At 72.6% G+C, this 55,259-nt stretch carries 52 protein-coding genes, 1 tRNA gene, 2 pseudogenes and 1 riboswitch (2 of these 56 cut by a window edge); of the genes and pseudogenes, 28 read left to right on the forward strand and 27 right to left on the reverse strand.

What is annotated here, in order from left to right:
* A protein-coding gene (locus tag ACZ7LY_RS08695) for a GNAT family N-acetyltransferase (RefSeq protein WP_471623790.1) crosses the window boundary here: on the forward strand, positions 1-355 show its 3' portion. 155 nt of this gene lie to the left of the window's left edge; the window shows 355 of its 510 coding nt (coding positions 156-510); the start codon falls outside the window, past its left edge; the stop codon is at positions 353-355.
* A gap of 42 nt (positions 356-397) precedes the next feature.
* On the opposite strand, the gene ACZ7LY_RS08700 is transcribed toward ACZ7LY_RS08695, so the two are convergent.
* Complete coding sequence (locus ACZ7LY_RS08700; RefSeq protein ID WP_471623791.1) at positions 398-673, reverse strand: DUF4031 domain-containing protein; 276 nt, start codon at positions 671-673, stop codon at positions 398-400.
* A 7-nt stretch (positions 674-680) separates the two neighbouring features.
* The gene (locus tag ACZ7LY_RS08705; RefSeq protein WP_471623792.1) at positions 681-1,058 is read right to left on the reverse strand and encodes a hypothetical protein; all 378 of its coding nucleotides are present in this window, start codon (positions 1,056-1,058) and stop codon (positions 681-683) included.
* Between the two features lie 123 nt (positions 1,059-1,181).
* Between ACZ7LY_RS08705 and ACZ7LY_RS08710 the strand changes: the two genes are divergently transcribed.
* The 3 genes from ACZ7LY_RS08710 to ACZ7LY_RS08720 all read left to right on the forward strand — a co-directional run bounded on the left by ACZ7LY_RS08710 (position 1,182) and on the right by ACZ7LY_RS08720 (position 4,719).
* Positions 1,182-2,108 (forward strand): MurR/RpiR family transcriptional regulator, encoded by a 927-nt coding sequence (locus ACZ7LY_RS08710; RefSeq protein ID WP_471623793.1) that lies wholly within the window; start codon positions 1,182-1,184, stop codon positions 2,106-2,108.
* A gap of 68 nt (positions 2,109-2,176) precedes the next feature.
* Positions 2,177-3,130: an N-acetylmuramic acid 6-phosphate etherase gene (gene murQ / locus ACZ7LY_RS08715; protein WP_471623794.1), complete on the forward strand. Its 954-nt coding sequence runs from the start codon at positions 2,177-2,179 to the stop codon at positions 3,128-3,130.
* Positions 3,131-3,168: 38 nt separating this feature from the next.
* Complete coding sequence (locus ACZ7LY_RS08720; RefSeq protein WP_471623795.1) at positions 3,169-4,719, forward strand: PTS transporter subunit EIIC; 1,551 nt, start codon at positions 3,169-3,171, stop codon at positions 4,717-4,719.
* A gap of 4 nt (positions 4,720-4,723) precedes the next feature.
* On the opposite strand, the gene ACZ7LY_RS08725 is transcribed toward ACZ7LY_RS08720, so the two are convergent.
* Positions 4,724-4,933, reverse strand: coding sequence for a hypothetical protein (locus ACZ7LY_RS08725; protein ID WP_471623796.1), 210 nt, complete (start codon positions 4,931-4,933; stop codon positions 4,724-4,726).
* A gap of 88 nt (positions 4,934-5,021) precedes the next feature.
* Here ACZ7LY_RS08725 and ACZ7LY_RS08730 point away from each other — a divergent pair, with 88 nt between their 5' ends.
* A complete protein-coding gene (locus ACZ7LY_RS08730) occupies positions 5,022-5,309 on the forward strand; it encodes a hypothetical protein (RefSeq protein WP_471623797.1) in 288 nt (95 codons plus the stop codon).
* 400 nt (positions 5,310-5,709) lie between these two features.
* Here the strand turns inward: ACZ7LY_RS08730 and groL are convergent, their stop codons facing one another.
* From groL to thrC, 4 genes are all read right to left on the reverse strand, one after another.
* Complete coding sequence (gene groL / locus ACZ7LY_RS08735; RefSeq protein WP_471623798.1) at positions 5,710-7,335, reverse strand: chaperonin GroEL; 1,626 nt, start codon at positions 7,333-7,335, stop codon at positions 5,710-5,712.
* 388 nt (positions 7,336-7,723) lie between these two features.
* Positions 7,724-7,930 (reverse strand): cold-shock protein, encoded by a 207-nt coding sequence (locus ACZ7LY_RS08740; protein ID WP_030576453.1) that lies wholly within the window; start codon positions 7,928-7,930, stop codon positions 7,724-7,726.
* A gap of 443 nt (positions 7,931-8,373) precedes the next feature.
* Entirely contained in the window at positions 8,374-8,649 is a 276-nt protein-coding gene (locus ACZ7LY_RS08745) for a MoaD/ThiS family protein (RefSeq protein ID WP_471623799.1), read from the reverse strand.
* 47 nt (positions 8,650-8,696) lie between these two features.
* On the reverse strand, positions 8,697-9,992 hold the full coding sequence (thrC, locus tag ACZ7LY_RS08750; protein WP_471623800.1) for a threonine synthase: 1,296 nt from the start codon (positions 9,990-9,992) through the stop codon (positions 8,697-8,699).
* A 17-nt stretch (positions 9,993-10,009) separates the two neighbouring features.
* A riboswitch (SAM riboswitch) is annotated at positions 10,010-10,164 on the reverse strand.
* A 145-nt stretch (positions 10,165-10,309) separates the two neighbouring features.
* Here thrC and ACZ7LY_RS08755 point away from each other — a divergent pair.
* Together ACZ7LY_RS08755 and ACZ7LY_RS08760 are read left to right on the forward strand one after the other, a co-directional pair.
* Positions 10,310-11,257, forward strand: a complete 948-nt coding sequence (locus ACZ7LY_RS08755; protein ID WP_471623858.1) for a glucosyl-3-phosphoglycerate synthase — start codon at positions 10,310-10,312, stop codon at positions 11,255-11,257.
* A gap of 72 nt (positions 11,258-11,329) precedes the next feature.
* Positions 11,330-12,712: an alpha,alpha-trehalose-phosphate synthase (UDP-forming) gene (locus ACZ7LY_RS08760; RefSeq protein WP_471623801.1), complete on the forward strand. Its 1,383-nt coding sequence runs from the start codon at positions 11,330-11,332 to the stop codon at positions 12,710-12,712.
* A gap of 466 nt (positions 12,713-13,178) precedes the next feature.
* Here the strand turns inward: ACZ7LY_RS08760 and otsB are convergent, their stop codons facing one another.
* The 3 genes from otsB to ACZ7LY_RS08775 are packed head-to-tail and all read right to left on the reverse strand — an operon-like array spanning position 13,179 to position 15,577.
* Positions 13,179-14,021 (reverse strand): trehalose-phosphatase, encoded by an 843-nt coding sequence (gene otsB, locus ACZ7LY_RS08765; RefSeq protein ID WP_471623802.1) that lies wholly within the window; start codon positions 14,019-14,021, stop codon positions 13,179-13,181.
* 34 nt (positions 14,022-14,055) lie between these two features.
* The gene (locus ACZ7LY_RS08770) at positions 14,056-14,304 is read right to left on the reverse strand and encodes a DUF3263 domain-containing protein (protein WP_471623803.1); all 249 of its coding nucleotides are present in this window, start codon (positions 14,302-14,304) and stop codon (positions 14,056-14,058) included.
* A 10-nt stretch (positions 14,305-14,314) separates the two neighbouring features.
* Positions 14,315-15,577 (reverse strand): ABC transporter substrate-binding protein, encoded by a 1,263-nt coding sequence (locus tag ACZ7LY_RS08775; RefSeq protein WP_471623804.1) that lies wholly within the window; start codon positions 15,575-15,577, stop codon positions 14,315-14,317.
* Between the two features lie 179 nt (positions 15,578-15,756).
* Between ACZ7LY_RS08775 and ACZ7LY_RS08780 the strand changes: the two genes are divergently transcribed.
* The 3 genes from ACZ7LY_RS08780 (at position 15,757) to ACZ7LY_RS08790 (ending at position 18,924) form a co-directional block, all read left to right on the forward strand.
* Positions 15,757-16,716 (forward strand): ROK family protein, encoded by a 960-nt coding sequence (locus tag ACZ7LY_RS08780; RefSeq protein ID WP_471623805.1) that lies wholly within the window; start codon positions 15,757-15,759, stop codon positions 16,714-16,716.
* The gene (nagA, locus tag ACZ7LY_RS08785; protein WP_471623806.1) at positions 16,716-17,870 is read left to right on the forward strand and encodes an N-acetylglucosamine-6-phosphate deacetylase; all 1,155 of its coding nucleotides are present in this window, start codon (positions 16,716-16,718) and stop codon (positions 17,868-17,870) included. The genes ACZ7LY_RS08780 and nagA overlap by 1 nt, the downstream gene beginning before the upstream one ends.
* Before the next feature lie 124 nt (positions 17,871-17,994).
* A complete protein-coding gene (locus ACZ7LY_RS08790; RefSeq protein WP_471623807.1) occupies positions 17,995-18,924 on the forward strand; it encodes a 1-phosphofructokinase family hexose kinase in 930 nt (309 codons plus the stop codon).
* Between the two features lie 43 nt (positions 18,925-18,967).
* Here the strand turns inward: ACZ7LY_RS08790 and ACZ7LY_RS08795 are convergent, their stop codons facing one another.
* Together ACZ7LY_RS08795 and cdgB are read right to left on the reverse strand one after the other, a co-directional pair.
* Entirely contained in the window at positions 18,968-19,936 is a 969-nt protein-coding gene (locus tag ACZ7LY_RS08795; protein WP_471623808.1) for a carbohydrate-binding protein, read from the reverse strand.
* 112 nt (positions 19,937-20,048) lie between these two features.
* Positions 20,049-21,764: a diguanylate cyclase CdgB gene (gene cdgB, locus ACZ7LY_RS08800; protein ID WP_471623809.1), complete on the reverse strand. Its 1,716-nt coding sequence runs from the start codon at positions 21,762-21,764 to the stop codon at positions 20,049-20,051.
* Positions 21,765-22,063: 299 nt separating this feature from the next.
* Between cdgB and ACZ7LY_RS08805 the strand changes: the two genes are divergently transcribed.
* Positions 22,064-22,606 carry a flavin reductase family protein gene (locus ACZ7LY_RS08805; protein WP_471623810.1) on the forward strand — a complete coding sequence of 181 codons (543 nt, stop codon included), beginning with the start codon at positions 22,064-22,066 and terminating at the stop codon, positions 22,604-22,606.
* Between the two features lie 119 nt (positions 22,607-22,725).
* On the forward strand, positions 22,726-23,142 hold the full coding sequence (locus tag ACZ7LY_RS08810) for a hypothetical protein (protein ID WP_471623811.1): 417 nt from the start codon (positions 22,726-22,728) through the stop codon (positions 23,140-23,142).
* Between the two features lie 79 nt (positions 23,143-23,221).
* On the opposite strand, the gene arfB is transcribed toward ACZ7LY_RS08810, so the two are convergent.
* Complete coding sequence (gene arfB, locus ACZ7LY_RS08815; RefSeq protein ID WP_471623812.1) at positions 23,222-23,650, reverse strand: alternative ribosome rescue aminoacyl-tRNA hydrolase ArfB; 429 nt, start codon at positions 23,648-23,650, stop codon at positions 23,222-23,224.
* 191 nt (positions 23,651-23,841) lie between these two features.
* Between arfB and ACZ7LY_RS08820 the strand changes: the two genes are divergently transcribed.
* Positions 23,842-24,417: a TerD family protein gene (locus ACZ7LY_RS08820; protein WP_471623813.1), complete on the forward strand. Its 576-nt coding sequence runs from the start codon at positions 23,842-23,844 to the stop codon at positions 24,415-24,417.
* Between the two features lie 590 nt (positions 24,418-25,007).
* Here the strand turns inward: ACZ7LY_RS08820 and ACZ7LY_RS08825 are convergent.
* A complete protein-coding gene (locus tag ACZ7LY_RS08825) occupies positions 25,008-26,012 on the reverse strand; it encodes a LacI family DNA-binding transcriptional regulator (protein ID WP_471623859.1) in 1,005 nt (334 codons plus the stop codon).
* A gap of 314 nt (positions 26,013-26,326) precedes the next feature.
* Between ACZ7LY_RS08825 and ACZ7LY_RS08830 the strand changes: the two genes are divergently transcribed.
* From ACZ7LY_RS08830 to ACZ7LY_RS08845, 4 genes are all read left to right on the forward strand, one after another.
* Positions 26,327-27,799 carry a purine-cytosine permease family protein gene (locus tag ACZ7LY_RS08830; RefSeq protein WP_471623814.1) on the forward strand — a complete coding sequence of 491 codons (1,473 nt, stop codon included), beginning with the start codon at positions 26,327-26,329 and terminating at the stop codon, positions 27,797-27,799.
* A 95-nt stretch (positions 27,800-27,894) separates the two neighbouring features.
* Positions 27,895-29,697, forward strand: a complete 1,803-nt coding sequence (locus tag ACZ7LY_RS08835) for an adenine deaminase C-terminal domain-containing protein (RefSeq protein ID WP_471623815.1) — start codon at positions 27,895-27,897, stop codon at positions 29,695-29,697.
* 24 nt (positions 29,698-29,721) lie between these two features.
* Complete coding sequence (gene add, locus ACZ7LY_RS08840) at positions 29,722-30,738, forward strand: adenosine deaminase (protein ID WP_471623816.1); 1,017 nt, start codon at positions 29,722-29,724, stop codon at positions 30,736-30,738.
* Positions 30,739-31,044: 306 nt separating this feature from the next.
* Positions 31,045-32,628 carry a M4 family metallopeptidase gene (locus tag ACZ7LY_RS08845; RefSeq protein ID WP_471623860.1) on the forward strand — a complete coding sequence of 528 codons (1,584 nt, stop codon included), beginning with the start codon at positions 31,045-31,047 and terminating at the stop codon, positions 32,626-32,628.
* Between the two features lie 24 nt (positions 32,629-32,652).
* Here the strand turns inward: ACZ7LY_RS08845 and ACZ7LY_RS08850 are convergent, their stop codons facing one another.
* The 4 genes from ACZ7LY_RS08850 to ACZ7LY_RS08865 form a co-directional block, all read right to left on the reverse strand.
* Complete coding sequence (locus tag ACZ7LY_RS08850; protein ID WP_471623817.1) at positions 32,653-34,068, reverse strand: M1 family metallopeptidase; 1,416 nt, start codon at positions 34,066-34,068, stop codon at positions 32,653-32,655.
* 79 nt (positions 34,069-34,147) lie between these two features.
* Positions 34,148-35,308, reverse strand: coding sequence for a YncE family protein (locus ACZ7LY_RS08855; RefSeq protein WP_471623818.1), 1,161 nt, complete (start codon positions 35,306-35,308; stop codon positions 34,148-34,150).
* The gene (locus ACZ7LY_RS08860) at positions 35,305-35,910 is read right to left on the reverse strand and encodes an ankyrin repeat domain-containing protein (RefSeq protein WP_471623819.1); all 606 of its coding nucleotides are present in this window, start codon (positions 35,908-35,910) and stop codon (positions 35,305-35,307) included. Before ACZ7LY_RS08860 ends, ACZ7LY_RS08855 begins: the two co-directional genes overlap by 4 nt.
* Before the next feature lie 313 nt (positions 35,911-36,223).
* Complete coding sequence (locus tag ACZ7LY_RS08865; protein WP_471623820.1) at positions 36,224-36,787, reverse strand: GlcG/HbpS family heme-binding protein; 564 nt, start codon at positions 36,785-36,787, stop codon at positions 36,224-36,226.
* 424 nt (positions 36,788-37,211) lie between these two features.
* Between ACZ7LY_RS08865 and ACZ7LY_RS08870 the strand changes: the two genes are divergently transcribed.
* The 6 genes and pseudogenes from ACZ7LY_RS08870 (at position 37,212) to ACZ7LY_RS08895 (ending at position 42,105) form a co-directional block, all read left to right on the forward strand.
* Entirely contained in the window at positions 37,212-38,390 is a 1,179-nt protein-coding gene (locus ACZ7LY_RS08870; protein ID WP_471623861.1) for a sensor histidine kinase, read from the forward strand.
* Positions 38,387-39,028: a response regulator gene (locus tag ACZ7LY_RS08875; RefSeq protein ID WP_471623821.1), complete on the forward strand. Its 642-nt coding sequence runs from the start codon at positions 38,387-38,389 to the stop codon at positions 39,026-39,028. Before ACZ7LY_RS08870 ends, ACZ7LY_RS08875 begins: the two co-directional genes overlap by 4 nt.
* A 13-nt stretch (positions 39,029-39,041) precedes the next feature.
* Complete coding sequence (locus ACZ7LY_RS08880; protein ID WP_471623822.1) at positions 39,042-39,542, forward strand: hypothetical protein; 501 nt, start codon at positions 39,042-39,044, stop codon at positions 39,540-39,542.
* A pseudogene (locus ACZ7LY_RS08885) lies at positions 39,478-40,434 on the forward strand (hypothetical protein); the annotation flags it as partial. The gene ACZ7LY_RS08880 and the pseudogene ACZ7LY_RS08885, both read left to right, overlap by 65 nt.
* Positions 40,435-40,631: 197 nt before the next feature.
* Positions 40,632-41,024: pseudogene (locus ACZ7LY_RS08890) on the forward strand (FAD-dependent oxidoreductase); the annotation flags it as partial.
* Positions 41,025-41,088: 64 nt separating this feature from the next.
* Positions 41,089-42,105, forward strand: coding sequence for an alcohol dehydrogenase catalytic domain-containing protein (locus tag ACZ7LY_RS08895; RefSeq protein ID WP_471623823.1), 1,017 nt, complete (start codon positions 41,089-41,091; stop codon positions 42,103-42,105).
* Between the two features lie 51 nt (positions 42,106-42,156).
* Here ACZ7LY_RS08895 and ACZ7LY_RS08900 read toward each other — a convergent pair whose 3' ends face one another.
* Both ACZ7LY_RS08900 and ACZ7LY_RS08905 read right to left on the reverse strand, forming a co-directional pair.
* Positions 42,157-42,633, reverse strand: a complete 477-nt coding sequence (locus tag ACZ7LY_RS08900) for a GNAT family N-acetyltransferase (protein ID WP_471623824.1) — start codon at positions 42,631-42,633, stop codon at positions 42,157-42,159.
* 23 nt (positions 42,634-42,656) lie between these two features.
* The gene (locus ACZ7LY_RS08905; RefSeq protein WP_471623825.1) at positions 42,657-43,538 is read right to left on the reverse strand and encodes an aminoglycoside phosphotransferase family protein; all 882 of its coding nucleotides are present in this window, start codon (positions 43,536-43,538) and stop codon (positions 42,657-42,659) included.
* Between ACZ7LY_RS08905 and ACZ7LY_RS08910 the strand changes: the two genes are divergently transcribed.
* Complete coding sequence (locus tag ACZ7LY_RS08910; protein ID WP_471623826.1) at positions 43,537-44,220, forward strand: rhomboid-like protein; 684 nt, start codon at positions 43,537-43,539, stop codon at positions 44,218-44,220. The two genes, ACZ7LY_RS08905 and ACZ7LY_RS08910, sit on opposite strands and share 2 nt — an antisense overlap.
* On the opposite strand, the gene ACZ7LY_RS08915 is transcribed toward ACZ7LY_RS08910, so the two are convergent.
* A complete protein-coding gene (locus tag ACZ7LY_RS08915; protein WP_471623827.1) occupies positions 44,198-44,938 on the reverse strand; it encodes a DsbA family protein in 741 nt (246 codons plus the stop codon). The genes ACZ7LY_RS08910 and ACZ7LY_RS08915 overlap by 23 nt on opposite strands.
* 143 nt (positions 44,939-45,081) lie before the next feature.
* On the opposite strand from ACZ7LY_RS08915, the gene ACZ7LY_RS08920 reads away from it, so the two are divergent.
* A complete protein-coding gene (locus tag ACZ7LY_RS08920) occupies positions 45,082-46,497 on the forward strand; it encodes an NAD(P)/FAD-dependent oxidoreductase (protein ID WP_471623828.1) in 1,416 nt (471 codons plus the stop codon).
* Positions 46,498-46,585: 88 nt separating this feature from the next.
* Here the strand turns inward: ACZ7LY_RS08920 and ACZ7LY_RS08925 are convergent.
* Positions 46,586-46,659 (reverse strand) — tRNA-Thr (locus ACZ7LY_RS08925).
* 216 nt (positions 46,660-46,875) lie between these two features.
* Between ACZ7LY_RS08925 and msiK the strand changes: the two genes are divergently transcribed.
* The 3 genes from msiK to ACZ7LY_RS08940 all read left to right on the forward strand — a co-directional run bounded on the left by msiK (position 46,876) and on the right by ACZ7LY_RS08940 (position 49,604).
* Complete coding sequence (msiK, locus tag ACZ7LY_RS08930; protein ID WP_471623829.1) at positions 46,876-48,012, forward strand: diacetylchitobiose ABC transporter ATP-binding protein MsiK; 1,137 nt, start codon at positions 46,876-46,878, stop codon at positions 48,010-48,012.
* A 319-nt stretch (positions 48,013-48,331) separates the two neighbouring features.
* Entirely contained in the window at positions 48,332-48,790 is a 459-nt protein-coding gene (locus ACZ7LY_RS08935) for a hypothetical protein (protein WP_471623830.1), read from the forward strand.
* 46 nt (positions 48,791-48,836) lie between these two features.
* Positions 48,837-49,604, forward strand: coding sequence for a nucleotidyltransferase family protein (locus tag ACZ7LY_RS08940; RefSeq protein ID WP_471623831.1), 768 nt, complete (start codon positions 48,837-48,839; stop codon positions 49,602-49,604).
* Between the two features lie 152 nt (positions 49,605-49,756).
* Here the strand turns inward: ACZ7LY_RS08940 and ACZ7LY_RS08945 are convergent, their stop codons facing one another.
* From ACZ7LY_RS08945 to ispF, 5 genes are all read right to left on the reverse strand, one after another.
* Positions 49,757-51,436: a DoxX family protein gene (locus tag ACZ7LY_RS08945; RefSeq protein WP_471623862.1), complete on the reverse strand. Its 1,680-nt coding sequence runs from the start codon at positions 51,434-51,436 to the stop codon at positions 49,757-49,759.
* Between the two features lie 110 nt (positions 51,437-51,546).
* Positions 51,547-52,500: a 23S rRNA (guanosine(2251)-2'-O)-methyltransferase RlmB gene (rlmB, locus tag ACZ7LY_RS08950; RefSeq protein WP_471623832.1), complete on the reverse strand. Its 954-nt coding sequence runs from the start codon at positions 52,498-52,500 to the stop codon at positions 51,547-51,549.
* 120 nt (positions 52,501-52,620) lie between these two features.
* Positions 52,621-54,021, reverse strand: a complete 1,401-nt coding sequence (cysS, locus tag ACZ7LY_RS08955; protein WP_471623833.1) for a cysteine--tRNA ligase — start codon at positions 54,019-54,021, stop codon at positions 52,621-52,623.
* A gap of 475 nt (positions 54,022-54,496) precedes the next feature.
* On the reverse strand, positions 54,497-54,901 hold the full coding sequence (locus tag ACZ7LY_RS08960; RefSeq protein ID WP_471623834.1) for a PPOX class F420-dependent oxidoreductase: 405 nt from the start codon (positions 54,899-54,901) through the stop codon (positions 54,497-54,499).
* 132 nt (positions 54,902-55,033) lie between these two features.
* Positions 55,034-55,259 carry the 3' end of a 2-C-methyl-D-erythritol 2,4-cyclodiphosphate synthase gene (gene ispF, locus ACZ7LY_RS08965; RefSeq protein ID WP_471623835.1) on the reverse strand. Its footprint extends 296 nt past the window's final position, so only the last 226 of its 522 coding nucleotides appear in the window; its start codon lies off the right edge, out of view — the gene reads right to left on this strand; its stop codon occupies positions 55,034-55,036.

Here is a 55,259-nt window from a genome sequence, read left to right on the forward strand (position 1 = left end):
ACGCCTCTACGAGCAGCAGCCGTACCCGACAGGATGGGGTACGTACGTGCTGGTCAGGGCCGCTGACGGGCTCGCCGTCGGCGGCATCGGGTTCCATGGCGCGCCCGACGCCGAGGGCGTCGTGGAGATCGGCTACGACCTGGCGCCGACCGCGCGGGGCGCCGGTTACGCGACGGAGGCGGCCGACGCGCTGGCCGCGTGGGCGCTCGCCCAGCCCGGCGTCCGGCAGGTCATCGCGCTCACCGACCCGGCCAACACGCCCTCCCAACGGGTCCTCGTACGGGCCGGGTTCACCCCCGCGGGCCGCAGCGCGGACGGCGAACTCCGCTTCCTGCGCCTGCCCGAAGCCCCGTAGCACCCCGAAAGCCCGTAGCACCCCGGAGCATGCGGCTCCGCCTCAACTCCCGCCGCCGCGCGGGTGCTTGGGGCGGCGCAGGCCCGCTTCCGTGATCCGGCGCACCAGTTCCTTGGAGCCGATCTCCCGCGCCCCGGCGCGCACGGCGTCGGCGTACCGGTGGGCCGGTATGTCGTAGTGGTCGCGCTCGAAGGCGCGCGCGGGGACACCGAGGGCGCGGGCGAAGGCGTGCAGCTCGTCGAAGGAGACGTCGCTGACGAGGTGCGACCACATGCGGCCGTGACCGGGCCAGTTCGGCGGGTCGATGTAGACGCTCACCGGGCCCTCACCCGGTCACCGCGGCGAGCGAGCCGACCGGCGCCACGACGACGCCCGCCTCCGCGCACACCCAGTGCGGATCGGCACCCAGCTCCGGCTCCACGTCGAGGGCGTGCGGGCCCTCGTCCGCCGCGCCGGGGCCGCACACCGGGCACAGCGGCCAGCGCCCGTACCGCTCCAGCAGGGCGTCCTTGACGTCCTGCGCCACGAGCCCGGTGACGAACGCGACGCCCTCGGGCCACTGCTCCACCCACCAGCGGCGCTCCTTGACCGACTCCTCGACGAGCGAGACGACGTCCGCGTCGGCTACGTCCCCCGCCTTCAGATCGGCGAGGACGAGGGCGCGGGCGGCGTGCAAAGCCTGTTCGAGCGGACTGACGTTCATACCCCCATTGTGTGACCTCGGACCTGTCCTTCGGGTCGGGCCGGGCTCGACCCGAAGGAAAGGCCCTACGTCCCGGCCGATCGACCCTTGACCCCCACGGGCACCGAAAATATCTTTCATAGTGTGAGCAATGACGTGAAGGAAAGTTTCGCCAGCGACGCGCCGCCCGCCCCGGCGGCCCTCGCGGCCAAGGTGCGCACCCTGGCGCCCTCGATGACCCGGTCCATGCAGCGGGTCGCCGAGGCCGTCGCCGGGGACCCCGCGGGCTGCGCGGCGCTCACCGTCACCGGCCTCGCCGAGCTCACCGGCACCAGCGAGGCGACGGTCGTGCGCACCGCCCGTCTGCTCGGCTACCCCGGCTACCGCGATCTGCGCCTCGCCCTCGCCGGGCTCGCCGCCCAGCAGCAGTCGGGCCGCGCCCCCTCGGTCACCGCCGACATCGCGGTCGACGACCCGATCGCCGACGTGGTCGCCAAGCTCGCCTACGACGAGCAGCAGACCCTCGCCGACACCGCCGCCGGACTCGACACCGCGCAGCTCGGCGCCGCCGTCACCGCCCTCGCCGGGGCCCAGCGCTGCGAGATCTACGGCATGGCCGCCTCCGGCCTCGTCGCCCAGGACCTCGCGCAGAAGCTGCTGCGCATCGGCAAGGTCGCCTACGCCCACTCCGACCCGCACCTCGCCGTCACCAACGCGGTGAACCTGCGCTCCGGCGACGTCGCCATCGCCATCACCCACTCCGGCACCACCGGCGACGTCATCGAGCCGCTGCGGGTCGCCTTCGAGCACGGCGCGACCACCATCGCCGTCACCGGCCGCCCCGACGCGCCGGTGTCCCAGTACGCCGACCACATACTGACCACCTCCATCGCCCGCGAGAGCGAGCTGCGGCCGGCCGCCATGTCCTCCCGTACGAGCCAGCTCCTCGTCGTCGACTGCCTCTTCGTCGGCGTCGCGCAACGCACGTACGAGACGGCGGCCCCCGCGCTCTCCGCCTCCTACGAGGCCCTCGCGCACCGCCACGCCCCCCGATCCCGGGGCGGCCGCTGAGCCCGGCCGCCGCACCCCGCCGTACCCCCGACACCCCTCACACCGTCACCCGGAAAGAGCCGTCCGCCATGACCACCACCGACGACGCCGACTACACCGAACTGCGCGCCCAGCTCGCCACCCTCACCACCGAGGCGTTCCGGCCGGAGCTGGCCGAGATCGACCAGCTCCCCACCCTGGAGATCGCCCGGATCATGAACGGCGAGGACGCCTCCGTCCCCACCGCCGTCGCCGCGCAGCTCCCGCACATCGCCGCCGCCATCGACGGCACCGCCGAGCGCATGGCCCGCGGCGGCCGCCTGATCTACGCGGGCGCCGGCACCGCCGGCCGGCTCGGCGTGCTGGACGCCTCCGAGTGCCCGCCCACCTTCAACACCCGCGAGGGCCAGGTCGTCGGCCTGATCGCGGGCGGCCCCTCCGCGATGGTGACGGCCGTCGAGGGCGCCGAGGACTCCAAGGAGCTGGCCGCGGCCGACCTGGACGCCCTCAAGCTGACCGCGGACGACGTGGTCGTCGGCATCTCCGCCTCCGGCCGCACCCCGTACGCCATCGGCGCCGTCGAGCACGCCCGCGCCCGCTACGGCGCGCTCACCGTGGGCCTGTCGTGCAACGCGGACAGCGCCCTCGCCGCCGCCGCCGACCACGGCATCGAGGTCGTCGTCGGCCCCGAGCTGCTCACCGGCTCCACGCGCCTGAAGGCGGGCACGGCCCAGAAGCTCGTCCTCAACATGCTGTCGACGATCACCATGATCCGGCTCGGCAAGACGTACGGGAACCTCATGGTCGACGTACGCGCATCCAACGAGAAGCTGCGGGCCCGCTCCCGCCGCATCGTGTCCCTGGCCACGGGCGCCGACGACGACGCCATCGAGGCCGCACTCGCCGCGACCGACGGGGAGGTGAAGAACGCGATCCTCGTCATCCTCGGCGAGGTCGACGGCCCCACCGCCGCCCGGCTCCTGACCGCCTCGCAGGGCAACCTGCGCGGCGCCCTCGCCGCCGCGGCGACCAGCTCCCCCTGACCCCCCAGATCCACCCGCACAGCAAGGCAGCACGCACCATGGCTGAGAACAAGAACCGCGACGTGGCGGCCTCTATCCTGCCGCTCGTCGGCGGTGCCGCGAACGTCACCTCCGTAGCCCACTGCATGACCCGGCTCCGCCTGGGTCTCGCGGACCGCTCGCTGGTCCAGGACGAAGCGCTCAAGGCGCTGCCCGACGTCATGGGCGTGGTCGAGGACGACACGTACCAGATCGTCCTCGGCCCGGGGAAGGTCGCCCGGGTGACGCCCGAGTTCGAGACGCTGGTCGACGAGGGCAGGGCCGCCGCACCGGCGGCGGCCCCGGCCGCCGAGGGCAGCGCCGAGGCCCCGGCGGGCGGCACGCCCACCGCCGACGAGCTGGCCGCGCAGGGCGCCGCCATCAAGGCCCGGCAGAAGGCGAAGAACGCCACCCCGTTCAAGCTGTTCCTGCGCAAGGTCGCCAACATCTTCGTGCCGCTGATCCCGGCCCTCATCGGCTGCGGCATCATCGCCGGCATCAACGGCCTGCTGATCAACCTCGGCTGGCTGCCCGGCGTCACCCCCGCGCTCGCCGCCATCGCGTCCGGCTTCATGGCGCTGATCGCCGTGTTCGTCGGCTACAACACCGCGAAGGAGTTCGGCGGCACGCCCATCCTGGGTGGCGCGGTCGCCGCGATCATCGTGTACGCGGGCGTCGCCAACGTCTCGGCGTTCGGCCAGAAGCTCAGCCCCGGCCAGGGCGGTGTCCTCGGCGCGCTGGGCGCGGCGGTCCTCGCGGTGTACGTCGAGAAGTGGTGCCGCAAGTGGGTGCCGGAGGCGATCGACGTCCTCCTCACGCCGACGCTGACGGTCCTCATCTCCGGCCTGGTCACGATCTTCGGCCTGATGTTCGTCGCCGGCGAGATCTCCACCGGTATCGGTACGGCGGCGAACTGGCTGCTTGACAACACGGGCGCGTTCGCCGGTCTCGTCCTCGGCGGGCTGTTCCTGCCGCTGGTCATGCTCGGGCTGCACCAGGCGCTCATCCCGATCCACACCACGCTCATCGAGCAGCAGGGCTACACGGTCCTGCTCCCCATCCTCGCCATGGCGGGCGCGGGGCAGGTCGGCGCGGCCATCGCGGTGTTCAAGCGCCTCAAGAACAACACGTCGATCCGCAAGACCATCCGCTCGGCGCTCCCCGCGGGCTTCCTCGGTGTCGGCGAGCCGCTCATCTACGGTGTCTCGCTCCCCCTGGGCCGCCCCTTCATCACCGCCTGCGCGGGCGGGGCGGCGGGCGGCGCGTTCGTCGGCCTCTTCTCGATGCTCGGCACCAAGGTCGGCTCCACGGCCATCGGCCCGTCCGGGTGGGCGCTGTTCCCGCTGCTCGACGGCAACCACGGCTGGGGTTCGACGGCGGCGATCTACGGCGGCGGGCTGCTGGTCGGTTACGCCGTCGGCTTCCTCGCCACGTACTTCTTCGGCTTCAGCGCGCAGATGCTCGTGGATCTGAACGCGGACGTGGACGCGGGCGAGTCCCCGCAGGCGCACGCCGAGGCGGCCCCGCAGTCGGAGCCGGCCCCGGCGCAGGAGCCCGCCAAGACGGTCTAGCGGTCTAGTAGTACACGCCGGGCAGATAGAAGTCCGGCTTGGCGAACCCCGGTCCCGGGCTCACCGGACCGGGGTTCTGCTCTGCCCGGGGCGCCGGGGCCGCGCCGGGCGTCGCGCTCGCGCCGGGCGCGGCCAGTCCCGCGAGCGCCACGAGGACCGCCGCCCCGGCCACGCCCAGTCCTACGGTCCGCTGATCACGCTTCTTGTTCCTCATACGGGGCCCAACGAGCGGGGGCGGGCCGCGTAACTCCCTCGCGGGCGCTCGGGGTGCGGGGTGGCCGGGGCTGACCCATCCTGGGGCCATGGCAAACAGCGCCCTTTCCAAGATCTCCTGGACCGAGTTCCGTCCCGATCGGCGGCGGCTGGCGGCGGGGGCCGCGGTCGCGGGGTTCGGGATGCTCACCGCCGCGGTGGGTGTCGGGTTCCTCGCGTACGAGATCGCCCGTGCGGGACGTCAGTGGACCGGCACGTGGGACGTGCCCCCGTCGGAACTGGCGTCCCGGGCCCTTCATCAGGCCCAGGCGGCGGCCCAGAGCGCGACCAAGGCCGGCCGCCAGACGTGGACCACCTACGCCGAAAACCCGGCGTAACCGCTCCGCGGACAGAGGGGCTGGAAATTGGCGTTGAGGCCGACTCCCTCAGGGGCGCGGGGAACTGCGCGAGAAGCCCCACCGGGGCTGAACTGAACGCACAACGTGCACTTACCCGGCGCTGGGGTGCCGCCTTGCCCACCCTGCCGCCCCAGGCGGCAGATTGCCCAAGGCGGGGGCGGCTCCCCCAGGGCACCGGTGCTGGCAGCCCCGTAAGGGGCGCGGGGAACTGCGCGATCAGCCACAGCGCACGCTGTAGACGAAGAACCACCAGCCGGGGCTGTCACCTCAGGGGCGCGGGGAACTGCGCGGCCAGCCACGACGGCGGCGCACGCGGCTGAGGGCGGTACCCCCCGTTGGGGGTACCGCCCTCAGTTGGGAACGGCCGAGCCTAAGAGGCTCAGAAGTCCATGTCACCGCCCGGCATACCGCCACCCGCAGGCGCAGCGCCAGCCTTCTCAGGCTTGTCGGCGATAACAGCCTCGGTGGTGAGGAACAGCGCAGCGATGGACGCCGCGTTCTGCAGAGCGGAACGCGTGACCTTCGCCGGGTCGATGATGCCCTCGGCGACGAGGTCGACGTACTCACCGTTCGCGGCGTTCAGACCGTGCCCGGGGGTCAGGTTGCGCACCTTCTCCACGACGACACCGCCCTCAAGGCCGGCGTTGGTGGCGATCTGCTTCAGCGGAGCCTCAAGGGCCAGCTTCACAGCGGAGGCACCGGTCGCCTCGTCACCCTCCAGCTCCAGCTTCTCGAACACCGCGGAGGCCTGGAGAAGCGCCACGCCACCACCGGCGACGATGCCCTCCTCGACGGCCGCCTTCGCGTTGCGAACGGCGTCCTCGATGCGGTGCTTGCGCTCCTTCAGCTCGACCTCGGTCGCGGCACCGGCCTTGATGACGGCGACGCCACCGGCGAGCTTCGCCAGGCGCTCCTGGAGCTTCTCGCGGTCGTAGTCCGAGTCGGAGTTCTCGATCTCGGCGCGGATCTGGTTGACGCGGCCCTGGACCTGGTCGCTCTCACCGGCGCCGTCGACGATCGTCGTCTCGTCCTTGGTGATGACGACCTTGCGGGCGCGGCCGAGCAGGTCGAGCCCGGCGTTCTCCAGCTTGAGGCCGACCTCCTCGGAGATGACGGTGCCGCCCGTGAGGATGGCGATGTCACCGAGCATGGCCTTGCGGCGGTCGCCGAAGCCCGGGGCCTTGACGGCGACGGACTTGAAGGTGCCGCGGATCTTGTTCACGACGAGCGTGGACAGGGCCTCGCCCTCGACGTCCTCCGCGATGATCAGCAGCGGCTTGCCCGACTGCATGACCTTCTCCAGCAGCGGAAGGAGGTCCTTCACGTTGGAGATCTTGGAGTTGACGATCAGGATGTACGGGTCGTCGAGCGACGCCTCCATACGCTCCATGTCGGTGGCGAAGTACGCCGAGATGTAGCCCTTGTCGAAGCGCATACCCTCGGTGAGCTCCAGCTCCAGACCGAAGGTCTGGGACTCCTCGACGGTGATGACGCCTTCCTTGCCGACCTTGTCCATGGCCTCGGCGATGAGCTCGCCGATCTGGGTGTCGGCGGCGGAGATGGAGGCCGTGGAAGCGATCTGCTCCTTGGTCTCGACATCCTTGGCCTGCTCGAGCAGGGCGGCGGAGACGGCCTCGACGGCCTTCTCGATGCCGCGCTTGAGGGCCATCGGGTTGGCGCCGGCGGCCACGTTGCGCAGGCCCTCGCGGACCAGGGCCTGGGCCAGGACGGTCGCGGTCGTCGTGCCGTCACCGGCGACGTCGTCCGTCTTCTTCGCGACCTCCTTGACCAGCTCGGCGCCGATCTTCTCGTACGGGTCCTCGAGCTCGATCTCCTTGGCGATGGACACACCATCGTTGGTGATCGTGGGGGCGCCCCACTTCTTCTCGAGGACGACGTTGCGACCCTTGGGGCCCAGGGTCACCTTGACGGCGTCGGCGAGCTGGTTCATGCCGCGCTCGAGGCCGCGCCGTGCCTCCTCGTCGAACGCGATGATCTTGGCCATGTGAAGTGGTCCTCCCGGACGGGGTGGAAACGCAAACGGACCGTGCTGGTGCCCGCGACGGACGGCCTGCGAGCCTTGTGGTTCCTTGCCCCACCCGGCTCCCGGACCTCACCGACCCGATCCAAGTTCTGTCACTCTCACTCGTAGAGTGCTAAGCCCAATGATTAGCACTCGACCCCTCCGAGTGCAAGGTGCTCCCGACAAGCGGACCCTTCCGGACGGCGCCCCTCGGCCACCCACACCCCCACGCGCCCCCGCGTACGCGACCGCGCGCGCCCCGCGCCCGCGCCGCACCCCGCGCAGCACGAAGGGCCCGCCCCCGGTGTCCGGGAGACGGGCCCTTCGTGGACCTGCTGAGTTGCGAAGCTTGCAGTCAGACGCGCGCGCTTCAGCCGGCGGCCACGCGGACCATGTCGGCCTGCGGCCCCTTCTGGCCCTGCGAGATCTCGAATTCGACTCGCTGACCCTCTTCCAGGGTGCGGTAGCCGTCCATCTGAATCGCGCTGTAGTGGACGAAAACATCCGCACCACCGTCGACCGCGATGAAGCCGTACCCCTTCTCCGCGTTGAACCACTTGACGGTGCCCTGAGCCATGCCTAACTCCCCTATTACTGGCCCTTGCACAGGACCGCACTTCGCGGACCCGGGTCAGACCTCACTCCCCATGGGATGGGGGGTGTGCGCCGGAACGCGTCGACCGCGGCTGAATGTATCTGCCCAACTGCCGTCTGCAACAGGTCAATCGGACGAGAAATCTGGGCAGCACCGATCGGGGAAACCGGGGCGACTCGCCGTCTTACCGGGCAAGTCGGGCCGCGTAAATGCCATAAAAGACCCTAAAGGGCCGGGCAGTTTGGCTGCTTCTTGTCGGGGAGCGGGCGAGAAACTCATATGCGCCCGTCATGCACCACGTACGAGAACGAATCAGCTTCCCCAACTGTACCGCGCTCAACCATGCAGAATTGCCCCCTCCGCTTGTGTGCGGAGAGGGCAATCCGGGGTGATGCGAGGAGTGTGCGCGCCTTTCGGCGGAATACTCAGCCGCCGGCGACGGCCGGGATGATCGAGACGCCCGCGCCGTCCGGCGTGGCGGTCTGCAGGCCCTGCTCGAAGCGGACGTCGTCGTCGTTGACGTAGACGTTGACGAAGCGGCGCAGCTTGCCCTGGTCGTCCAGGACGCGGGCGGCGATGCCCGTGTGGTTCTTCTCCAGGTCGGCGATGACCTCGGCGAGGGTGGCGCCCTCGGCGGGCACCTCGGCCCGCCCGCCGGTGTAGGTGCGCAGGATGGTGGGGATGCGGACGTTGACGCTCATGATCACCTCAGTGGTACGGCCGTGCGGAAGCGAAAGGGGCGGGGTTCTCAGCCGGCGAGCCCGGCGGAGCGGAACGCGTCGAGCGAGGGCCGGATGGTGGCGGTGGCCTGCGAGGTCTCCGCGACGGCGTCGAGGGTCTTGAGGCCGTCGCCGGTGTTCAGGACGACCGTGGTGAGGGACGGGTCGATGAGGCCGGCCTCGATGAGCTTCTTGGTGACGCCGAGGGTGACCCCGCCGGCGGTCTCCGCGAAGATGCCCTCCGTGCGCGCCAGCAGCTTGATCGCGTCGACGACCTGCTCGTCGGTGACGTCCTCCACGGCACCGCCCGTGCGGCGCGCGATGTCGAGGACGTACGGGCCGTCGGCGGGGTTGCCGATGGCGAGGGACTTGGCGATCGTGTTCGGCTTCTGCGGGCGCACCACGTCCTGCCCGGCCTTGTACGCGACCGACACCGGCGAGCAGCCCTCGGCCTGGGCGCCGAACAGCTTGTAGGGCTTGTCCTCGACGAGGCCGAGGGCGATCAGCTCCTTGAGCCCCTTGTCGATCTTCGTGAACTGGGAGCCGGACGCGATCGGGATGACGAGCTGGTCCGGCAGCTCCCAGCCGAGCTGCTCGCAGATCTCGTACGCCAGGGTCTTGGAGCCCTCGCCGTAGTACGGCCGCAGGTTGACGTTGACGAAGCCCCAGCCCTCGCCGAGCGGGTCGCCGATCAGCTCGGAGCAGAAGCGGTTCACGTCGTCGTAGTTGCCCTCGATGGCGACGAGGTCACCGCCGTACACCCCGGCCATGACGACCTTGCCCTGCTCCAGGTCGTGCGGGATGAACACGCAGGAGCGGAAGCCGGCGCGGGCGGCGGCGGCGCCGACGGCCCCGGCCAGGTTGCCCGTGGAGGAGCAGGACAGGGTGGTGAAGCCGAAGGCGCGGGCGGCCTCGATGGCCTGGGCGACGACGCGGTCCTTGAAGGAGTGCGTGGGGTTGCCGGAGTCGTCCTTGACGTAGAGGCGGCCCTGTTCGACGCCCAGCTCGCGGGCGAGGTTGTCGGCCTTGACGAGGGGCGTCCAGCCGGGGTTCAGGTTCGGCTTGTCGGCGACGTCGGCGGGGACGGGCAGCAGCGGTGCGTAGCGCCAGATGTTCGCGGGGCCGGCCTCGATGCGCTTGCGCAGGGACTCGGGGTCGCCCGTGGGCAGCTCGTAGGCGACTTCGAGGGGGCCGAAGCACTCGGCGCAGGCGAAGACCGGGCCGAGGGGCACGGTGGCGCCGCACTCGCGGCAGGAGAGTCCACAGGCGGGGCCGAGATCGACGGAGGTCGTCGTGGATTCGGTCGCAACGGTCTGAACAGCCATGGAGGCGAGGCCCTTTCTCCTCATCTTCCTCGTGACGCATCTCGTCACGAGACGGATTTGGCACCTTCCCTAGCCGGGAGCCTCGCTGCGGACAGTGCGGTGTCCTACGAGACCGGCTGGAGGGTTGCCGGGGCTTCAACGGGCCGTGTCCCTCTGCCCCTCTGGATGAGCGGTATGCGGTTGTGTGCTGCGGTTGTGGACGCCTGGACCCCGACATGCGACGGGCACCGGCGTTGTTCAAGACTGTAACCGAAGCTCCGGACGCTTGAGATAGTCGTCCGAACCGCGAGATGGATCACATACGGGAGGCTCCGACCGTGCTGGAAGAGGTCGAGCGCTGGCTGAGCAGGCGCTCCTGGTCCGTGGCCGACCGGCCGCTTGCGCAGCTCGTGGCCGCGAAACGGGCCTCGGACCGGCGGGTCAGCGTGGTCCTGCCCGCGCTCGACGAGGAGGAGACGGTCGGCGAGATCGTCGCGGTGATCCGCCGGGAGCTGATGACCCCGGCGGTGCCGCTGGTGGATGAGCTGGTGGTGATCGACTCCGGCTCCACGGACCGCACCGCGCAGGTCGCCGCCGCCGCCGGGGCGCGGGTCGTGCACCGGGACGCGATCCTGCCCCGGATACCGGCGCGGCCCGGCAAGGGCGAGGTGCTGTGGCGCTCGCTGCTGGTGACCTCCGGCGACATCGTCTGCTTCGTCGACGCGGACCTGCGGGAGTTCTCGGCGGACTTCGTGTCGGGGATCGTGGGGCCGCTGCTGACCGACCCGGACGTGCAGCTCGTCAAGGCGATGTACGACCGGCCGCTGGGCGAGGCCGCCGGGCAGGGCGGGCGGGTGACGGAGCTGATGGCGCGCCCGCTGCTCAATCTGCACTGGCCGCGCCTGGCCGGTTTCGTACAGCCGCTGGGCGGTGAGTACGCCGCGCGCCGCTCGCTGCTCGAGAGGCTGCCGTTCCCGGTGGGGTACGGGGTGGAGCTGGGGCTGCTGGTGGACGCGCTGCACACGGTGGGCCTGGACGCGCTCGCGCAGGTGGACGTCGGTGTGCGGCTGCACCGGCACCAGGACGGGCAGGCGCTCGGCCGGATGGCGGCGGCGATCTACCGCACGGCCCAGTTGCGGCTCGCCCGCGGGCATCTGGTGCGGCCGGTGCTGACGCAGTTCGAGCGCGGCGAGAAGGGGTTCGAGCCGCGCACGCACGAGGTGGACACGGAGGAGCGGCCGCCGATGGCTCAGATCGCGGAGTACGCGGCGCGCCGGGTGGCCTGATACGGGGGCGGGCGCGGCACGCGGGACCTTTCGCACGTTTGAACCGTTACGGGCCGGGCTAGCGTGAGCGGTATGGGGATCACGCAAGGTGCAGCTCAGGTTCTCGTCGCGTCCAACCGCGGCCCGGTCTCCTATGCCGTCGGCGACGACGGCGGGATCGAGACGAAGCGCGGGGGCGGTGGTCTCGTCTCCGCGCTGAGTGTCGTCGAGGACAAGCTCTGGGTGTGCGCGGCGCTCTCCGACGCCGACCGGGAGGCCGTGCGGCGCGGGGTGAACGAGCCGGGTGTCCGGATGCTGGACATTCCGGCGGACGTGCACGCGGACGCCTACAACGGCATCGCCAACTCCGTGCTGTGGTTCGTGCACCACATGCTGTACCAGACGCCGCTCGAGCCGTCGTTCGGGCCGGAGTTCCGGCGGCAGTGGGCCTCGTACGAGGCGTTCAACCGGGCGTTCGCGGAGGCGCTGGCGCAGGAGGCGGCGCCTGAGGCGACCGTCGTCGTGCAGGACTACCACCTGGCGCTGGTGCCGGGGATGCTGCGGGAGCTGCGCGAGGACCTGCGCATCGGGCACTTCTCGCACACGCCGTGGGCGCCCGTCGACTACTTCCGGATGCTGCCGGACGACATCGCGGAGCAACTGCTGCGGGGCATGCTCGGCGCGGACCGGCTCGGGTTCCTCACGGGGCGCTGGGCTGACGCGTTCACCGAGTGCTGTACGCGGCTGCTCGGCGGCACGTCCGGCACCCGGATCGGGGTGCACGGGCTCGGCGCCGACGCGGACTTCCTGCGGGAGCGGGCGCACCGGGACGACGTGGAGGAGCGGCTGGCCGCGCTGCGCGAGCAGGTCGGTGCGGGGCGCAAGGTGATCGTGCGGGTGGACCGCACGGAGCTGTCCAAGAACATCGTGCGCGGGCTGCGGGCCTACGAACTGTTCCTGGAGACCCGGCCCGAGTGGCGCGAGCGGGTCGTGCATGTCGCCTTCGCCTACCCCTCGCGGCAGGACCTCGCCGTGTACCGCGACTACACCGCGGAGGTGTCCCGGGTCGCGGAGGAGATCAACTCCCGTTTCGGTACGGAGGGTTGGACGCCGGTCGTGCTCCATGTGAAGGACGACTTCGCGCGCTCCCTCGCGGCGTACCGGCTGGCGGACGTGGCGCTCGTCAACCCCGTGCGGGACGGGATGAACCTCGTCGCCAAGGAGGTGCCGGTGGTCTCCGACGCGGGGTGTGCGCTGGTGCTCTCGCGGGAGGCGGGGGCGGTGGAGGAACTCGGGGACGACGCGCTCGTGGTGAACCCGTTCGATGTCGCCGGGACGGCTGAGGCGTTGGGGGTCGGGCTGGAGATGGGGGGCGCCGAGCGGGGGGAGCGGACGAAGAGGTTGGCTGCGGCGGCGACGCAACTCCCTCCGGGGGACTGGTTCTTGGCGCAACTCCATGCACTCCGCGACGAGTGACTCCGTCAGGGGCGGGCGGGTAACTCCGGCCGGCGGGTCTCCTCGACTTTCGTCGTGGCTGATCGCGCAGTTCCCCGCGCCCCTAGGGAGTTCCCCAGTCGAGGCCCGCTGACCTGAACGTCGCGCAGTTCCCCGCGCCCCTGGGTGAGTGGGTGGCTCCGGCCGGTGGGTTTCCTCGGCTTTCGTCGTGGCTGGTCGCGCAGTTCCCCGCGCCCCTGTCGGGGCGACTGCGTCGCACCCTCCCCCCGGAGGGAGCCGGAGGGGCGACTGCGTCGCCACCTCCTCCCCTGGGGAGCAGGGGCGCAGCCCCGCTCCCTCAGGGGCGCGGGGAACTGCGCGAGAAGCCCCACCGGGCCGCAGACGACAATGCACGGTCGTGCCCCGAAGGGGCGCGGGGAACTGCGCGACCAGCCCACCACCGGGCGGAAGGTGAACGACAACCTCAAGGGCGCTGGGAAAAACACCGTCAGGGCGCGGGCAGCGCTGTCGTCAGGGTCGTCAAGAGCGCCGTCACTCCCTCCGGGCCGGAAACCGTGAGGTCCGCCCGGGACGACAGCTCCGTGACCTCCGCACTGCCACTGCACACGAGCAGCCCCGCCACCCCCTCCGCCCGCAGCTTCTCCACCGCCGCGAACGCGGGAAGGTCGCCCAGGTCGTCGCCGGCGTAGAGGACCGACTCGGCGCCCATTTCATGGACGTACTCCAGGAGCGCGACCCCCTTGTCGACCCCGGGGGGCCGCAGTTCGAGCACGTACCGCCCGGGTTCGACGACGAGCCCGTGCCGCGCGGCGAGGGAGGCGAGCGGCTCGCGCAGTGCCTCGAACGCCCCGCGAGGGTCCCGCGCCCGCCTGGTGTGGACGGCGAGGGCCCGCCCCTTCTCCTCGACGTACGTGTCGTGCCACAGCCCCTCCTGTTCGAGGAGGCCGGGCAGTTCGGCGCGGACGGCGGCGACCCCGGGATGCGGCGCGGGCGCGCTGACCTCACCGGTGCGGGCGTCCCACCGTTCGGCTCCGTAGTGACCGAGGACGACGAGGTGGTCGAGGCCGGGGACGCCCGCGAAGCCGCCGTGCCGGACGGCGACCCCGGCGGGCCGGCCGGTGATGACGGCGACGGAGGCGACGCGCGGGGCGAGCGCGGCGAGGGCGGGCACGGCGTCCGGGTGGGCCCGCGCCTGGTCGGGGTCGTCGACGATGGGCGCGAGGGTGCCGTCGAAGTCCAGGGCGATGACGCTGCGCTCGGGGCGGGCGGTGATCGCGGCGAGCCCCTCGCGGCCCGCGGCGGTGCTGATTGCGTCCTGGTAGCTGGCCATGCGACGACGATAGCCCGCGCCGGCCCGGCCCGCGTCAGTCGCTGCCGGACGCGGCCCGCCGCCGCTCCTCGCGCACCCGCAGCAGCCGGTGGACGGTGACGGGCGCGTGGGCGAGGGCGCGTTCGTCGTCGAGCAGGGCGTTGAGGAGCTGGTAGTAGCGCACGGGCGCGAGGTCGAGTTCCTCGCGGATGGCGCGCTCCTTGGCGCCGGGCGTCTCGAAGCCGCGGCCCTCGAAGTCGAGCACCGCGCGCTCGCGCTCGCCGAGCGGGGGCCTGGTGTCCATGCCGGTCAGGCTACTCGGCCGCTTCCGCCGCCGCGGCCTGGTTCTGGATGCGGCCGAGGACGGCGGCGGGGCTGCCCGCCGGGGCGACGGCCGCGCCGATCTGGCGCTTGATCTCGGCGCTGACGGAGGCCCAGGACGTCTTGCCGACGGGGTAGATCTCGGCGGTGGGCAGGCTCTTGAGGAAGGGCCAGAGCTTCTTGTCGCGGGGCGCGTCGGCCATGGCCTGGGAGGCGCTGTTGGTGACGGGGAGCAGGTCGTACTCGCGGGAGAAGTCGAGGACGTTCTTCTCGTCGTAGACGTAGTCGAGGAAGGTGCCGATCTCCTTGCGGTGGCCGCCCTGCTTGAAGGCCATCATCCAGTCGGCGACGCCCATCGTGGACTTGGCGGGCCCGTCGGGTCCGGGGAGCTGGACGGTGCCGTAGTCGACGCCCTTGCCCGCGGCCGTCCGCATGAGGGTGGGGTGCCCGTTGAGCATGCCGACCTCGCCCTTGGCGAACGCGTCGAACGCGTCGGCCCGGTTGAGCTTGCCGGGCGGGGTCGGCCCGGTGAGGCCCTTGGCGACGAGGTCGTTCTTCAGCCAGTCGAAGGTGGCGACGTTGCGCTTGGAGTCGAGGGTGTAGGAGCCGACGTCGTCGGTGTAGGCGTCGCCGCCGCTGAGCATCCAGATCATGGTCTCGGCCTGCGCCTCCTCGGAGCCGAGGGGCAGCGCGTACGGGTACTTCACGCCGTGGTCCTTGAGCGCGCGGGCGTCGGAGGCGAGCTGGTCCCAGGTGGTGGGCGGGGTGATGCCGGCGTCCTTGAACAGCTTCTTGTTGTAGAACAGCAGCCGCGTGGAGGAGGCGAACGGCATGCCGTACTGGGTGCCGGCGACCTTGCCCGCGTCGGCGAGCGGGGTGAGGAAGTCGGCCTCGGTGGGCACGCTCAGGACGCTGGAGACGGGGTAGAGCTTGCCGGCGGCGGCGTAGTCGGCGTAGGCGCCGATCTGGGCCATGTCGGGGGCGTCGCCCGCGTCGACCATCTTCTTGACCTTGGCGTCGACGTCGTTCCAGGAGTAGACGGAGACGTCGACCTTGATGCCGGGGTGGTCCTTCTCGAACGCGGCGGTCAGCGCGTCCCAGTACTTCTGCGTGCTGTCGCGCGAGGAGTCGCCGTAGTCGGCGGCGACGAGCTTGAGGGTGACGTCGCCCGAACCCGTGGCGCCGCAGGCGGTGAGCGTGCCCGCCATGCACAGGGCGGCCGCCGCCGCCGTCAGACCGGTGATGTGCCGCTGCACCGCTGTCTCCCACCCTCAGATGTCCGCGAACCCCGAACCCTAAGGTCTACACCACCTAGATCTCACTTCCGCAACAGAGCCGGTCAGCAGCGGCCCGCACGCAAGATTCGTACGGTCTCACGCAAGATCCGTGCAAGTGGACTAGACCTTTTATGGGGGTACGCGCGAGACTGGTGCCCGTGAGACATGTCATCGCCCTCGACGTGGGCGGCACCGGGATGAAGGCCGCCCTGGTCGGCGCCGACGGCACACTGCTGCACCAGGCCCGCCGGGCGACAGGACGCGAGCGCGGCCCCGAGGCGGTCGTGGCCGGCATCCTCGACTTCGCCGCCGACCTGCGCGCCCACGGCGAGACCCACTACGGCGAGCCGGCCGCCGCCGCCGGGGTCGCCGTCCCCGGAGTCGTCGACGAGAACGCCGGCGTCGCCCTGTTCGCCGCCAACCTCGGCTGGCGGGACGTGCCCATGCGGGCGCTGCTCAGCGAGCGGCTCGGCGGCGTCCCCGTCGCCCTCGGCCACGACGTGCGCACCGGCGGACTCGGCGAGGGCAGGCTCGGCGCGGGCCGCGACGCCGACCGCTTCCTGTTCGTGCCGCTGGGCACCGGGATCGCCGGCGCCATCGGCATCGACGGCCGTATCGAGCCCGGCGCGCACGGCTCGGCCGGCGAGATCGGCCATGTCGTCGTGCGGCCCGGCGGCGTGCCCTGCGGCTGCGGCCAGCGCGGCTGCCTGGAGCGGTACGCGTCGGCCTCCGCCGTCACCCTCGCCTGGCAGGAGGTGAGCGGCGACCCGGACGCCACCGCCGCCGACTGCGCGCGGGCCGTCGACGCGGGCGACCCGCTCGCCGCCAAGGTCTGGCAGGACGCGGTGGACGCGCTCGCCGACGGCCTGGTGCTCGCCCTCACTCTGCTGGACCCCCGCACCCTGATCATCGGTGGCGGTCTGGCCGAGGCCGGGGAAACCTTGTTCACACCACTGCGGGCGGCCGTCGCGGAACGCGTGACGTTCCAGACGCTCCCCGCGATCGTCCCGGCCGTCCTCGGGGACACCGCCGGATGCCTGGGCGCGGGGCTCCTCGCCTGGGACCTTCTCGCCGGCGCCGAAGACGCCAACGACGACAACACGGAGGTAACCGCCTGATGGCCACAGCAAAGGTGCTCGCCGGTGCCCGGGTGGTGCTGCCCACCGGCACCGTCACCGACGGACGCGTCGTCGTCGACGGCACGCGCATCGCCGGGTCCACGCCCGACGGCGCCGCCACGGTCGACCTGTCCGGCCACTGGGTGGTGCCCGGCTTCGTCGACATGCACAACCACGGCGGCGGCGGCGCGTCCTTCACCTCCGGCACCACCGACGAGGTCCTCAAGGGCATCCGCACCCACCGCGAGCACGGCACGACGACCGTCGTCGCGTCCCTGGTCACCGGCGACATGGACTTCCTCGTGCGGCGCGCGGGCGAGCTGTCGGAGCTGGCCGAGCAGGGCGAGCTGGCCGGCCTGCACTTCGAGGGCCCGTTCATCTCGCCGTGCCGCAAGGGCGCCCACGACGAGACGCTGCTGCGCGACCCCGACCCGGCCGAGGTCCGCAAGCTGATCGACGCGGCGCGCGGCACCGCCAAGATGGTCACCCTCGCCACCGAACTGCCCGGCGGCGTCGACTCCGTACGCCTGCTGGCCGAACACGGGGTGATCGCCGCGATCGGCCACACCGACGCCACGTACGAGCAGACCGTCGAGGCCATCGACGCGGGCGCCACCGTCGCCACCCACCTCTACAACGCGATGCCGGGGCTCGGGCACCGCGCGCCCGGCCCGATCGCCGCGCTCCTGGAGGACGACCGGATCACCGTCGAGCTGATCAACGACGGTACGCACCTGCACCCGGCCGCGCTCGAACTCGCCTTCCACCACAAGGGCTCCGGCAAGGTCGCCTTCATCACCGACGCGATGGACGCGGCCGGCTTCGGCGACGGGCGGTACATGCTCGGCCCGATGGAGGTCGAGGTGAAGGACAGCGTGGCGCGGCTCGTGGAGGGCGGCTCCATCGCGGGCTCCACGCTCACCCTGGACCGTGCGTTCAAGCGGGCGGCGACCATCGACAAGCTGCCCGTCGAGGACATCGTGCGGGCGATCTCCGCGAACCCGGCCCGGCTGCTGGGCGTCGACGACCGCGTCGGCTCCCTGGAGCCCGGCAAGGACGCCGATCTCGTCGTCCTGGACGCCGGGTTCGACCTCAAGGGCGTCATGCGCAAGGGCGAGTGGATCGTCGCCCCCGAAGGCGTCCGGCAGCCCTGAGAGCACCGGTGCCCGCCGGGGCGCCGGGGCGGCGGGGCCCGAGGTCTGGGCCGCCCGCCCCGGCTTTGGCATGATCGAACCCCGTCACCGCGCGTACGCGACAGCTCGAAGGGGGTGCGGACCGGTGATCCTCACGGTCACGCTGAACACGGCACTCGACATCACGTACCGGGTCGGCGCGCTGCGCCCGCACGCCTCACACCGCGTCAGCGACGTGACCGAGCGCCCCGGCGGCAAGGGCCTGAACGTGGCCCGTGTCCTCGCCGCCCTCGGCCACGCGGCGACCGTGACGGGCTTCGCGGGCGGCGCGACCGGCGCGCAGGTGCGCGAGGGGCTGCGCGGCGAGCACGGCCTCACCGACGCGCTCGTCCCCGTGGCGGGCGCGACCCGGCGCACGATCGCCGTCGTCGACGCCTCCACCGGCGACACCACCCAGCTCAACGAGCCGGGCCCGCTGGTCTCCCCCGCCGAGTGGACCGCCTTCCAGGAGGCGTACGGGGAACTGCTGCGCGACGCCTCCATGGTCGCCCTGTGCGGCAGCCTCCCGCCGGGCGTCCCCGTGAACGCGTACGCGACGCTCGTACGGGCGGCGCGGGCCGCGTCGGTGCCGGTGCTGCTCGACACGAGCGGGGAGCCGCTGCGCCGGGGCATCGCGGCCCGCCCCGACCTGGTCAAGCCGAACGCGGACGAGCTGGCCGAACTCACCGGTTTCCACGAGCCGTTGCGGGCGATGAAGGACGCGCGCAGGCGCGGCGCGCACGCCGTGGTGGCCTCGCTGGGCGCGGAGGGGCTGTGCGCGCTCACCCCGGACGGCGAGTGGCGGGCGCCCGCCGTGGAGAAGCTGGCGGGCAATCCGACGGGCGCGGGCGACTCGGCGGTCGCGGGCCTGCTCTCCGCGCAGGTGGAGGGGCTCGCCTGGCCCGAGCGGCTCGCGCGGGCGGTGGCGCTGTCGGCGGCGACGGTGCTCGCCCCGGCGGCCGGCGAGTTCGACCGGGCGGCCTATGAGGCGCTGGTGGGCGAGGTGGCGGTGGCGGAGCGGCTCGACGCGGGATGAGCGCCGGCGGGCCGCCCCGCCGTACCGGTCAGGACAGGGGTGGTCAGCCGCCCTGGGGAGTGAGCCACATCTGGTCGAGGTTGGCGTCGCAGTGGTTGCCGTCCTCGCAGGCGACCGAGATCGCGTTGGTCCCCTTGGTGAGCCGGACCAGGGCCCAGGTGTTGGTCCAGCCCTTCTCCCAGTCGCCCTCGGGGGCGTGCGCGAAGTTCGTCATGTTCAACGGGCGGGACTGCTTGGTGCCGTTGACGTTGATCGTGGCGTCGGAGTCCTTGCCGGGCACGCCGTAGTTGACGTACAGGCGGTAGGTGCCGTCCTTCGGGATGTTGTCCACGGTCCAGGTGACGCTCGCGCCCACCTTGTTGAACCCCGCGACATAGACCCCGCCGTCGGACTTCGCGCCCTTGACGTCGGAGGCGGTGACCGTGCCGCCGTCCAGCTTGAGCGCCTTCGCGTCGGTCTTCGGCAGGTCGGCCGAGGCCGCCTTCGTCGGCGACGGCGAGGACTCCTTGCTCGGCTTGGCGGACTGCGAAGCGCTGGGCTTGGCGCCCGCGTCCGCGTTCTTGTCGTCGCCGGAGTCGCTGCTGATCATGGCGACGCCGATGCCGATGACGACGGCGGCGACCACGGCCACCGCGCCGATCAGCAGCGCCTTCGTGTTCGGCCCGCGCCCCCGGCCGCCCCCGCCCTGCGCCTGCTGCGGCCCGCCCGGCCGGTTCGCCGCCCCGGCACCGGCGACCGTCTCCGGCGCCTGGTAGTGCGCGTTCGGCTGCTGGTACGCCTGCGGCTGCTGCTGGTACGCCTGGGCCGCCTGGGTCTGCTGCCCGTACTGGCGCTCGCCCACCGCCCGGACGTGGTTGTACGAGGAACGGGGTGTACGGGGATTCGGGTAGCCGTAACCGCCGCCCCCACCGCTGGGCGGGGTCGCCCCGGCCGCCTGCCCGTCGGCGTACAGATAGCCGAACGGGTCGTCGTCCTCGGGCGTGGTGCTCGCGCCGTTGTTGCCGGGCGCCATCCCTGATCACTCCCTACACGTGTGCCTACCGGGGCGAGCGTACCCGCTGCGCGCGGCCCCAAGGGGTGGCCCTCGCCTCACCGGTACCGGGTGCGCAGGGCGTCCTACGAGGTCAGCCCGCGCGCCGGTGCTGCTTGGCACGTGATCTTTTCTCCACGTACATGCGCTGGTCAGCGGATTGCAGCACTTCCTCGGCGGTCATCCCGCAGTGCGCCCAGCCGATGCCGAAACTGGCGCCCACGCGCACCGCCCGGCCGTCCACACGGATCGGCGGAATGATGGCGTTCCGCAACCTGACGGCGAGGTCCTGGGCGTCGGCGCGGCCGAGTCCGTCGGCGAGGACGACGAACTCGTCGCCGCCGAGCCGGGCGACCGTGTCCCCGTCCCGTACGCCGCTGGTCAGCCGGCGGGCGACCTCGATGAGGACGGCGTCGCCCGCGTTGTGCCCGAAGCGGTCGTTGATGGACTTGAAGCCGTCGAGGTCGCAGAAGAGGACGGCGAGGCCCTTGGTGCCGTCGTCGGCGCCGGTCCCGTCGTCCTCGGGCGCGATGACGTGCACATGGTGGTCGAAGCCGTCGAACGCGTCGTAGATCCCGGACTGGTGCGCGGCGGTCGCGGCCGCCGCGAAGTCGTAGCCGTCGTGCCCGGCGGGATGGTCGCCGTAGGCCGCGTCGAGGGAGTCGATGGCGCTGGGCCGGGGCTCCTGCGGGCGGCGGCACAGGCGGGCGGCGAGGCGGGAGCGCAGCTCGGCGGAGTTGGGCAGGCCGGTCAGGGAGTCGTGCGAGGCGCGGTGGGCGAGTTGCAGCTCGCGGCGCTTGCGCTCCTCTATGTCCTCGACGTGCGTGAGCAGGAAGCGCGGCCCGTCGGTGGCGTCGGCGACCACCGAGTTGCGCAGGGAGACCCAGACGTACGTGCCGTCGCGCCGCCCGAGCCGCAGTTCGGCGCGGCCGCCCTCGGCGGAGGTGCGCAGCAGGGTGCCGATGTCCTCGGGGTGGACGAGGTCGGAGAAGGAGTAGCGGCGCATCGCGGCGGCGGGCCGGCCGAGCAGCCGGCACAGGGCGTCGTTGGTGCGCAGGATGCGGCCGTGCTGGTCGCCGCCCATCTCGGCGATGGCCATGCCGGAGGGCGCGTACTCGAAGGCCTGGCGGAAGCTCTCCTCGCTGGCGCGCAGCGCCTGCTGTTCGCGTTCCAGGCGTATCAGCGCGCGCTGCATGTTGGAGCGCAGGCGGGCGTTGCTGATGGCGATGGCGGCCTGGAAGGCGTACATCTGGAGGGCTTCGCGGCCCCAGGCGCCGGGCCTGCGTCCGTTGCGAGGGCGGTCGACGGAGATCACGCCGAGCAGTTCGCCGCCGAAGGAGCCGGAGGGGAGGCCGCCCGCGCGCGCGGACTCGGGGGTGGGCGAGTACATCGGCGCGAAGAGGCGGTCGGAGGGGTGCCACTCGTCCTCGAAGCGGGGCGGCGGGCCGTCGGTGAACCACTGCGGCACGTCGTCCTCGTCGAGTATCCAGCCCTCGGTGTACGGGATGAAGCGCAGCTCGCCCCATGCCTCGCCCATGCTCAGCCGGCGGTCCCAGGAGGCGCGGGAGCCGACGCGGCCGGTGATCAGGGCCTCGGCGACGGAGTTGCCCGCGAAGGCGGCGACGACGAGGTCACCGTCGGGCCGGACGAGGTTGACGCAGGCCAGCTCGTAGCCGAGCCCTTCGACCACGCCGTCGGCGACGGTCTGGAGGGTGTCCGCCAGGCTGCGGGCCGTGTTCATGTCCGCCATGACCTGATGCAACTGGCGCAGGGTCGCAAGACGGACGTAGGGCTCCGACTCGGTCTCCATGCTCAGTTCTCCCCGAGACCTCGACAGCACTCCAGAATTCGATCGGCTCTCTCGTGCGCACGTGCAGCAGCACGTTCATTTCGCAGTGTCGACCGCCACTGAATCACAGCGAGCTGTCCACCCGGTACACAGGGTCAACAAAAAAGCCCCCCTGTGACTCAAGTCACACTAATCGCCCCAGGTCCTAGGACCGGCCTCGGCCGTGGGCCCGATGCGGGGCGCCGCGCCGCCCCGTTAGCGTCGACCTCGTGTTGAAGACTCCCCCTGCCCAAGCGTCCCTGCCCACTCCCGCGTCCCCCATGTCCCCCACCCCTTCCGGGCATGCTGAGGGAGTGAGCAACGACGAGTTCCGTGCCGCCCTGTCCCGTCTCGCGGCGGGCGTCGTCCTGCTGACCGCGCACGAGCCGGCGCTCGACCCGGACGGCCCGGTCGGCGAGGACGCGGGGATGACCGCGACGGCGTTCATGTCGGTCTCCCTCGACCCGCCGCTCGTCCTCGTCTCCCTGCGCAACGGCTCCCGCATGGACGACCTCCTGGAGGAGCAGCCGCTGTGGGCGGTGTCGATGCTGGCCGAGTCCCAGAGCCACATCGCGGGCCGCTTCGCCATGAAGGGCCGCCTCAGCGACCGTCTCCTCTTCGAGGACATCCCGTACGTACGCGGGGAGCACACCGGCGCTCCCCTGGTGGGCGGCGCGCTCGCCACGCTGGAGTGCCGTACCGAGCAGCGGGTCGTGGCGGGCGACCACACCCTGGTCATCGGGCGGGTACTCGGCGCGGCCCTGCCGAGCGAGACGGGCGGGCCGCTGCTGTACTTCCGGGGCCGCTACCGCCACCTCGGCTGAACCGGCGGCGACTGAAGGCGGCCTGAAACCCCGGTGAAAGCGGGCGGGCGCACTGTCGGTGTCACACGGAGGCCGCAAGCCACCAGGCACCGGGCCCGCCACACCGAGGAGAAACCGCCATGACGCTCGACCTCACCACCCAGGACAAGCTGACCCTGCGCACCGCCGCCTACGGCGCCGTCTCGCTGGTCGCGGCGGCCGACGCCCGCTCCCCGCACAAGACCGCCACCCGGGGCAGCATCGCCCTCACCTCCGCGACCGGCCCGGTCGGACACGTCCTCGGGGCGCGCGGCAAGGTCGGCGACCTCGGCGGCTCGACGGTCGCGCAGCTCGCCGACACGGTCCTGCCGGCGCTGACCGCCTCGATGCGCCTGCTCGCCGAGCAGGACCCGGCGCTGGCGGCCGAGTTCCGCCGGATCGTCGGCACGGCGCTCGCCTCGGCGGCGGACGCGGACGGCAAGCCGGCGGGCCCTGCGGTCACGGAGATGATCCGCAAGATCGAGGAGACGCTGGCCGCGGCCGACGCCGGGGCGTGAGGGGCGCTTTCCGGGGCGGGCGGGGGTCGGTCGCCCCGGACGGGGATGTGCGGAGGCCCGTCAGGGAGGTCGCCGCTCGCTACCAGTCGCGGCCGGAGCGCCCCCGCTTGGTCTGGGCGCGGGCCTTCTTCTCGCGCAGCCTGCGTTCGTTGATCCCGCGCGGGACGCGGGTGGCGCGGCGCGGCTTGGGCGGCGGGGCGGTCGCCTCGGCCAGCAGCGCGGCGAGACGGACGGCGGCCGCTTCCCGGTTGCGCCACTGTGAGCGGTGCTCCGAAGCGCGTACGGCGATCACGCCCCCGTCGGTGAGACGGCTCGCGAGCCGCTCCAGGGCCCGCGCCTTCCACACCTCGGGCAGCGCCTTCGTCGCCGCGAGGTCGAACCGCAGCTCGACCTGCGAGTCGCTGGTGTTCACATGCTGCCCGCCCGGCCCCGAGGACCGCGAGAAACGCCAGATCAGCTCGGCCTCCGGGAGGACGACCGAGCCGCGGACGGGATAGGGACCGGACATGCCCCCATGGTCCCTTGGCCACGACCCGGCCGTCACCCCGTTTTCGGCCGGGTAAAGAACGTAAAGCGAAAGGGAACCTCCGGCACCCCTCCTCGCGTTCCTAGGGGTACGGGTAGCTTCGGCTACGCACAAGCACCACGCATCTACGCACCGCGCACCCCGCGCATGTAACGAGGGAAGGGACTCCCGCAATGGCTGTAAGCCTGTCCAAGGGTGGCAACGTCTCGCTCACCAAGGAGGCTCCGGGCCTGACCGCCGTCACCGTGGGCCTCGGCTGGGACGTCCGCACCACCACCGGCACCGACTTCGACCTCGACGCCTCGGCGATCGCCGTGAACGCGGAGGGCAAGGTCTACTCGGACGGCCACTTCGTCTTCTTCAACAACAAGCAGACGCCGGACCAGTCCATCGTGCACACCGGCGACAACCGCACCGGTGAGGGCGCGGGCGACGACGAGGCGATCAACGTGAACCTGGCGGCGCTGCCCGCCGACATCGACAAGATCGTCTTTCCGGTCTCGATCTACGACGCGGAGACCCGCTCGCAGAACTTCGGCCAGGTGCGCAACGCGTACATCCGCATCGTCAACCAGGCGGGCGGCGCCGAGATCGCGCGCTACGACCTGTCCGAGGACGCGGCGACGGAGACGGCGATGGTCTTCGGCGAGCTCTACCGCAACGGCGCGGAGTGGAAGTTCCGCGCGGTGGGCCAGGGTTACGCGTCGGGCCTCGTCGGCATCGCGCAGGACTTCGGCGTCAACGTCTGACCCAGGCCGGTGAGTTCACCGGGCGGGCCGCGCCGCATCACCGGCCGGCCCGGCCCGGGGCGGTCATCTGGGGGTGCCGATCGCTCGGGGGGCCGCGTGGGCATGCTCGCGTCCCGGATGGGCTCCGTCCATCGCGTTTCCCTCCGGGGGTGGCGGGTGAGGTCTTACGTCCGGTGCGGCCCGGTGGCGGGCTGGTCGCGCAGTTCCCCGCGCCCCTTACGGGGCTGCCCGTGCCGTCCATCTCAAGCCCCTCCGGCGCTTGACCGGCGCTGAGGTCAGCCCCGCCAGGGGCGCGGGGAACTGCGCGCTCAGCCACAGCGCACCCGGCACTGAACCCTGGGGCTCCGCCCCAGACCCCGCTCCTCAATCGCCGGAGAGGCTGGAAGTTTGCGCTGAGGCCAACTCCCTAAGGGGCGCGAGGAACTGCGCGCCCAGCCACAACGCACCCCGCACTCTGGGGCTCCGCCCCAAGCCCCGCTCCTCAATCGCCGGAGAGGCTGGGAGTTGGCGCTGAGGCCGACTCCCTGAGGGGCGCGGGGAACTGCGCGACCGGCCACGACGACATCCGCACCCGGCGACAAGCCGCCCGCTCAGGGCCGCGTGGAGTCCCGGGGCAGGAGTTTCGCCGGGACCAACCGGTGTTCCGGCACCCCGGCCCCCGCCGGCCCCGTCGGCCCCGGTCCCCCGGGCCTCTCGATGAGGTCCATCAAGAGTTCCGCCGCCTGCCGCCCGATCGACGCCGGATCAAGATCCAACGCCGTAAGCGCCGGCCGGGCGCTCCGCGCGAACTCCCCGTCCGCCCCCACCACGATCTGCACATCCTCCGGAACGGAAAGCCCCAGCTCCCGGCAGACGGCCAACGTGGCGAACCCGAACTTCTCCATCACCACATACAGCGCGTCAGGCCGGTCCCCCCGGGACAACAACCGCCGAGCCGCATCCGTCGAGTCCGTCCCCGGCTCCGCGTGATCGAGCAGCACGGGCCGCCCCGTACGCCCGCACCACTCCCGGTACGCCCGCACCGCGTCCTCGTCGTAGGACTGCCCGGTGGACCCGGTGAGCAGCCCGACGCGCCGCGCCCCGGTGGAGGCGAGATGGTCGAGCGCGGCGAGCGCGCAGGTGGACAGCTCGTTGTCGACCCAGGGGAACGCGTCCTTACGGGACAGATCGCGCCCCGTGGTGACGACGGGCACGCCCATCGCGGCAAGCCGCGTCAGCAGCGGGTCGTCGGTGAGCGGGTCGATGACGATCGTGCCGTCGAGCGGCAGGGAGTCGAAGGGCCGCCCGTCGAGGGAGGGCGGGACGAGGACGAGGGAGTAGTCGCGGTCCATCGCGGTCCAGGTCGCCGCGTTGACGATCTTGACGAAGTACTCGATGTCGGTGATGCCGCCCTCGACGGCGGTGCGGTGCGTGAGCCCGATGAGGCCGGTACGGGCGCCGCGCAGGCCCCGGGCGTTGGGGTTGGCGCGGTAGCCGAGGTCGCGGGCGACGGCGAGGACGCGTTCGCGGGTCTCGGCGCCGACGCGGCCGATGCCGTTGAGCGCGTGGGACGCGGTGGTCACGGAGACCCCGGCCCGCCGCGCGACCTCCCGCAGCCCGCCACCCCCACCGGCCCCCTTGCGCCCCGAACCCGAACCCGAACCCGGCCCGGAGCCCGGCGCCGCCCCGGAGCCCGGCGCCGGCTCCGACCCCGCTCCTCGCCCCCCAGCCGCGGAAGCACCCCGCGCGCCCCGCGCACCCCGCGACCCTGCCCCTGTGACGTCTGACATGACCGCGAGCTTACCGATTGACTGCCAAAACGTTTAGGCAGTACCTTCCGAACCATCGCCAAAACGTTTGGGCAATGGCGCCCGGCCCGATGCCAAAACGTTTAGGCACCCGCTCACCCCCGTAAAGGACGCCTGCCGCCATGGCCGAGGCCACCCGCTCCGCCCCGCCCGCCCCAGCCGCTCCCGACGCCCCCGCACCGCAGGAGGGGCCCGGCACGACCTCCGTGTTCACCGTGGAGCAGCGCGGTATCGACGCCGTCCCCGACGCCGAACGCCAGGGCGGCCCCAGCCGCCTGTTCGGGCTGTGGGCCGGCACCAACACCACCGTGTTCACCGTGGTCTACGGCGCCCTCGTCGTCAGCTTCGGCCTCTCCTTCTGGTACGCGGTCGCGCTCATCGTCGCCGGGAACGTCATCGGGTTCGCCGTCACCGGCCTCACCAGCCTCCAGGGCCCGCGCACCGGCACCTCGACGCACTCCGTCTCGCGCGCCGCGTTCGGCCCGCGCGGCGGCAAGCTGCCCGCGCTGCTGAGCTGGGTCATGCTGGTCGGCTTCGAGGCGGGCGGCATGGTGCTGATCGTCCTCGCCGGGCTCGCCCTGCTCGACCAGGCCGGGATCACCACCACGAACCCGGTGAAACTGCTGGTCATCGCGGTCGCCGCCGGGCTCCAGATGCTGCTGCCGCTCTCCGGCTACCACCTGATCATGAAGGTGCAGAAGTACTTCGCCTGGATCTTCGCCGCGATGTTCGCCGTCATGGCCGTCCTGGTCTTCCCGAAGGCCGACTTCGCCTCGCACGGCCCGGCGCCCTCGCTCGTGACCGTCTCCCTGGTCCTCGCCATGGTCACCGCGTCCGGCGGCCTGTCCTGGGCCGACATGGGCAGCGACTACTCCCGCTACCTGCCCGCCGATTCCGCGCCCCGCAAGGTGTTCGCGTGCGCCGCGCTCGGCGGCATGGTGCCTAACATCCTGCTCCAGATCCTCGGCGCGGCCGTCGCCACCGCCACCACCAAGGCCGCCGACCCGATCTCAGGCCTGCCCGAGATCCTGCCCGGCTGGTTCACCACCCCGTACCTGCTGCTGGCGATCGTCTCGCTGCTCGCCGTGAACACCACGGACATGTACTCCTCGGGCCTGAACCTGCTCGCCGTCGGCATCCCGATCAAGCGCTGGATGGTCGTCTTCATCGACCTGAGCCTGTGCACGGCGATCACCCTGTGGGCCGTCTTCTCCGCCGACTTCTACACCCTGCTGTCGAACTTCCTCAGCCTCATCGTGCTCTGGCTCGGCCCGTGGGCGGCCGTCTACCTCACCGACTGGGCGCTGCGCCGGGGCCGCTACGACGTGCCGTCCCTCTTCCCCAAGGAGAGCGGCGCGCCCGGCATGTACTGGCACAAGGGCGGTTTCCGGCCCGCCGGTCTGATCGCGGTGCTGCTCGGCTTCGCCGCCGCCGTCCTCTGGGTCGACTCCACCGTCTTCACCGGCCCGCTCTCCGACGCGGCCGGGGGCCTCGACCTGTCGGTCTTCGCCGGCGCCCTCGTCGCGGGCCTCGCCTACTGGCTGCTGGCCCGCCACACGGTCCGCGCCGAGGCCGAGCGGACCGTACGGGCCTGACCTGAACCGGTAAACCACTACGGCCGCCCCCGCGCCCCCGTCCCCCTGAACTCCCCTCCCCCACCCCCCCGTACGTCCCCAGGAGACGATCCCCCGTGAACCAGCCGCATCAGCCCACCCTCCGCCAGCTCATCGACGCCGGTGAAGGAGTCGTCAAGGCCGACCGGATCATCCGGGGCGGGCGGCTCGTCAACGTCTGCACCGGCGAGGTCTACCCCGCCGACGTGGCGATCACCGGCGACCGGATCGCCGCGACCGGTGACGTCGGCGCGTACGAGGGTCCGGACACGGAGATCGTCGACGCGACCGGCAAGTACCTCACCCCGGGTCTGATCGACGGGCATCTGCACCTGGAGTGCTCGAAGCTGTCGGTGACGATGTTCGCCGACGCGGCCGTCCGGTACGGGACGACCTCGGTGATCTCCGGGCTCGACCAGTTCCTCGTCGTCGCCGGGCCCGAGGGCGTACGGGAAGCGCTGCGCGAGGCCGACGCCTCCCCGATGAAGATCTTCTGGGGCGCGCCGTTCAAGACGCCGTACACGCTGCCCGAGACGACCGTCGGTTTCCGCTTCGGGCCCGAGGACCACGCGGAGGCGCAGGGCGCGGCGGACTGCTTCGGCGTGTGGGAGACCGTCGCCGAGTTCGTCCTCAACCGCGACGAGAAGGTCCTCGCCGCCCTCGAACTCGCCCACCGCAACCGGCTGCCGGTCTTCGGCTGCGCCCCGATGGCCTCGCCGACCACGATCAACGCGCTGTCCGCCGCCGGTGTCCGCCTCGACCACGAGAGCTACACCGCCGAGGAGGCGCTGACGAAGCTGCGCGCCGGGATGTCGCTGCTGATCCGCGAGTCGTCCGTCGCGCACTTCATGAACGAGAACGTGCGCACGGTCACCGAGTTCGGCGCCCAGTCGCGCCGCGTCGGCTTCTGCACCGACGACATGCACGTCGCCGACATCATCCGCGAGGGCCACCTCGACAAGCTGGTCCGCATGGCGATCAAGGCGGGCGTCAAGCCGGTCGAGGCGATCCAGATGGCGACGCTCAACTGCGCGGAGATGTACCGCATCGACCATCTCGTCGGCTCGATCACGCCCGGCCGCTACGCCGACGTGCTGATCGTCGACTCGCCCGAGTCGTTCGTCGTGGAGCGGGTCTTCGCGCGCGGCGAGCTGGTCGCCGAGCACGGCCGCACCCTGAAGGCGCCGGTCGCGCCCGAGCGGTCCGCCGCCCTCTCCCCCGCCTTCCGGGTCGCGCCGGTCACCGCCGAGGCCATCGGCGTACGGGCCCCTGGTGAGCGCGCCGACGTGCTGGTCGTGGAGATGGACCGCACGGTGCCGTTCGTGCGCAAGGGCGTGCCGATGAACCTGCCGGTGGTCAACGGCACGGTCCGCGCCGACGTGGAGCGGGACGCGCTGTACGTGACGGTCTCCGAGCGGTACGGGAAGAACGACGGCGCGACCGTCACCGCGATGATCAACGGCTTCGGCCTGCGCTCCGGCGCCATCGCGTCCTCGGCCGCGCCCGACGACAACAACATCGTGGCCGTGGGCGCCGACCGCGCCGACCTCGCGCTGGCGGTCAACCACATCTCCGCGCACGGCGGCGGTCAGGTCGTCGTGGAGAACGGCGAGATCAAGGAGTTCCTGCCGCTGCCCGTCGCGGGCATCGTCGCGGACCTCGCGCCCGAGGAGATGGCCGCCGCCGAGGACCGCCTGGAGGCGGCGGCGCGGGCGCTCGGCTGTGAACTGCCGTCCGCGTTCGGCTACTTGATCTTCCTGGAGATCACCGCGATCCCCGAGTACGCGGTCACCGACCTCGGGGTCGTCAACTACCACTCGCAGGACGTCGTCGACATCCTCGACCCGGCCGCCGCGCCCGTCGCCCCGGCCGCCAACTGACCTGACACGCGGAGGAGTTCACCCATGACCACGACTGTCGACGCGTTCGTCGCGGGCCTGCCCAAGTGCGAGCTGCACCTGCACATCGAGGGCACCCTCGAGCCCGGCCTGAAGTTCGCGCTGGCCGAGCGGAACGGCATCGAGCTGCCGTACGCCGACGAGGCCGCGCTGCGTGCCGCGTACGACTTCGACGACCTGCCCGGCTTCCTCGCGGTGTACTACGAGGGCATGACCGTGCTCCGCACCGAGCAGGACTTCTACGACCTCGCGGCGGCCTACGCGGCGAAGGCGCACAGCCAGAACGTGCGGTACGCGGAGATCTTCTTCGACCCGCAGGCGCACACCGCGCGCGGTGTCTCCTTCGACACCGTGATCCGGGGCCTGACGCGGGCGCTCGACGACGCGGAGCGCGCGACCGGGTTCACGGGCCGGCTCGTGATGTGCTTCCTGCGGGACTTCCAGGCGGAGTTCGCCATGGCGACGCTGGTGCAGTCGCTCCCGTACAAGGAGTGGATCATCGGGGTGGGGCTCGACTCGGACGAGGCCGGGAACCCGCCGGTGAAGTTCCGCGAGGTGTTCGCGCGGGCCCGCGCCGAGGGCTACCGCCTGACCATGCACTGCGACGTGGACCAGGAGAACTCCACCGAGCACATCCGGCAGGTGATCGAGGAGATCGGCGTCGACCGCATCGACCACGGCGTCAACGCCCTGGAGGACCCGGCGCTGCTCGCCGCGATCCGGGACAAGGGCCTCGGCCTGACCGTCTGCCCGATCTCCAACTCCCATGTCACGGACGGTCTCAAGGCCGCCGAGATCCGCGCCCTGCTGGATGCGGACATCAAGGTCACGGTGAACTCCGACGACCCGGCCTACTTCCCCGGTTACGTCGCCGAGAACCTGGCCGTGCTGCGCGCCGAGCCCGCCGCGCTCACCGACGCCGACCTGATCCGCCTCCAGCGCAACGCGATCGGTATCTCGTGGGCGTCCCCGGCGGTACGTGACCGCTTCCTCGCGGAGCTGGACGCGTACGGCGAGCGCTGACGCGAGCGCGCGCACCCGCGCCCGAGAACCCCGGCAACGGCCTTGTGCCGCCGGGGTTTTCGCGTGTGCGGGCCTGGGCACACTCCCCGGCCGCGCGGGCGGGGCGACCGGTATCCGGACGCTTTCGGTGCGGGGTCGGGCATGAACTGGCAAAACTTTGACGGCGGCCTGTCAAACGTCCGGTGTCCGGTGCCAGTCTCTCCCCGCACCCCCCACGCACCCTCCCCCACAGGGGTCCCTGAAGGAGTCCGAGTGACCAAGCGCTCCACCGCTCCCCGCCTCGCCGCCCTCGTCGCCTCCGCCGCGATGGTCGCCCTCGGCGTGCAGGCCGGCATCAGCCCCGCGTCCGCCGCCACCGCCCACCGCGCCGCGGGCGCCACCGCCCTCCCCCTCAGCGCGTCCCAGCGGGCCGGTGCCCTCAAGGCGGCGCAGACCGGCGCCCCGGCCACCGCGCACCGCCTCGGCCTCGCGTCCGGCGAGAAGCTCGTCGCCCGTGACGTGATCAAGGACGCGAACGGCACCACGCACACCCGCTACGAGCGCACCTTCGACGGACTGCCCGTCCTCGGCGGCGACCTCGTCGTGCACACCGCGAAGAACGGTGACCTGAAGGGCACGACGAAGGCCCGCAAGGGCTCCATAGCCGTGGCGTCTACGGACGCCGCCCGGGGCCCGGCCTCGGCGAAGAAGTCGGCGGTGGCCGCCGCCCGCGCCGACGAGGGCGTCAAGCGCGCCGCCGCGTCCGCCACGCGCAAGGTCGTGTGGGCGGCCGAACCGGCGAAGGCCCCGGTCCTCGCCTACGAGAGCGTCGTCACCGGCACGCAGAAGGACGGCACGCCCAGCGAGCTGCATGTCGTCACGGACGCGCGCAGCGGCAAGGAGCTGTACCGCTACCAGGCCATCGACACGGGCACGGGCGTCAGCGAGTACAGCGGCACGGTCTCCCTCGGCACGACGGCCTCCGCGTCGGGCGGCTACGACCTGACGGACTCCGGGCGCGGCGGCCACAAGACGTACGACCTGAACGGCGGCTCGACCGGCACCGGCACCCTCTTCCACGACGCCGACGACACGTGGGGCGACGGCACCGCCGCCAACCGTCAGACGGCCGCCGTGGACGCCGCGTACGGGGCCGCCGAGACCTGGGACTTCTACAAGTCCGCGTTCAACCGCAACGGCATCGCGGGCGACGGCAAGGCCGCCTACTCGCGCGTCCACTACGGCAACGCGTACGTCAACGCGTTCTGGGACGACAGCTGCTTCTGCATGACGTACGGCGACGGCGTCGGCAACCAGCACCCGCTGACCGCGCTCGACGTCGCGGGCCACGAGATGAGCCACGGCCTGACCGCGTCCACCGCCAAGCTGACCTACAGCAAGGAGTCGGGCGGGCTGAACGAGGCTACCTCCGACATCTTCGGCACGGCCGTGGAGTTCTACTCCAACACCGCCGCCGACCCGGGCGACTACCTCATCGGCGAGAAGATCGACATCAACGGCGACGGCTCGCCGCTGCGGTACATGGACAAGCCGAGCAAGGACGGCGCCAGCGCCGACTACTGGTCGCGCACGCTCTCCCGCCTCGACGTGCACTACTCCTCGGGCGTCGCCAACCACTTCTTCTACCTGCTCAGCGAGGGCAGCGGCGCCAAGACCGTCAACGGCGTCTCCTACAACTCGCCCACGTACAACGGCTCGACGGTCACCGGCATCGGCCGGGACAAGGCCGTGCAGGTCTGGTACAAGGCGCTGACCACGTACATGACCTCGTCCACGAACTACGCGGGCGCCCGCACCGCCACCCTCAAGGCGGCGACCGACCTGTACGGGGCGAGCTCCGCCGAGTACAAGGCCGTGGCCGCCGCCTGGACCGCCGTGAACGTCAACTAGCTCCTGACGTACCGCCGTTGGGCGTCATCCGGCGTCCAGCGGCGGGGCGGGCGGCTTGCCGTTCCCGTACAGCCACTGCTTCCAGACCCCGGCGAGCGCCTCGGCCTCGCCGGGGTTGCGGCGTTCGACGTAGTCCGTGAAGTCGTCGGTGTCGGCGTTGCCGTAGCGGTGGTCGGCGGGCCAGGAGCGCAGCAGGGAGAAGAACGCCTTGTCGCCGATGACCTCGCGCACCCGCTGGAGGACCATCGCGCCGCGCCCGTAGACCGGTGCGTCGGAGATGTGCGCGGCGCTGGAGGGCCGGGCGGGCGGGAAGGCCCAGACGCCGTCGCTCGCGGGCCGCGCGTACATCTCGGCGAAGGTCCGCGCGGCGCTGTCGCCGCCGTGGTCCTCGTCCCACAGCCACTCCGCGTACGTGGCGAAGCCCTCGTTGAGCCACATGTCGCGCCAGGACTTCGGGGTGACGGAGTCGCCGTACCACTGGTGGGCCAGCTCGTGGACGAAAGTGCTGAAGTGCGGGGTGCCGGGGAAGACCGGCCGGTTCTGCGTCTCCAGGGCGTACCCGGAGTCGTCGTCGCGGTCGATGACGGCGCCGGTCGAGCGGAACGGGTAGGCGCCGAAACGCTTCGTCTCCCAGGCGATCACCTCCGGCAGCCGGTCGAGAACCTTCGGCGCGGACGCCGCCTCGTGCGGGTCGACGGCGTTCCAGTACGGCAGACCCGAGGGCAGCCGGCCCTTCTCGACGCGGAAGTCACCGATGGCGACCATCGCCACGTAGCTCGCCATCGGCTGCCCGGTGTGCCAGTGGTAGGCGGTGCGGCTGCCGCCGTCCACGCCGCGCGTCCCGGTCAACTCCCCGTTGGACAAGGCCCGCAGGCCGCGCGGCACGGTGACCGTGATGTCGTACGTGGCTTTGTCGGAGGGGTGGTGGTTGCCGGGGAACCAGGCCATGGAGCCGGTCGGCTCGCCGAGCCCGAGCGCGCCGTCGGCGGTGGGCAGCCAGCCCTCCTCGGAGCCGTCCGGATCGGTGATGGTCTTGGGCCGGCCGCTGTAGCGGACGGTCGTGCGGAACGTGGCGCCCTCGCGGATCTCGCCGCGCGGGCGCACCACCAGCTCGTGCCCGTGCCGGGTGAACCGGGCGCGGTGCCCGTCGACGGTGACGCGCTCGACGGTCAGGCCCTTGAGGTCCAGGTCGAACGCGCTGAGCGCCTTGCCCGCGCACGCCGTGATCACGGCCCGGCCGGTCAGGCGGCGCGTGTCCGGGTCGTAGCCGAGGTCGAGGGCGTAGTGGCGGACGTCGTAGCCGCCGTTGCCCAGCTTCGGGAAGTACGGGTCGTGCACCCCGGAGTCGCCCGGGGTGCCGCGCACGCCTCCACCGCAGGCGGCGAGGGTGACGAACGCGGTGGCGGTGAGGCCGGCGAGCAGCCGGAGGCGTCGGTGCACGGGCCGATCCTATTGCCCCATATGCCCCTTGACGACCCGTCAGTCGTGTGACGTGCGCCCCGCATCGGGCGCCTCGCGGTCACAGGACGGCGATCCCCAACGGCCGCTCGCCCGCCGCCAGTCGGCGCGTCGCGCCGCTGTCCACGTCCACGACGGTGACGCCGTTCCAGTAGCCGTCGCGGGTGAAGCCGCCGGTCACGTACGCGGTGCGGCCGTCGCCCGAGAGCGCCACGTCCTCGTGCGGCCCGTCGAGCGGCACGACCTTCTCCGTGCCGTCCGGCTTCCTGACGGTCAGCGAGGGTCCCTTGTCGCGCGCGGGGTCGATGGGGCCCGTACCGACCGCGAACAGCGTGCCGTCGGCGGCGACCGTCACACCGTGCTGGTGCGTGTTCGCCGTCATCGGCTCGACGGTCGAGCGGCCGGTGTCCGGGTCCACGGCGACAAGTTTCTCGCCCTCGAACGGCAGCAGCAGCTTCCCGTCCGAGGGACGTACGGCGGTGTAGTGCGGCTTGAGCCAGGAGCCCAGGCCGCCCTCGGTGCCGTACGGGGCCACCTCGATGCGGCGCGTCCCGTGGGTGCGGGCGTCCACGACCGTCACGTCGAACGAGTCGTGGTCCGTCGTGTACACCTGCCGCCCGTCGCGCGAGACGTCCACGTCGAAGGGGCGGCGGCCGACCGGGGTGACGTCGGTGACCTCGCGCTTCGCGGTGTCGACGGTCTCCAGGGTGCCGTTGCCGCCGGGCACGTTGACGCCGACGTACACGTGCCGTCCGTCCGGCGCGAGCGCGATGCCCATGCCGCCGCCCCGGTACTCGCCGCCCGTGACCGGACCGAGGTCCTTCGTGCGGTACGGGATGAGCTTCGTGCGGGCGCGCTTGTCCGTGTCGACGACGGCGACGCCCTCGGCGGTGGCGACCCAGGCGGTCCCGTCCGCCCCGACGACCAGGCCGTAGGGGGCACGGCCCACGCGCACGGAGTCGAAGGCGCCCTTGGCCGGGTCGACGAAACTGACGGTGTCGGCCCCGAAGTCGGCGAGGAGGAGGGTGCCGGTGGGGGTGTGGGCGGTGTTTTCGGCGCGGGCGGTGCTTTTGGGGGCGGTGCTTTTGGGGGCGGTGTCGTCCGTGCCGGGGGCGCAGGCGGTGAGGAGGGCGAGGGCGGCCAGGGGGCCGAGGGCGGCGCGGGTGACCCGTCGGGGGGCGAACCGTCCGGGGGCGGACCGTCGGGGGGTGAACCGTTTCACCGTACGGCCCTCAGCAGTCCGGCGATCTCTTCGAAACCGCGCCGCTCGGCGTGTTCGAGGGCGGTGACGCCGTCGCCGTCGGGGAGGGCGGGGTCGGCGCCCGCGGTGATCAACAGCTCCACGATCTCCTGATGGGCGCGGCCCCCGTCGCCGAGGATCACGGCTTCCAGGAGCGCGGTCCAGCCGAGGCGGTTGACGTGGTCCACGTCGATGTCCGTCTCGCGCAGCACGGCCCGTACGTAGTCGACGTGCCCGCGTTCTGCGGCGGGGATGAGGCTGACGCCGCCGAAGCGGTTGGTGATCTTCAGATCGGGGTGGGCGGGGAGCAGCGCCCGCATCATCTCCACTGAGCCGGTGACTCCGGTGACCAGCCAGGGGGTGTCGCTGCGGGTGTCCTGGGCGTTCGGGTCGGCGCCGGCGGCGAGCAGGGCGCGGGCCGCGGGCAGGTGGTCGTTCATCGCCGCGAGCAGCAGGGGCGTGCGGTGCGCCTCGTCTCTGGCCTCCACGTCTGCGCCGGCGTCGAGGGCAGCGCGGACGCCCTCGGCGTCGCCGGTCCCGGCAGCGTCCAACAGGGCCTGATCAGCCCCGGCATTCCCATTCATCACGCCTCCTGTATCTCTGTGCCCCTGGGTAAGTGGGCCTGCCCGTCGTCCTTCACCTGCGGGCCGGTGGGGCTTCTCGCGCAGTTCCCCGCGCCCCTGTCGGGGCGACTGCGTCGCCACCTCCTCCCCTGGGGAGCCGGGGCGAAGCCCCGCTCCCTCAGGGGCGCGGGGAACTGCGCGAGCAACCACGACGCGAGCGTCAGACGAAGAACCCACCCCGAGGGGCTGCCCCTTCAGGGGCGCGGGGAACTGCGCGAAGCGTTCAGGGCAGCGGGCCTCAGCCGGAGAACTGCCCAGGGGCGCGGAGCCACCGTCAGTTGAGGGAGGCCACGCCCGCCTGGGCGAACTTCTCATCCTGCGCCCCGGACGGCGCCCCGGCCACCCCGACCCCGGCCACAGGCCCACCCTTGGCCACAACAGGCGCCCCACCCGCAAGGAACAACGTCCCCGGAATGTCCTTCAACGTAGGCGCGTCAGCCAGCCGCTTCGCCAGCTCGGACGTAGGCGCGTTCCACGACACCGCCGTGAACGCCTTCTTCTCAGCCGCCTCGTACGACTGCGGCCCGGCCCCGTCCCCCCGCATCGTCAGAATCGTGTTCCCGTTGCGGTCCACGACGGCGACGGACACCCGCTGCCCGTCCTTCTTCGCGGCGTCGAGCGCGGCCCGCGCGGCCTTGGCGGCGGCGTCCACGGTCAGGTGGGTGGTGGACGTCGTGGCGCTGCCCTTGACACCGGCGGCCTGCACGGCGGCGGCCGGCGCCGCGCTGTCCGCGGCGTTCGCGGAGAACGCGCCGAACCCGCCGACGGCGATGGCCGCGGCGAGCGCCGAACCGGCGATGACACGGGTGCGCTTCGAGACCTTCTTGACGTGCTTCATGGGGAGAACTCCAGTTCGCTGAGGAAGCTGAGGAAGCTGAGGTGGGGGGACGCGCCCCGCTCTGCCTCCATCGTGGGCCCGCGCACCGCCCCCGCCCCTCGACGATCCGGCTCCTCCGGACGCGCCGACCGGCGGACGCGGGCGTCATCCGATCGGTTGACCCGGCGGGCGCCCACCCGGGCGACAATGGGAAGGTCTGCCCAGGTGAGAGCGGGTTCCACGACTCGGGCCCGGGCCGGTACGGAAGTGCCCGTACGGAAGGAAGGAGGCGGCCGTGACCCACCGTCCGGCACGCGCCACGAGCCCGTACGGGAACCCCCCGCACCCCGGCCCCGCCACCCCGGCGGCCGGCGCGGCCCACCACGCGTACGAGGACGACAGCCACCGCGCGTACGAGGACGACACGCGCTGGCTCACGGCGGTCATGCACACGGTGTTCTTCCTGCTGCTCGGCGTCGCCCTCGCCCGTTTCCTGCTGCGCCACGCGGTGGAGGCCCGCACCCCGTGGATCATCGGCCTGAGCGCGCTGCTCGCCGTGCTGTACGGGTCCGGGGTGGCCCTGGACCGGCCGGGTCGGAGCACGGCGCGGCGACGGCTGTGGCTGGGCCTGGTCGTCGCGGTGGTCGTGGTGCTGGTGGTGCTGGCGCCGAGCTTCGCGTGGGCGGCGGTGCCGCTGTTCTACACGGGTCTGCGTACGCTGCCGACGCGCGCGGCGCTCGTCCTCGTGACGCTGCTGACGGGCCTCGTCATCGCCTCGCAGGTGCGGCTCGCGGGCCGCTGGGACCCGGACCTCGTGCTCGGGCCGCCGGCGGTGGCGCTGCTGGCCACGGCCGTGTTCCTGCACATGCGCAACCAGTCGGCGCGGCAGCGCGCCCTCATCGACGACCTGATCCGCACCCGCCGCGAACTGGCCGCGTCCGAGCGCCGCGAGGGCACCCTCGCCGAGCGGCAGCGGCTGTCCATGGAGATCCACGACACGCTCGCGCAGGGCCTGTCCAGCCAGCAGATGCTGCTCCAGGCCGCCGACCGGGTGTGGGCGGCCGACCCGGACAAGGCCCGCGCCCATGTCCGCACGGCGACCTCCATCGCCGAGCACAATCTCGCCGAGGCCCGCCGCTTCGTGCACGATCTGACGCCGGCCGACCTCGCCGGGGGCGGCGGGCTGGCGCAGGCGCTCCGCACGGTCGCCGCCCGCGAGTCCGGCGACCGGCTCACCGTCCGCGTCCACATCGACGACGGGGGGCGCGCGCCGCGTCTGCCCGACCGGGTCCAGTCGGCGCTGCTGCGGATCGCGCAGGGCGCCCTCGCCAACGTACGGGAGCACTCCGGCGCCGCCTCCGCCGCGCTGACCCTCACCCTCCTCGACGACCAGGTCGTCCTCGACGTCGCCGACGACGGCCGCGGCTTCGACCCGGCGGCGGCCGGTGAGGGGCCCGGCGCGGTACGCGGGCACGGGCTGCCCGCGTTCCGCGCGCGGTTGCGGCAGCTCGGCGGCACGCTCACCGTCGAGTCGGCGCCCGGCGAGGGTACGGTCGTCTCGGCCGCCGTGCCGCTCGGGCGCGGGGCGCCGGATCCCACCGCCCACGAGGAGCCGCAGCCATGACGTCGTCGCAGGTCCCGGTCCGCATCCTGCTCTGCGACGACCATGTCGTGGTCCGCGCGGGGCTGCTCGCCCTGCTGGACAGCGCGCGGGACATCGAGGTCGTCGGCGAGGCCGGCACCGGCGAGGAGGCGCTCGCGCTGGCCGCGAAACTCCACCCCGACGTCGTTCTGATGGACCTCCAGCTCGGCGACGGTATCGACGGCGTCGAGACCACGCGCCGCCTCACCTCGGGCCCCGCGCCCGTCCCGCACGTCCTCGTCCTGACCACGTACGACACCGACGCGGACATCACCCGGGCCATCGAGGCGGGCGCCACGGGCTATCTGCTGAAGGCGGAGCGGCCCGAGGAGCTGTTCGCCGCGATCCAGGACGCCGCGCAGGGCCGTACGACGCTGTCGGCGCCGGTCGCCAGCCGGGTCATGGCCAATATGCGCAGGCCCCGGCCCACCCTCACCGACCGCGAGCGGGACATCCTCGCGCAGCTCGCGCACGGGCTCGGCAACCGGGACATCGCCAAGGCCCTGTTCATCAGCGAGGCCACGGTCAAGACGCACCTGGGCCGCATCTACGACAAGCTCGGCGTGGACACCCGCGCGGGCGCGGTGGCGGTCGCCAAGGAGCAGCGGCTGCTGCCGTGACACCATCACGTACGTGCTCGACATCGGTTACGCCCTCTCCCGCCGCTTCCCGGACCCGCCCCAGACGGACTACCGGAGTGCCGACGTGCACGCGCTGCGGCACGACCTGTTCTGCGGCGATGTGTATCTGGCCGACACCGAGGCGGACCGGGAGGTGTCCACAGCCTGGGGATGGGTGCCGGTGCTCGACTTCGCGTGGGCGCTGTGCGACATCGTGGAGCGGCTGGACCGGGATCCGCGCGGCAGCCGGTCGGCTACGCCGCAGTACGCGGAGCTGGACTTCACGGAGTCCACGGATCTGATGCTGTTCGAGCGGCGGTTCGGGTGGGTGGACATCGAGGCGGACTGGATGGCTCGGGATGAGCCGGCGCTCACGTTCTCCTTTGCGGAGTTGCGGCGGGAGGCGCGGGACTTTCTCCATGACCTGATCGCGGATCTCACGGACCTCCATGACGCGCTGGCCCAGAACCCCACGATCTGGCACCTCCAGTCCCAATACCCCCGCCTCCCTTGACCCTCCTCAATCGCCGGAGGGGCTGGGAGTATGCGCTGAGGCCAGCCCCGTAAGGGGCGCGGGGAACTGCGCGATCAGCCACGACGAAGCCCGCACCCGGCGACAAACCCTGGGGCTCCGCCCCAGACCCCGCTCCTCCGCCGAGGCGGGCGCCCGCGTCACGCTGCACGAGGCCCATCACACCCTCGGCGGCCGTGCCCGTACCGCCGACGCCCCCTACCGCACGCACGAGGGCCCGCACGCCCTCTACGACCGGGGCCCGCACTGGGCCTGGCTCAAGCGGCGCGGACTGCTCGGCCGGGTCGCGTCCGTGCCGCCCGCCGACGCGACCCGGCTGCGTTTCGTGCGCGGCGGCACCCTGCGCCGCACCCCGCCCGCCGCCTTGGCCCGCATGGTGCTGCACCGCCCCGAAAAGGCCCCCGTGGACGAGGACTTCGCCACCTGGGCCGCCCGCTTCGTGGGCCCGGAGGGCGCCCGCGCCACCGCCCACTACACGGCCGTCGCCCTGTTCCACCACGACCCGGGGCGGCTGTCCGCGCGGTTCGTGCAGGAACGCCTGCGGCGCGCCGCGCGTCTGCCGCCCGAGGCGCACTACCCGGTCGGCGGCTGGGCGGCGCTGATCGACCGGATGGCGGCCCGCGCCTGGGACCTCGGCGTCCGGATGGAGACCGTCAGCCGTGTCGACACGCTGCCGGCCGGCGGTCCCGTCGTCGTCGCCACCTCCCTGGACGCGGCGCGCCGGCTGCTCAAGGACGACTCCCTGACCTGGCCGAGCGGCCGTACGGCGCTGGTGGACCTGGCGCTGCGGTCGCGGCGCGGCGACCTGTTCGCCGTCTCGGGGATCGACTTCCCGGGCTGGCTGGAACGGTTCACCGGCCCCGACCCCTCCCTAGGGCGTGTCCGCAAAGTCCCGTCTGCCCCGCGACGCCTGGCACGCACTCTCGCCGCACCGGGCGTAAGGCCAAGTACATCCAGTACGAGGCCTTGCACCCGGCACTCCCCCAGCCTCCGGCCGGGGGTACCCCCAGAGCACGCACCAGACGCCGCGGGGCCGTCCTGCGGACGACGACGGGACTTTGCGGACACGCCCTAGCCCCGCCCGGCGAGAGCCTGATCCAGGGGCAGGTGCCGCTCGCACCCGGCGAGTCGAAGGCGGACGGCATCGCGCGCGCGGAACGCCTCCTCGACCTCGCGTACCCCGCCTGGCGCGAGCGCCTGACGTGGCGGCGGGACGCGGTCGCGCAGGGACGTTCCGGCGCCCTTGACCCGGTGGGCGCGACCTGGCGCGACCGGCCCGCGATCGACCGAGGCGACGGTGTCTGTCTGGCCGGTGACATGGTCGCCGCGCCCGGCGTGCTGAGCGAGGTGTCGTTCCTGAGCGCGATCGAGGCGGTGACGCTCGCCCTCAGCACCTGGCCTGGTCCGCCCCGCACCCGGCGCGGGCCCGCCGCCCCGGCCCGCCTTGACCTCAAGCGGAGCTGAGGTTCAAGACTGGCGGTCAGGCGGCCGGGGAACCCCGCCCGCCCCCGCGTAAGAGGGAGCGCTCATGCACGCCGTCCGCCTGCACGCCTTCGGCCCCGCCGAGAACCTCGTGTACGAGAAGGCCGAGGACCCCGAGCCGGGCCCCGGCGAGGTCCGGGTCGCGGTCGCGGCGGCGGGCGTGCACCTGCTCGACACCGCGATCCGCGAGGGCGTACAGGGGCCGCTGCCGAGCCTGCCCGAGCTGCCGACGATCCCCGGCCGGGAGATCGCGGGGACGGTCGACGCGCTCGGCGAGGGCACCGATCCGGCCTGGCTCGGCAAGCGCGTCGTCGCCCACCTCGGCTTCGCCCCCGGCGGCTACGCCGAACTCACGGCCGTCCCCGCCGAGCGCCTGCACGCGATACCGCCGAACCTCGATCCCGCGCAGGCCGTCGCCATGATCGGCACGGGCCGCACCACGGTCGGCATCCTCAACTTCACGGACGTCGGCCCGGACACCGTCGCCGTCGTGCCCGCCGCCGCGGGCGGCATCGGCACGCTCCTCGTGCAGTACGTGAAGCACCGCGGCGGCACGGTCGTCGGCCTCGCCGGAGGCCCCGCCAAGCGCGCGGCCGTCGCGGCGTCCGGCGCGGACCTCGCCCTCGACTACGAGGACCCCGCCTGGCCGGAGGCGGCCCGCGCGTTCCTCCACGCGCGCGGGGTGCGCGCGAACGTCCTGTACGACGGGGTGGGCGGGCCCGCCGCCGACGCGGCCCGCGACCTTCTCGGGCCCGGCGGCCACCATGTCGTCTTCGGCTGGTCGGCGCGCGGCATCGGCGCGGACGGCGGGCCCGAACTCCTTGACGAGGACGAGCGGGAGCGGCGCGGCATCGTGCAGGAGGTCGTCCTCGGCCCGGCGATGATGCGCAAGGCGGGCGGCGGCGACAACCCCGTCCGTACGCTGGAACTCGCCGCGCTCGACCTCGCGGCCCGGGGCGTGCTCGCCCCCGCCGTGCGGCGCTTCCCGCTGGCCCGCGCCGCCGACGCGCACCGCGCGCTCCAGACCCGCGCGACGACGGGCAAGGTCGTCCTCGAACCCTGAGCGCGCCAGGCGGGCCCACGCTCACCCCCCACTCCCCCGCTCACGCTCCGCTCACGCGGCGCCGAGGCCCGCCAGCGCGTCGTCCGTCAGCCGGAACACCGTCCACTCGTCCTGCGGCCGCGCGCCGAGCGCCCGGTAGAAGGCGATGGCCGGCTCGTTCCAGTCGAGCACCGACCACTCCAGGCGCTCGTAACCGCGCCGCACGCAGATCCGCGCCAGCTCCGTCAGCAGCGCCTTGCCGTGCCCGCCGCCGCGCGCCTCGGGCCGCACGTACAGGTCCTCCAGATAGATGCCGTGGACGCCGCGCCAGGTCGAGAAGTTGAGGAACCACAGCGCGAACCCGACCGGCTCCCCGCTCTCCTCGTCGACGGCCATGTGCGCGTACGCGGCGGGCCGCTCCCCGAACAGCGCCTCCCGCAACTGCTCCACACCGGCCCGCGCCTCATCGGGCGCCTTCTCGTACGCGGCCAACTCCCGCACCATGGCGTGGATCACGGGAACGTCCTCGACAACAGCCTCACGAATCATCCCCGCACCCTAGAGCCTGCCGTTCACGCCCTTCCGAGGAGCCGTCCCGCCAGCTCCACGTGCGCGGGCGCGGGGGGCCGCCCCTCGGCCGTGTCCCACAGGGCGTTCTGCAGCATCCGGGCCAGCGTCCACGCGCGCGCCCGCGCGCGGTCCAGGCCGAGGAGCGCGGTCAGGGCGTCGAACCGCCAGGTCACCTCGTCCGTGTCGAAGCGGTTGACGAGCGCCGGCCACAGCTCGAAGCCGGGGTCGCCGGCGAGCGGCTTGGGGTCGATGGCGAGCCAGGGCTCACGCTCGGCCGCGAGCACGTTCTCGTAGTGCAGGTCCCAGTGCAGGAGCCGGTCGCCGGGCTCGTCGGCGACCTCGCGCAGCGCGGCGGCGCAGTCCGCGACCACCCCGCGCGCCACCGGATCGGTGATCCGCCGCAGCGCTCCCGGGGTCCGCGCCAGCATGTCCGCCGCGAGGTCGCCGAGCCGCCGCAGCCCCTCGGGCGCCGCCCGGTCCGTCAGCCGCGCCAGCAGCTCCCCGATGATCCGCACCGCGTGCCGGCTGTCCCGTACCGTCGTCAGCGTCCGCCGCTCGTCGAGCCGTTCGAGCAGCATCGTGCCGGTCGCCGGGTCGTGCGCGAGGAGGCGGACCGCTCCGGCGCCCGCCCAGGCCCGCAGCGCGACGGGCTCGCCGGCGGTCTCCTCGTCCACCGCCTGGAACTTGAGCACCGCCGCGCTCCCGTCCCCCCGCCGCACCACGGGCACCACCACCGCGACCGCTCCCCGCATCGCGGGCCCGGCAGGCGTCAGCTCCCACCGCCCGGCGAACTCCGCCAGGGGCACGCCCCGCCCGGCACCGTCCAGCACGTCCGGAATGTCGCTCACCCCGCCGACCCTACGCCCGTGCCTGAATGCGGACATGCGCTCTTTTCTCCGTCGTGCCCGCGCCGCCGTCCGCGCCTATGTGCGCAGCGCCCCCGGCACGTACATCTGGCTCGCCGCGCTGTTCGTGACGACCGTCGCCATGCATCACATGAGCCCGGAGTTCGAGGAGGCGTTCCTGCGGAAGCGGTCGACGAACCTGCACGAGCTGGCGCAGAACCCGGTCCGCGTCCTCGTCGCGTCCGCGCTGTGGATCGACGGCGCGACCTGGTGGCCGTACGCGATCCTCTACAGCCTCTTCCACGCGCAGGCGGAGCGCTGGCTCGGGACGGTGCGGTGGATCGCGGTCGCCGCGACCGCCCACGTCTGCGCGACGCTGCTCAGCCAGTGCGCGCTGCTGTGGGCGATCCGCCACGGCCACGCGCCGCTGAGCGCGGTCAGGACCACGGACGTGGGCGTGAGTTACGCGCTCGCGGGCGTCGTCGCCGTCCTCACGTTCCGCATCGCGCGCCCGTGGCGGTACGTATATCTGGCGGCCGTCGTCGTGTTCTACGCGGTACCGCTCGGCACCGGACACACCTTCACCGACCTCGGCCACTTCAGCGCGGTCCTCATCGGGCTCGCGTGCCGGCCGCTGACGCGGGGCTGCGGCGAGCCGTTGCGGCCCGCCGATCTGGTCGCGTCAGTACGGGCGGCCGTCAGCCGATCCCGGCGCTCTTGAGGACCTTGGCGAACGCGGCCTCGCTGTACATGGCGTCCTCGGGACCGCCCGCCTTCTTGCCGTCGATACGGACGGTCGGCGTGCCCTGCACCCCGTCCTTGCGGAAGGAACTCATCGCCTCGGCGACCCAGTCGCCGTGCGCGTCGCCGTTCACGGCCTTGTCGAAGGAGGCGGAGCGCAGCCCGTCCACCTTGTCGGCGATCTTCAGCAGGAAGGCGTCGGTGTAGGCGTCGTGGCTCTCGTCCTCGGGCTGGTTGGCGAAGACGGCCGCGTGGTACTGGGGGAACTTCCCGGCGTCCACGGAGGCGCGCAGCGCGTTCGCCGCGCGGACCGAGCCGGAGCCGCCGAGGTTCTTGTCGAGGAACGACGCGACCGTGTACTCGATCTTGACGTCACCCTTCTTCGCCGGCCCGAGCAGCGCCCGCGCCCCGCCCTCCTCGAACCGCTTGCAGAAAGGGCAGCGCGGGTCCTCGTACACCTGGACGGTGTGCGGCGCGTCCGGCTTGCCGACCGTGATCACCGCGCCGTCCACCCGGGCCGGCAGCCCGGCGAACGCGGACGCGTCAGGCACCGCACGCACCTCCGCCTCCGCGCTCGCCGAGCCCTTCAGGGTGCCGGCCGACGAGGATCCCTGGCCCGAGGACGAACAGGCGCCGAGCGTGAGCCCGACTCCCAACGCGACGACCGCCGCACCGACACCGCGCGTCCCCAGCCTCATGCCACAACCCTTCCGGTTCGACCGAACACCCCCAAACTACGCAGATCGCCGCGCGGGCGGCGACGGCGAAGGACCCGACCGGCCGGGACCAACGGCCTTCACCCCCTCCCGCGCCGCCCCCGCTGCCAGTAACGTCCACCGCCATGAGCAGCACGAACAGCAGTCACGGCGGCACGGTCAACGGCGGCATATCGTTCTGGTACGCGGACGACGGCCTCCCCCGCTACCGCGAACCCCTCCCCGGCGACGCCACCGCCGATGTCGTCATCGTCGGCGGCGGCTACACGGGCCTGTGGACCGCGTACTACCTGAAGAAGGCCGCGCCCTTCCTGCGCATCACGGTCCTGGAGCAGAAGTTCTGCGGCTACGGCGCCTCCGGCCGCAACGGCGGCTGGCTCTACAACGGCATCGCGGGCCGCGACCGGTACGCGAAGCTCCACGGCCGCGACGCCGCCGTCCGCCTCCAGCAGGCCATGAACGACACGGTCACCGAGGTCATCGACGTGGCCCGCGCCGAGTCCATCGACGCCGACATCCACCACGGCGGAGTCCTCGAAGTCGCGTACACCCCGGCCCAACTGGCCCGCCTGAAGGCGTTCCACGAGACGGAACTCTCGTACGGGGAGAAGGACCGCACGCTGCACGGCGCCCGCGAGACCGCCGACCGGATCCGCGTCGCGGGGGCCGTCGGCTCGACGTGGACCCCGCACGGCGCCCGCCTGCACCCCGTGAAGCTCGTCAAGGGCATCGCCGCCGCCGCGGAGGCGCTCGGCGTCACCATCCACGAGTCGACGCCGGTCACCGAGATCAAGCCCAAGCACGCCGTCACCCCCTACGGCACGGTCCGCGCGTCGTACGTGCTGCGCTGCACGGAGGGCTTCACCGCCTCCCTCAAGGGCCAGCGCCGCACCTGGCTGCCCATGAACTCCTCGATGATCGCCACCGAGCCGCTGACCGACGCGCAGTGGGAGTCCATCGGCTGGGAGGGCCGCGAGACCCTCGGCGACATGGCGCACGCCTACATGTACGCGCAGCGCACCGCCGACGGCCGGATCGCGCTCGGCGGCCGGGGGGTCCCGTACCGCTTCGGTTCGCGCACCGACAACGACGGCCGCACGCAGGCCCGTACGGTCGAGGACCTGACCGAGATCCTGACCCGCTTCTTCCCGCAGCTCGCCGGGGTCCGCGTCGCCCACGCCTGGTCCGGCGTCCTCGGCGTGCCCCGCGACTGGTGCGCGACGGTCACCCTGGACCGCTCCACGGGCCTCGGCTGGGCGGGCGGCTACGTCGGTTCCGGCGTCGCCACCGCGAACCTGGCCGCCCGCACCCTGCGCGACCTCGTCCAGCAGGACTCCGGCCAGAGCGGCCCGACCGACCTCACCGCGCTGCCCTGGGTCGGCCACAAGGTCCGCAAGTGGGAACCGGAACCGCTGCGCTGGCTCGGCGTCCACGGCATGTACGCCACGTACCACGCGGCGGACACCCGGGAGCTGACCACGCCCACCGCCACGTCCTCCCGCCTGGCCCGCCTGGCGGACAAGGTGGCAGGCCGCAACTGACCCCCCGCCGCCCGGACACACCCGCCCCGGACACCACAGCGCCCCGGACCGATCCACAGTCCGGGGCGTTCACGCGGTCCCTCACCAGAGCCCCCTGTCGGATTCGAACCGACGACCTTCGCTTTACAAGAGCGGCGCTCTGACCAGCTGAGCTAAGGAGGCAGCCCGAGCAGTGTAACCAACGCGGGGAGCGGCGCCGTCGGGAACTTCGGCGAATCTCACAGGGGCCGGAGTACTGACAGATCGGGCGCCCCCCGGGTACGGTCCGAGCAGTTCACCCGTGTGGACTACACCAGTGCGGCGATCGGCCGCAGTGGCTCACCCGCTTTACAACGGATCGTCCGGCACGTTCCTGCCGGTGAAGGGGGCTTCACAGCCATGGCTTCTGTCACGTTCGACAAGGCGACCCGCGTCTACCCCGGCTCCGACAAGCCCGCGGTGGACGGGCTCGACATCCAGATCGAGGACGGCGAGTTCCTCGTGCTCGTCGGCCCCTCGGGCTGCGGCAAGTCGACCTCCCTGCGCATGCTCGCCGGCCTGGAGGACGTCAACGGCGGCGCCATCCGCATCGGCGACCGCGACGTCACGCACCTGCCGCCCAAGGACCGGGACATCGCCATGGTGTTCCAGAACTACGCGCTCTACCCGCACATGACCGTCGCCGACAACATGGGCTTCGCGCTCAAGATCGCCGGCGTCAACAAGGCGGAGATCCGGCAGAAGGTCGAGGAGGCCGCGAAGATCCTCGACCTGAGCGAGTACCTGGACCGCAAGCCGAAGGCCCTGTCCGGCGGTCAGCGCCAGCGCGTCGCCATGGGCCGCGCGATCGTGCGCGAGCCGCAGGTCTTCCTCATGGACGAGCCGCTGTCGAACCTCGACGCCAAGCTCCGCGTCTCCACCCGTACGCAGATCGCGAGCCTCCAGCGCCGCCTCGGCATCACCACCGTGTACGTCACCCACGACCAGGTCGAGGCCATGACCATGGGCGACCGCGTGGCCGTGCTCAAGGACGGTCTGCTCCAGCAGGTCGACTCCCCGCGCAACATGTACGACAAGCCGGCGAACCTGTTCGTGGCCGGCTTCATCGGCTCGCCCGCGATGAACCTCGTCGAGGTCCCGATCACGGACGGCGGCGTGAAGTTCGGCAACTCGGTCGTCCCGGTCAACCGCGACGCGCTCAAGGCCGCCGCCGACAAGGGCGACCGCACGGTCACCGTCGGCGTCCGCCCCGAGCACTTCGACGTGGTCGAGCAGAACGGCGAGGTCGCCAAGACGCTCACGAAGGACACGGCCGACGCCCCGGCGGGCCTCGCCGTCACCGTCAACGTCGTCGAGGAGACCGGCGCCGACGGCTACGTCTACGGCACGGTCGAGGTCGGCGGCGAGAAGCGCGACCTCGTGGTCCGCGTCAGCAGCCGCGCCGTCCCCGAGAAGGGCGCCCTGCTGCACGTCGTGCCGCGCCCGGGCGAGACCCACGTCTTCTCCACGTCGACCGGCGAGCGCCTCACCGACTGACGCACCGGCCGGCCCGCGGGCTGACGCACCGGCCGTCCACCGGAAGACCCGCCGCGTGACCCGCCAGGCGTACGCGCGCCGGTTCGCCTGACAGCGGACCGGCGCCGGCGGCACACTGGCACCCCCGGCGTCCGCAGGGGCCCCGCGCACACCCGCGCGGGGCCTTTCGCGTGCCCGCGCAACGATGTCGACAAATACCCCGGCAATTAGGACAATTCACTCCGCTGCGTCAACACGCTTGCAACGAAACCCCGTTGCCCGTCCCTCGTCAGAGTGACTAAATGTCGCCAAATCATCACCGACCGCTACGCTCACTCGCGTGACGCACTCCGCTACCTACACCCAGAAGTCGCGCCGAGTTCGGGGCCAGGGCCCCGCCCGCCGCGCCGCCCGCACGCTCGCCTTCGTCCTGCCGGTGATGCTGGTGCTCTCCGGGACCCTCGCGGTCACCCGGGTCAACTGGTCCGGGAGTTCCTCGGACTCCATTCTGACGGCTTCCGCGCAGGACGTCTCCGCGCGCGCCACCTCCCGCGCCCCGCAGGACGTGCTGCGCGACCGGCTGCTCCAGGAGCTCCAGGAGAAGGACCCCGGCACCGCCCTCACCCACCTTCAGCAGGAGGTCGACCGCCGCCCCTCCCTCGCCAAGCACTGCATGTCGATCGCCAAGGCCCTCGGCCGCGCGGCCGTGCAGGCATACGGCCCGGCGCGCGCCCAGTCGTACGCCCGTCCCGTCTGCGACACCTCCTTCGCCTCCGGGGTCGCCGGCTTCCGCGGCTGACCCCGTCCGCGGGCCTCACGGGCCGTGCGCACGTACAGTTCCGGTCATGACGACCGCTGAACCGGCCGCGCACGGCCCGCACTCGTACGCCCACCGCGGTGCCCACCGCCCCACCCAGGCCGTCGTGCTTGCGGGCGGCCAGGGCTCGCGGCTGCGCCCGTACACCGACGACCGGCCCAAGCCCATGGTGGAGATCCCCGGCACCGGCGTGCCGATCATCGGCCACCAGCTCACCTGGCTCGCCGAGGAGGGCGTCACCGACGCCGTCGTCTCCTGCGGACACCTCGCCGAAGTCCTCCAGGAGTGGCTGGAGAACGCCGAGTTGCCGCTGCGCGTGACGACCGTCGTCGAGAAGGAACCCCTCGGCCGGGGCGGCGGCCTCAAGTTCGCCGCCCGCCACCTCCCCCACCCCGACCAGCCCTGGTACGCGACCAACGGCGACATCTGGACCCGGTTCTCGCTGCGCGAGATGGCCGACTTCCACCATGAGCGCGAGGCGACCGCCACCCTCGCCCTCGCCCGCCCGCGCATCCCCTGGGGCGCCGTCGAGACCGACGCGTTCGGCCACATCACGGACTTCGTCGAGGCGCCCCCGTCGCCGTACCTGATCAACGCGGGCCTGTACGTCTTCTCCGCCGAGTTCGCCGCGCTGCTGCCCGACGTCGGCGACCACGAGCGCACCACGTTCCCGCGCCTCGCCCGCGCCAAGCGCCTCGCCGGCTTCCCGCTGCCGCAGGGCGCGTACTGGAGGGCCATCGACACCGCGAAGGACCTCACGGAAGCCGCCAAGGAGCTGGCCGCCCAGGGCCGTTGACCCGCCCCGGCGCCCCCGCCCGCGCGGGGCCACGGCAGTGACGTACGAGAACGGCCGTGACGTACCGGAGGGTTGCCGTACGAGACGGTGACCGTACGCGGAAGGGGCCCGCGCGTCCATGACGTGCGGGCCCCTTCGTGCGGGCGGGCGGGTCAGCCGAGGAGGCCGCCGACCAGGCCCGGCTTGTGACCGGGGTTGTCCGCGCCGCCGCCCGTGCCGCCCGTGGAGCCGCCGGACGTGCCGCCGCCGCCCGAGGACGAGCCGCCGTCGGAGGTTCCGCCGCCGCTGCCGGCACCGCCGGACGTCGGCGCACCGCCGGTCGTCGCCGGGGGCTGGCGCGGGGTCGTCTGCCGCGGCGGCACCTGACCGGCCGTCGCGCCCTGCGTCTGGCTGGGCGTCGTGGCGCCGCTCGTCGCGCCGGCCGTCTCGCGGGCCGCGCTCGGCGCACCGGACGGGCTCGCCGTGGTGCCCTGCGTCGGCGTGCCGGGCGCGGACGGGCTGGACGACGCGCGGTGCGGCTTGCGGTGCGCGGGCTGCGAGGGCAGGGGCGAGCCGGGCAGCTCGTTGCGCGGGGCGTCGCCGGGGCCGGGCGCGGTGACCCGGTCGGCGTCGCGGACCGCGCCGCCCAGCAGCGAACCGGTGAGCAGCGTGAGGCCGATGACGATGGCCGCGACGAGGCTGCCGCGCCGCAGCACGTACCGGCGCAGCTCCCACAGCGCGGCGCGCGGACCGAGCCGCCGCCAGGCGCCCCCGGCGAGCCGGCCGTCGATCGAGTACACGGGCGCCCCGGCGATGATCAGCGGCGACCACGCGGCGAGGTAGATGATGTCGGGCGCGTCGTAGGCGGGGACCGACTTCCAGCTCACGGTGACGAGGATCGCCGCCGACAGCAGCGCGCCGACCGAGGCCGCGACCCGCTGCCACAGGCCGAGGACGGTGAGCACGCCGACGATGACCTGGAAGAACGCGATGGCGAGCCCGGCACCCACCGGGTGCTGGAGCGCCCAGTCGCGCAGCGGCTCCGCGAGCGCCCACGGGTGCAGCGAGTGGAGCCACTTGACCATGGAGCCGCGCTCGCCGCCGTCGAAGTAGACGGGGTCGCACAGCTTGCCCATGCCGGCGTAGATGGAGATGAAGCCGAGGAAGACGCGCAGCGGGAGCAGCACGACGCCCAGGTTCATGCGGCGGCCCGGGTAGTAGGCGTGCCGGACCGGGCCGTAGCGGCGGGCGGCCCGCGACTCGGTGTCCGGCTCGTCGTCGTCGCCGAACTCGTCGTCCTCGTAGGGCAGTCGGCCCAGCTCGCCGGTCTCCTCGAAGGCGCTGCCCGCCTGCCGCATACCGTCCGGCAGCATCCGGCCGCCCGCGTCGGCGCCGCCCTGGCGGGGCGCGATGACGACCGGGGTCTCCTCGGTGGGCTCGCCCTCGTACAGCTCGTCGGCGAGGTCGCGGTCGAGGTCGACACGCGGGATGACCTGCGTGGCACCGCCGTCGTCGGGCGCCCCCGCGCGGCGCGCGCCCGCGAGCAGGCCGCTCGCGGCGAGGTCCGACGCGCCGCTCATGACGACGCGGCGGCGCCGGGCGCCGGGCGTGCCCGCGGCCGTGATGACAGGGATACCGGCGGCACCGGCTCCGGAAACGCCCAGGGCGCTCACGTGCCGTGCGATGCGCGGGAGTTGCGTCTGCTGCGCCCTGGGGAGCTGCACGCGGAAACTCGCGTGGTTGACGATGACCTGCGCCGGGTCGCACGGAACCTTCACCATGCTCAGCGCGGGAGCGTCGTCGAAGCCCGACGAGCGGTCCCCCGAGGGTGTGCGGGGCGTTCTGGTGTCCACACTCATCTAACCGAGTGATGTGTGTTTAGGACACTGCCTTGACCCGAGGGAAATGTCCGGGCCCCGTCAAGATCCCCGACGCGTACGGAAATCCCGGCGGGGCCCCCGGATCAGGCGCGGCGGCGGGCCGCCTCGTACAGCACGACGCCCGCGGCGACACCGGCGTTCAGCGACTCGGCGCCGCCCGGCATCGGGATGCGGACGCGGTAGTCGCACGTCTCGCCGACCAGCCGCGACAGGCCCTTGCCCTCGCTGCCGACGACGATGACGACCGGGCCTTCGAGGGCCGCCAGCTCACCGACCGTGTGCTCGCCGTCGGCGGCGAGCCCGACGACGGCGATACCGGCCTTCTTGTACTGCTCCAGGGCGCGCGTGAGGTTCGTGGCGCGCGCCACCGGCGTGCGCGCCGCGGTGCCCGCGGACGTCTTCCACGCGCCGGCGGTCATGCCGGCGGCGCGCCGCTCGGGCACGAGGACGCCGTGGCCGCCGAACGCGGACACGGAGCGGACGACCGCGCCGAGGTTGCGCGGGTCGGTCACGCCGTCGAGGGCGACGATCAGCGGGTCCTGGCCCTCGTCGAACGCGGCGGCGACCAGGTCCTCGGGGTGCGCGTACTCGTACGGCGGGACCTGGAGGACGAGGCCCTGGTGGTTGAGGCCGTTGGTCATGCGGTCCAGCTCGGGGCGCGGGGCCTCCATGAGGTGGATGCCGCCGCGCTCACCGGCGAGCTGGAGCGCCTCGCGGACGCGCTCGTCGTTGTCGATGAACTGCTGCACGTACAGCGTCACCGCGGGCACGCCCTCGCGCAGCGCCTCGACGACCGGGTTGCGGCCGACGACCATCTCGGAGGTCGCCTTGCCGCGCGGGCCGCCGGTGCGGTTCGTGGGCCGGCCGCCCGTCGCGCGCTTGGCCTTGGCCTGCGCGGCGCGCTGCTTGACGTGTCCCTTGCGCATCTCGGCGGGCGGGGTCGGGCCCTTGCCTTCGAGGCCGCGGCGTCGCTGCCCGCCGCTGCCGACCTGCGCGCCCTTCTTCCCGGACATGCGGCGGTTGCTGTTGGCGGCCATGACCTACCTGCTTCTCTACGTCGGTCCGCCGCCCGGACCTGATCCGGGCGACGGTGTGTGTGATGCGTACGTCTATGCAGTGTGCCGCCCGACGGGCCGGGCGGCACACTCACGGGCGGCTCAGCGCGGGCCGAGGCTCCAGCGGGGACCGCTCGGGCTGTCCTCGATGACGAGCCCGGACTGCCCGAGCCGGTCGCGCAGCGCGTCGGCCGTCGCCCAGTCCTTACGGGCCCGGGCCGCCTCACGCTGGTCCAGCACGAGCCGTACGAGCGTGTCGACGACCCCGTGCAGATCCTCGCTGCGGTCGCCCTCGCCGGCCCAGTGCGGGTCGAGCGGGTCGAGGCCGAGGACGCCGAGCATGGCACGGACCTCGGCGAGGCGGGCCACGGCGGCTTCCTTGTCGTCGGCCGCCAGCGCGCTGTTGCCCTGGCGGACGGCCGTGTGGACGATCGCCAGCGCCTGCGGGACGCCGAGGTCGTCGTCCATGGCCTCGGCGAACGCCGGGGGCACCTCGTCGGCGGGCGCGACCGTGCCGCCGGCCAGCTCGGTGACCCGCTGCACGAAGCCCTCGATCCGCGCGAACGCCGACTCGGCCTCGCGCAGCGCGTCCTCGCTGTACTCGATGGTGGAGCGGTAGTGCGGGGTGCCCAGGTAGTAGCGGAGCACGATCGGGCGCCAGTGCTTGACCATCTCGCCGACCAGCACGCTGTTGCCCAGGGACTTCGACATCTTCTCGCCGGACATGGTGACCCACGAGTTGTGCACCCAGTAGCGGGCGAACTCGTCGCCGTACGCCTTGGCCTGCGCGATCTCGTTCTCGTGGTGCGGGAAGATCAGGTCGATGCCGCCGCCGTGGATGTCGAACGCCGGGCCCAGGTACTTGTGGGCCATCGCCGAGCACTCCAGGTGCCAGCCGGGGCGGCCCCGGCCCCAGGGCGTCTCCCAGCTCGGCTCGCCGGGCTTGGCGGCCTTCCACATGGCGAAGTCGCGGGGGTCGCGCTTGCCGGTCTCGCCCTCGCTCTCGGGCTGCAGCAGGTTGTCCAGCTCCTGGTTGGACAGCTCCAGATAGCCCGGGAAGGAACGGACGTCGAAGTAGACGTTGCCGTCGGCCTCGTAGGCGTGGCCGCGCTCGATCAGGCCGCGCATCATCTCGACCATCTCGGTGACGTGGCCGGTGGCGCGCGGTTCGTAGGTGGGGGGCAGGCAGCCGAGCGCGGCGTACGCGTCGTTGAACGCCCGCTCGTTCTCGTACCCGATCGACCACCAGGGGCGGTTCTGCTCCGCCGCCTTCTTGATGATCTTGTCGTCGATGTCCGTCACGTTGCGGATGAACGTGACGTCGTAGCCGCGGTACGTGAACCAGCGGCGCATGATGTCGAAGTTCAGGCCGGAGCGGATGTGGCCGATGTGCGGGGCCGCCTGCACGGTGGCGCCACACAGGTAGATCGAGACGCAGCCCGGCGTGAGGGGCTCGAAGTCACGGATCTGCCGGGCGCTGGTGTCGTACAGGCGAATAGTCACCCCTCCAGGTTAGTGCCCCGCGCGACAACTCCGTCACCAGTCCCGCCAGGGCTTCGGCGCGCTTCTACACCCCGGCGCCTGACGCGGCTCCCCGCGTGGTCGGGCGGGTTCTTCGGCCTCGACTCTCGTCGTGGCTGGTCGCGCAGTTCCCCGCGCCCCTGGAGGGACGACTACGTCGCCACCTCCCCCGGAGGGAGCGGGAGGGGCGGCTTCGCCGCCGCCCCCGCCGGGGAGCTGGGGCGAAGCCCCGCTTCCCTCTGGGGAAGCTGCACGAAGTGCATGCTTCAGGGGCGCGGGGAACTGCGCGATCAGCCCCCACCGGGCCGCAGGTGAACGACCACGACCAGGGGCAGCGCCCCGTCAGGGGCGCGGGGAACTGCGCGAGAAGCCCCACCGGCGGAGAGCCGAGCAACGGTCCAGAAGGCGGGCCGGAGTCTGAGGGCCCCGCGCTCAGAGATGTCCCGTCCGCCGGAGGCTAGAGGCTGCCTACGACCTTGCGCCCCACAACCCGCACGACAACCCGCTCCCCGTCATCCACGGACCCCGGATTGAACTCCGCGTACCGCTTCCCCGTGTACTTCACGGACAGCTCGTCGATCAGCTCCTGCCCACCCTCGGAGGTGATCTCCGCGACCCCCCGGATCTCCGCGTACGTATAAGGACTGTCCGCCGGCTGCACCAGCACCGTCACCCGCGGATCCCGCCGCAGGTTCTTCTCCTTGCGCCGCCCCACGGTCGTGGAGAACAACACGTCGTCCCCGTCCCGCTTCACCCACACGGGTGAAACCTGAGGACTCCCGTCAGGCTGGATCGTGGCGACGGCGATGAAGACCTTGCTGTCGAGCAGCGCCTTGAGTGCGTCGGACAACTGTGCGGACATGGCGTCACTTCTCCTTGGAGGGGAGGGATCGGGCCCCGGGACCGAACAGCCCCGGAGCCAGTTCTCACGTACCCGATCCTCCACCGCCACACCACCCGCCCCGGGGATTTCGGGGCGCGGGGCGCCGCCGGTTCAGCCCTGGACGCGTACGACGAGAGCCGTGGCGATGCCCATCAGGCCCTCGCCGCGCCCGGGGAACCCGAGCCCGTCCGTGGTCGCCCCGGACACCGACACGGGCGCGCCGACCGCGTCGGACAGGACCTTCTGCGCCTCGTCGCGCCGCTTGCCGACCTTGGGCCGGTCCCCGACGACCTGGACGGCGACGTTCCCGATCTCGAAGCCGGCCGCGCGCACGATC

The organism is Streptomyces sp. NPDC107550 (assembly GCF_055639095.1).

Coding starts and splice junctions, on each gene's coding strand:
- murQ (WP_471623794.1), top strand. CDS start 2,177: ATGACCACCACCGACGACGCCGACTACACCGAACTGCGCGCCCAGCTC.
- msiK (WP_471623829.1), top strand. CDS start 46,876: ATGGCTTCTGTCACGTTCGACAAGGCGACCCGCGTCTACCCCGGCTCC.
- ACZ7LY_RS08845 (WP_471623860.1), top strand. CDS start 31,045: ATGGTCGCCCTCGGCGTGCAGGCCGGCATCAGCCCCGCGTCCGCCGCC.
- ACZ7LY_RS08960 (WP_471623834.1), bottom strand. CDS start 54,901: ATGTCCGCACAGTTGTCCGACGCACTCAAGGCGCTGCTCGACAGCAAG.
- ACZ7LY_RS08705 (WP_471623792.1), bottom strand. CDS start 1,058: ATGAACGTCAGTCCGCTCGAACAGGCTTTGCACGCCGCCCGCGCCCTC.
- ACZ7LY_RS08760 (WP_471623801.1), top strand. CDS start 11,330: ATGGGGATCACGCAAGGTGCAGCTCAGGTTCTCGTCGCGTCCAACCGC.
- ACZ7LY_RS08895 (WP_471623823.1), top strand. CDS start 41,089: ATGCACGCCGTCCGCCTGCACGCCTTCGGCCCCGCCGAGAACCTCGTG.
- ACZ7LY_RS08820 (WP_471623813.1), top strand. CDS start 23,842: ATGGCTGTAAGCCTGTCCAAGGGTGGCAACGTCTCGCTCACCAAGGAG.
- ACZ7LY_RS08720 (WP_471623795.1), top strand. CDS start 3,169: ATGGCTGAGAACAAGAACCGCGACGTGGCGGCCTCTATCCTGCCGCTC.
- ACZ7LY_RS08805 (WP_471623810.1), top strand. CDS start 22,064: ATGTCCCCCACCCCTTCCGGGCATGCTGAGGGAGTGAGCAACGACGAG.
- ACZ7LY_RS08830 (WP_471623814.1), top strand. CDS start 26,327: ATGGCCGAGGCCACCCGCTCCGCCCCGCCCGCCCCAGCCGCTCCCGAC.
- ACZ7LY_RS08745 (WP_471623799.1), bottom strand. CDS start 8,649: ATGAGCGTCAACGTCCGCATCCCCACCATCCTGCGCACCTACACCGGC.
- ACZ7LY_RS08905 (WP_471623825.1), bottom strand. CDS start 43,538: ATGTCCGCATTCAGGCACGGGCGTAGGGTCGGCGGGGTGAGCGACATT.
- ACZ7LY_RS08795 (WP_471623808.1), bottom strand. CDS start 19,936: ATGGCGCCCGGCAACAACGGCGCGAGCACCACGCCCGAGGACGACGAC.
- ACZ7LY_RS08915 (WP_471623827.1), bottom strand. CDS start 44,938: ATGAGGCTGGGGACGCGCGGTGTCGGTGCGGCGGTCGTCGCGTTGGGA.
- ACZ7LY_RS08770 (WP_471623803.1), bottom strand. CDS start 14,304: ATGGACACCAGGCCCCCGCTCGGCGAGCGCGAGCGCGCGGTGCTCGAC.
- ACZ7LY_RS08910 (WP_471623826.1), top strand. CDS start 43,537: ATGCGCTCTTTTCTCCGTCGTGCCCGCGCCGCCGTCCGCGCCTATGTG.
- ACZ7LY_RS08900 (WP_471623824.1), bottom strand. CDS start 42,633: ATGATTCGTGAGGCTGTTGTCGAGGACGTTCCCGTGATCCACGCCATG.
- groL (WP_471623798.1), bottom strand. CDS start 7,335: ATGGCCAAGATCATCGCGTTCGACGAGGAGGCACGGCGCGGCCTCGAG.
- ACZ7LY_RS08920 (WP_471623828.1), top strand. CDS start 45,082: ATGAGCAGCACGAACAGCAGTCACGGCGGCACGGTCAACGGCGGCATA.
- arfB (WP_471623812.1), bottom strand. CDS start 23,650: ATGTCCGGTCCCTATCCCGTCCGCGGCTCGGTCGTCCTCCCGGAGGCC.
- cdgB (WP_471623809.1), bottom strand. CDS start 21,764: ATGGAGACCGAGTCGGAGCCCTACGTCCGTCTTGCGACCCTGCGCCAG.
- otsB (WP_471623802.1), bottom strand. CDS start 14,021: ATGGCCAGCTACCAGGACGCAATCAGCACCGCCGCGGGCCGCGAGGGG.
- nagA (WP_471623806.1), top strand. CDS start 16,716: ATGGCCACAGCAAAGGTGCTCGCCGGTGCCCGGGTGGTGCTGCCCACC.
- ACZ7LY_RS08810 (WP_471623811.1), top strand. CDS start 22,726: ATGACGCTCGACCTCACCACCCAGGACAAGCTGACCCTGCGCACCGCC.
- ACZ7LY_RS08860 (WP_471623819.1), bottom strand. CDS start 35,910: ATGAATGGGAATGCCGGGGCTGATCAGGCCCTGTTGGACGCTGCCGGG.
- ACZ7LY_RS08875 (WP_471623821.1), top strand. CDS start 38,387: ATGACGTCGTCGCAGGTCCCGGTCCGCATCCTGCTCTGCGACGACCAT.
- ACZ7LY_RS08740 (WP_030576453.1), bottom strand. CDS start 7,930: ATGGCTCAGGGCACCGTCAAGTGGTTCAACGCGGAGAAGGGGTACGGC.
- ACZ7LY_RS08865 (WP_471623820.1), bottom strand. CDS start 36,787: ATGAAGCACGTCAAGAAGGTCTCGAAGCGCACCCGTGTCATCGCCGGT.
- ACZ7LY_RS08940 (WP_471623831.1), top strand. CDS start 48,837: ATGACGACCGCTGAACCGGCCGCGCACGGCCCGCACTCGTACGCCCAC.
- add (WP_471623816.1), top strand. CDS start 29,722: ATGACCACGACTGTCGACGCGTTCGTCGCGGGCCTGCCCAAGTGCGAG.
- rlmB (WP_471623832.1), bottom strand. CDS start 52,500: ATGGCCGCCAACAGCAACCGCCGCATGTCCGGGAAGAAGGGCGCGCAG.
- ACZ7LY_RS08730 (WP_471623797.1), top strand. CDS start 5,022: ATGGCAAACAGCGCCCTTTCCAAGATCTCCTGGACCGAGTTCCGTCCC.
- ACZ7LY_RS08725 (WP_471623796.1), bottom strand. CDS start 4,933: ATGAGGAACAAGAAGCGTGATCAGCGGACCGTAGGACTGGGCGTGGCC.
- thrC (WP_471623800.1), bottom strand. CDS start 9,992: ATGGCTGTTCAGACCGTTGCGACCGAATCCACGACGACCTCCGTCGAT.
- ACZ7LY_RS08870 (WP_471623861.1), top strand. CDS start 37,212: ATGCACACGGTGTTCTTCCTGCTGCTCGGCGTCGCCCTCGCCCGTTTC.